This is a genomic window from Mesorhizobium sp. LNHC232B00 (genome assembly GCF_000502435.1).
In the GTDB taxonomy this organism is placed as follows: Bacteria; Pseudomonadota; Alphaproteobacteria; order Rhizobiales; family Rhizobiaceae; genus Mesorhizobium; species Mesorhizobium opportunistum.
In genome coordinates, this window is the sequence record NZ_AYWP01000036.1 from 1 (window position 1) to 57,671 (window position 57,671).

The 57,671-nt window shown below is 60.4% G+C and carries 40 protein-coding genes, 5 pseudogenes and 1 riboswitch; of the genes and pseudogenes, 20 read left to right on the forward strand and 25 right to left on the reverse strand.

Annotated features, from left to right (window positions below):
• Positions 1-133 (forward strand): winged helix-turn-helix domain-containing protein (locus X743_RS0137145; RefSeq protein WP_031258565.1); only part of this gene is annotated, 133 nt, incomplete at its 5' end.
• Positions 134-3,727: 3,594 nt separating this feature from the next.
• Here X743_RS0137145 and X743_RS1000000174170 read toward each other — a convergent pair.
• Together X743_RS1000000174170 and X743_RS1000000173670 are read right to left on the reverse strand one after the other, a co-directional pair.
• Positions 3,728-6,658, reverse strand: a complete 2,931-nt coding sequence (locus X743_RS1000000174170) for a Ulp1 family isopeptidase (RefSeq protein ID WP_348625908.1) — start codon at positions 6,656-6,658, stop codon at positions 3,728-3,730.
• 658 nt (positions 6,659-7,316) lie between these two features.
• On the reverse strand, positions 7,317-7,451 hold the full coding sequence (locus tag X743_RS1000000173670; RefSeq protein WP_023768614.1) for an aldehyde dehydrogenase family protein: 135 nt from the start codon (positions 7,449-7,451) through the stop codon (positions 7,317-7,319).
• Positions 7,452-8,328: 877 nt separating this feature from the next.
• Between X743_RS1000000173670 and X743_RS1000000171360 the strand changes: the two are divergent.
• From X743_RS1000000171360 to X743_RS141705, 3 genes and pseudogenes are all read left to right on the forward strand, one after another.
• Positions 8,329-8,717 (forward strand): annotated as a pseudogene (locus tag X743_RS1000000171360) (DDE-type integrase/transposase/recombinase); the annotation flags it as partial.
• 267 nt (positions 8,718-8,984) lie between these two features.
• Positions 8,985-9,155: pseudogene (locus X743_RS1000000171365) on the forward strand (type IV secretory system conjugative DNA transfer family protein); the annotation flags it as partial.
• 543 nt (positions 9,156-9,698) lie between these two features.
• Entirely contained in the window at positions 9,699-12,233 is a 2,535-nt protein-coding gene (locus X743_RS141705) for a two-component system VirA-like sensor kinase (RefSeq protein ID WP_031258568.1), read from the forward strand.
• Positions 12,234-13,047: 814 nt separating this feature from the next.
• Here X743_RS141705 and X743_RS0137160 read toward each other — a convergent pair.
• A pseudogene (locus X743_RS0137160) lies at positions 13,048-13,794 on the reverse strand (coproporphyrinogen III oxidase); the annotation flags it as partial.
• Between the two features lie 1,040 nt (positions 13,795-14,834).
• Here X743_RS0137160 and X743_RS1000000173680 point away from each other — a divergent pair.
• Positions 14,835-15,533, forward strand: a complete 699-nt coding sequence (locus X743_RS1000000173680; RefSeq protein ID WP_245264324.1) for a Fic family protein — start codon at positions 14,835-14,837, stop codon at positions 15,531-15,533.
• A gap of 23 nt (positions 15,534-15,556) precedes the next feature.
• Positions 15,557-15,976, forward strand: coding sequence for a hypothetical protein (locus X743_RS1000000173685; protein ID WP_023737287.1), 420 nt, complete (start codon positions 15,557-15,559; stop codon positions 15,974-15,976).
• Between the two features lie 77 nt (positions 15,977-16,053).
• Here X743_RS1000000173685 and X743_RS141700 read toward each other — a convergent pair whose 3' ends face one another.
• Entirely contained in the window at positions 16,054-17,547 is a 1,494-nt protein-coding gene (locus X743_RS141700) for an NAD-dependent succinate-semialdehyde dehydrogenase (protein ID WP_023768617.1), read from the reverse strand.
• A 118-nt stretch (positions 17,548-17,665) separates the two neighbouring features.
• Entirely contained in the window at positions 17,666-19,045 is a 1,380-nt protein-coding gene (locus tag X743_RS141695) for an aminotransferase (protein WP_023747618.1), read from the reverse strand.
• A gap of 98 nt (positions 19,046-19,143) precedes the next feature.
• Between X743_RS141695 and X743_RS141690 the strand changes: the two genes are divergently transcribed.
• From X743_RS141690 to X743_RS141675, 4 genes are all read left to right on the forward strand, one after another.
• Positions 19,144-20,025, forward strand: a complete 882-nt coding sequence (locus tag X743_RS141690) for a transketolase (RefSeq protein WP_023768618.1) — start codon at positions 19,144-19,146, stop codon at positions 20,023-20,025.
• Positions 20,022-21,002, forward strand: coding sequence for a transketolase C-terminal domain-containing protein (locus tag X743_RS141685; RefSeq protein ID WP_023747620.1), 981 nt, complete (start codon positions 20,022-20,024; stop codon positions 21,000-21,002). The genes X743_RS141690 and X743_RS141685 overlap by 4 nt, the downstream gene beginning before the upstream one ends.
• A gap of 33 nt (positions 21,003-21,035) precedes the next feature.
• Positions 21,036-22,349, forward strand: coding sequence for an aspartate aminotransferase family protein (locus X743_RS141680; RefSeq protein WP_023768619.1), 1,314 nt, complete (start codon positions 21,036-21,038; stop codon positions 22,347-22,349).
• An 88-nt stretch (positions 22,350-22,437) separates the two neighbouring features.
• Positions 22,438-23,121 carry a GntR family transcriptional regulator gene (locus tag X743_RS141675; RefSeq protein ID WP_023737066.1) on the forward strand — a complete coding sequence of 228 codons (684 nt, stop codon included), beginning with the start codon at positions 22,438-22,440 and terminating at the stop codon, positions 23,119-23,121.
• Between the two features lie 44 nt (positions 23,122-23,165).
• Here X743_RS141675 and X743_RS141670 read toward each other — a convergent pair whose 3' ends face one another.
• From X743_RS141670 to torT, 6 genes are all read right to left on the reverse strand, one after another.
• Positions 23,166-24,959, reverse strand: coding sequence for a hydantoinase B/oxoprolinase family protein (locus X743_RS141670; protein ID WP_023768620.1), 1,794 nt, complete (start codon positions 24,957-24,959; stop codon positions 23,166-23,168).
• A gap of 30 nt (positions 24,960-24,989) precedes the next feature.
• Positions 24,990-27,050, reverse strand: a complete 2,061-nt coding sequence (locus X743_RS141665; RefSeq protein ID WP_023768621.1) for a hydantoinase/oxoprolinase family protein — start codon at positions 27,048-27,050, stop codon at positions 24,990-24,992.
• Positions 27,051-27,066: 16 nt separating this feature from the next.
• Positions 27,067-28,056, reverse strand: coding sequence for an ABC transporter permease (locus tag X743_RS141660; protein ID WP_031258573.1), 990 nt, complete (start codon positions 28,054-28,056; stop codon positions 27,067-27,069).
• Positions 28,049-29,023, reverse strand: coding sequence for an ABC transporter permease (locus tag X743_RS141655; RefSeq protein WP_023768623.1), 975 nt, complete (start codon positions 29,021-29,023; stop codon positions 28,049-28,051). Before X743_RS141655 ends, X743_RS141660 begins: the two co-directional genes overlap by 8 nt.
• Positions 29,020-30,522, reverse strand: coding sequence for a sugar ABC transporter ATP-binding protein (locus X743_RS141650; RefSeq protein ID WP_023768624.1), 1,503 nt, complete (start codon positions 30,520-30,522; stop codon positions 29,020-29,022). Before X743_RS141650 ends, X743_RS141655 begins: the two co-directional genes overlap by 4 nt.
• A gap of 73 nt (positions 30,523-30,595) precedes the next feature.
• Positions 30,596-31,666: a TMAO reductase system periplasmic protein TorT gene (gene torT, locus X743_RS141645; RefSeq protein WP_023768625.1), complete on the reverse strand. Its 1,071-nt coding sequence runs from the start codon at positions 31,664-31,666 to the stop codon at positions 30,596-30,598.
• Between the two features lie 1,340 nt (positions 31,667-33,006).
• Here torT and X743_RS141635 point away from each other — a divergent pair.
• Positions 33,007-33,759 carry an SDR family oxidoreductase gene (locus X743_RS141635; protein ID WP_023768627.1) on the forward strand — a complete coding sequence of 251 codons (753 nt, stop codon included), beginning with the start codon at positions 33,007-33,009 and terminating at the stop codon, positions 33,757-33,759.
• A gap of 11 nt (positions 33,760-33,770) precedes the next feature.
• Here the strand turns inward: X743_RS141635 and X743_RS141630 are convergent, their stop codons facing one another.
• Positions 33,771-34,439: a GntR family transcriptional regulator gene (locus X743_RS141630; RefSeq protein WP_032923485.1), complete on the reverse strand. Its 669-nt coding sequence runs from the start codon at positions 34,437-34,439 to the stop codon at positions 33,771-33,773.
• Between the two features lie 848 nt (positions 34,440-35,287).
• Here X743_RS141630 and hemA point away from each other — a divergent pair.
• The 8 genes from hemA (at position 35,288) to X743_RS141590 (ending at position 43,949) form a co-directional block, all read left to right on the forward strand.
• Positions 35,288-36,499 (forward strand): 5-aminolevulinate synthase, encoded by a 1,212-nt coding sequence (hemA, locus tag X743_RS141625; protein ID WP_023747629.1) that lies wholly within the window; start codon positions 35,288-35,290, stop codon positions 36,497-36,499.
• 571 nt (positions 36,500-37,070) lie between these two features.
• Positions 37,071-38,375 carry an acetyl-CoA carboxylase biotin carboxylase subunit family protein gene (locus X743_RS141620; RefSeq protein WP_023768629.1) on the forward strand — a complete coding sequence of 435 codons (1,305 nt, stop codon included), beginning with the start codon at positions 37,071-37,073 and terminating at the stop codon, positions 38,373-38,375.
• A 223-nt stretch (positions 38,376-38,598) separates the two neighbouring features.
• Positions 38,599-38,715: riboswitch (TPP riboswitch) on the forward strand.
• A gap of 103 nt (positions 38,716-38,818) precedes the next feature.
• On the forward strand, positions 38,819-40,654 hold the full coding sequence (gene thiC / locus X743_RS141615) for a phosphomethylpyrimidine synthase ThiC (RefSeq protein WP_023768630.1): 1,836 nt from the start codon (positions 38,819-38,821) through the stop codon (positions 40,652-40,654).
• Positions 40,651-41,652, forward strand: coding sequence for a glycine oxidase ThiO (thiO, locus tag X743_RS141610; RefSeq protein WP_023768631.1), 1,002 nt, complete (start codon positions 40,651-40,653; stop codon positions 41,650-41,652). The genes thiC and thiO overlap by 4 nt, the downstream gene beginning before the upstream one ends.
• Positions 41,621-41,818: a sulfur carrier protein ThiS gene (gene thiS / locus X743_RS141605; RefSeq protein WP_023768632.1), complete on the forward strand. Its 198-nt coding sequence runs from the start codon at positions 41,621-41,623 to the stop codon at positions 41,816-41,818. Before thiO ends, thiS begins: the two co-directional genes overlap by 32 nt.
• 3 nt (positions 41,819-41,821) lie before the next feature.
• On the forward strand, positions 41,822-42,595 hold the full coding sequence (locus tag X743_RS141600; RefSeq protein ID WP_023768633.1) for a thiazole synthase: 774 nt from the start codon (positions 41,822-41,824) through the stop codon (positions 42,593-42,595).
• On the forward strand, positions 42,592-43,197 hold the full coding sequence (locus X743_RS141595; RefSeq protein ID WP_023768634.1) for a thiamine phosphate synthase: 606 nt from the start codon (positions 42,592-42,594) through the stop codon (positions 43,195-43,197). Before X743_RS141600 ends, X743_RS141595 begins: the two co-directional genes overlap by 4 nt.
• Entirely contained in the window at positions 43,188-43,949 is a 762-nt protein-coding gene (locus X743_RS141590; protein WP_023768635.1) for a hydroxymethylpyrimidine/phosphomethylpyrimidine kinase, read from the forward strand. The genes X743_RS141595 and X743_RS141590 overlap by 10 nt, the downstream gene beginning before the upstream one ends.
• Before the next feature lie 21 nt (positions 43,950-43,970).
• On the opposite strand, the gene X743_RS141585 is transcribed toward X743_RS141590, so the two are convergent.
• Positions 43,971-44,144 (reverse strand): hypothetical protein, encoded by a 174-nt coding sequence (locus X743_RS141585; RefSeq protein ID WP_156934526.1) that lies wholly within the window; start codon positions 44,142-44,144, stop codon positions 43,971-43,973.
• Positions 44,145-44,286: 142 nt separating this feature from the next.
• On the opposite strand from X743_RS141585, the gene X743_RS141580 reads away from it, so the two are divergent.
• Positions 44,287-44,622 carry a hypothetical protein gene (locus X743_RS141580; RefSeq protein WP_023768637.1) on the forward strand — a complete coding sequence of 112 codons (336 nt, stop codon included), beginning with the start codon at positions 44,287-44,289 and terminating at the stop codon, positions 44,620-44,622.
• Positions 44,623-44,640: 18 nt separating this feature from the next.
• Here X743_RS141580 and X743_RS141575 read toward each other — a convergent pair whose 3' ends face one another.
• From X743_RS141575 to X743_RS1000000171385, 12 genes and pseudogenes are all read right to left on the reverse strand, one after another.
• Complete coding sequence (locus tag X743_RS141575; RefSeq protein WP_023768638.1) at positions 44,641-45,267, reverse strand: hypothetical protein; 627 nt, start codon at positions 45,265-45,267, stop codon at positions 44,641-44,643.
• A 70-nt stretch (positions 45,268-45,337) separates the two neighbouring features.
• Positions 45,338-45,541, reverse strand: coding sequence for a hypothetical protein (locus X743_RS141570; protein WP_023768639.1), 204 nt, complete (start codon positions 45,539-45,541; stop codon positions 45,338-45,340).
• 249 nt (positions 45,542-45,790) lie between these two features.
• A pseudogene (locus X743_RS1000000173690) lies at positions 45,791-46,260 on the reverse strand (transposase); the annotation flags it as partial.
• A pseudogene (locus tag X743_RS01000000169465) lies at positions 46,205-47,279 on the reverse strand (IS256 family transposase); the annotation flags it as partial. The pseudogenes X743_RS01000000169465 and X743_RS1000000173690, both read right to left, overlap by 56 nt.
• Positions 47,280-47,282: 3 nt before the next feature.
• Positions 47,283-51,248: a hypothetical protein gene (locus X743_RS141565; RefSeq protein WP_023768641.1), complete on the reverse strand. Its 3,966-nt coding sequence runs from the start codon at positions 51,246-51,248 to the stop codon at positions 47,283-47,285.
• A gap of 26 nt (positions 51,249-51,274) precedes the next feature.
• Positions 51,275-52,702: a UvrD-helicase domain-containing protein gene (locus X743_RS141560; RefSeq protein WP_023768642.1), complete on the reverse strand. Its 1,428-nt coding sequence runs from the start codon at positions 52,700-52,702 to the stop codon at positions 51,275-51,277.
• Entirely contained in the window at positions 52,692-54,416 is a 1,725-nt protein-coding gene (locus X743_RS141555) for an ATP-binding protein (RefSeq protein WP_023768643.1), read from the reverse strand. The genes X743_RS141560 and X743_RS141555 overlap by 11 nt, the downstream gene beginning before the upstream one ends.
• A gap of 227 nt (positions 54,417-54,643) precedes the next feature.
• Positions 54,644-55,033, reverse strand: a complete 390-nt coding sequence (locus X743_RS141550; protein WP_023768644.1) for a helix-turn-helix transcriptional regulator — start codon at positions 55,031-55,033, stop codon at positions 54,644-54,646.
• A complete protein-coding gene (locus tag X743_RS141545; RefSeq protein ID WP_031258576.1) occupies positions 55,030-55,377 on the reverse strand; it encodes a type II toxin-antitoxin system RelE/ParE family toxin in 348 nt (115 codons plus the stop codon). Before X743_RS141545 ends, X743_RS141550 begins: the two co-directional genes overlap by 4 nt.
• A gap of 196 nt (positions 55,378-55,573) precedes the next feature.
• Positions 55,574-55,783 carry a hypothetical protein gene (locus tag X743_RS1000000172445; protein WP_156934528.1) on the reverse strand — a complete coding sequence of 70 codons (210 nt, stop codon included), beginning with the start codon at positions 55,781-55,783 and terminating at the stop codon, positions 55,574-55,576.
• Between the two features lie 484 nt (positions 55,784-56,267).
• The gene (locus X743_RS141540; RefSeq protein WP_023747646.1) at positions 56,268-56,960 is read right to left on the reverse strand and encodes a hypothetical protein; all 693 of its coding nucleotides are present in this window, start codon (positions 56,958-56,960) and stop codon (positions 56,268-56,270) included.
• A 240-nt stretch (positions 56,961-57,200) separates the two neighbouring features.
• Positions 57,201-57,488, reverse strand: coding sequence for a hypothetical protein (locus X743_RS1000000171385; protein ID WP_081726247.1), 288 nt, complete (start codon positions 57,486-57,488; stop codon positions 57,201-57,203).
• Positions 57,489-57,671 lie beyond the last annotated feature (183 nt).

A 57,671-nucleotide genomic window follows, 5' to 3' on the forward strand; every position in this document is an offset into this window, starting at 1 on the left:
CCTAATCATGCGCTTGCGCCGAAAGCTGGAGGCTGATGCGGCCAACCCTCGCCTGGTCAAAACATCCCGTGGCGCAGGGTACTTCTTCAACGCTGACGTAGATGTTAGCTACGGAGGCACGTTGGCCGCGTGACAGTGAGCTATGCTGGAGATTGGGGTGACGAGGCTGATCAAGCGTTCCAACAGTACCAGCCTGATCAATTACGGCGAGAGCTACCGGTCCGGAGATCGCATCAGCGCCTCTGTCGTCAAGAGAGCTGTTCTGCTTGACCCCAGCCATGGAGCTCAACGCCCCGCGTCGGAGCGCTCCCTGCTTCTGAAGGAAGCCACTAGGTCCGCTCGGGCTTGATCGGAGGCTTGGCTGATGGACGTCGTGGTTGCTTCGCTCAGTTGCCGCCCCATGGCGCGGCTTTGCGGATTATCAGTCCTCTGCCTCTTCGCCGGTCTCAACAGCGCTGTGTAATGTTCATTGTTTATGATGACGCCCCCGCTGTTCACGAGGTTGCTCCTGTCAAGTGTACTCGTCAGTCCGTCCTGGGCCTCGCGCTTCTTGCCCAAGTGCCGTTCAAACGGCGCTGGCGCGACTTGTTGAGCTCGAGAGATGGGTCCCTGCTCTCCTGCGTGGCCATGAGCTTGTGCCGCGGTCTGCGCAGCGGCGTCCCCAATGGCACGAGCCTCCATGCCGACTGCGTCTTCCGGACGAGCAGCAAGGGCAATTTCGCGCCCGGGTGCGAACTTCCGGAGATGAGCTAGTGCACTGATCCTCCGGTTACCACCGGAGTTCACATAGCGCTTGGCATCTTCATCCAGCGACCCCTCGTGAAGCCGATCCGCAATCCCCGGCTTTTTGTTTTCATGCAGGTATTCACTGAAACGTATAAGAGTAGATCCATAGACCTGAATGGTACCGCGATTCGGCCCGGTCGCAGGCGCTTCTTTGTACTCTTTGATGAGAGCCGCTGTGTAATCTCTGATGAGCGCGGCGTCGGCAGGGTAGGGATTCCGGACAGGGCGGTCGACCACTGGCGCTCCGCCCGCCAACGTCTTGAGACGACCCAGTGCTCTAGCCACGATCGAGGGGCCACCCCTGCTCTCGTACTCCGAGGGGCCACCCCTGCTCTCGTACTCCTTGCGATCCTGATCCAGCGACGATTCGTCAAGCCGAGCAGCAAATCCCGGCCTGTTATTATCAAAGAGCCAACGACCAAAGCCGAGAAGAGAATTTACATGGCGCTTGACCGTGCTCTCCTTGACCNCTGTTATTATCAAAGAGCCAACGACCAAAGCCGAGAAGAGAATTTACATGGCGCTTGACCGTGCTCTCCTTGACCTTACCCGCGTAAGCTGACCTCAGCCCTTCGACAATGGTCGCATCGTTGGAATAAAGAGGACCCTTGTCGCGACCGGAGACCCCTATTGGAGGATCTGGCTGCACCGCCGCCGGCACAGAACGAGCATGGTCACGCAACTCGGACGGTGCGGGGGGATTCAGATCAACCACTGACGAATCCGGCGCATNCTGTCCTGTGCAGCGATCCGCTCGTCCGGCGCGCGCTGGTCGCCGTCGCGCCAGATCAGGGGACGAAAGGACCCTGCGGGATCCGAGACTTGGTGATGGGGCCCAGTTGGCACGAAAGACAATGGCAGAACAGCGTCGTCTTCATTAGCTTTCCCAGGGAGCTCGCGCCCGAGTTCGGACTTCCGGAGATGAGCTAGTGCACTGATCCCACCGGAGTTGTTATAGCGCTTGGCATCTTCATCCAGCGACCCCTCGTGAAGCCGAGCCGCAATCCCCGGCTTTTTGTTTTCAACCAGGTATTCACTGAAACGTCTAGGAGCAGATCCATAGGTCTGAATGGTAGCGGGATTCGGCCCGGTCGACGCTGCCTTGTACTCTTTGATGGGAGCCGCTGTGTAATCTCTGNTCTGAATGGTAGCGGGATTCGGCCCGGTCGACGCTGCCTTGTACTCTTTGATGGGAGCCGCTGTGTAATCTCTGATGAGCGCGGCGTCGGCAGGGTCGGGATTATTCAGGACAGCGGCGCGGTCCAGCACTGGCGCTCCGCCCGCCCACGTCTTGAGATGACCCACTGCTCTAGCCACGTCCGAGGAGCCACTCTTGCTCTCGTACTCCTTGAGATCCGGATCCAGCGACTCCTCGTGAAGCCGAGCAGCAAATCCCGGCCTGTTATTATCAAAGAGCCAACGACCAAAGCCGAGAAGAGAATTTACATGGCGCTTGACCGTGCTCTCCAATGCTGACCTCAGCCCTTCGACAATGGTCGCATCGTTGGAATAGAGAGGACCCTTGTCGCGACCGGAGACCCCTATTGGAGGATCTGGCTGCACCGCCGGCGGCACAGAACGAGCATGGTCACGCAACTCGGACGGTGCGGGGGGATTCAGATCAACCACTGACGAATCCGGCGCATGATGATGGCGCGCCGTTGAGTGACCCGGCTGCAGTACCGAGGCACCCAGCATCGACCCACTGCCTCCGGCGTACGGCGCCGCGTGTTCTTGTCCGCTCCCTTGTATCATGGGCTGCGCTTCCCATGGCAATGCACCCACTTGATGGGTGGGGGCCTGCATCAGCACGCGAGCGCCTGAATTGCCGATCTCGCTCAGCTGCGGCTCATTGGCAACGTCCTGCAGACGACTGTTCGGGGGCCTTTGCCTCTTCGCTGGTCTCAACTCCGCTGTATCATGCTCACGGTTGATGAGGACCTCCTCGCTTGATAGCTGGTTGCTCCTGTCCTGTGCAGCGATCCGCTCGTCCGGCGCGCGCTGGTCGCCGTCGCGCCAGATCAGGGGACGAAAGGACCCTNTTGAGTGACCCGGCTGCAGCACCGAGGCACCCAGCATCGACCCACTGCCTCCGGCGTAGGGCGCCGCGGCGTGTTCTTGTCCGCTCCCTTGCGTCATGAGTTGCGCCTCCCATGGCGATCGTAGAAGGTCCGCGTGCGGAATCGAGTCGAAATATCCCGACAAATCAGCGTCGACCTTCTGCTTTTGCAACCGAGCCCACCTTTCGGCCACCGCGGCCTCGCCAACCGCGGAGGGCGTCTCCCCAGCCCTGGCGAACGCTGGCCCGGCAGGCGCCGCCGGCACAGAACGAGCAGGGTCACGCAACTCGGACGGTGAGGGGGGATTCAGATCAACCACTGACGAATCCGGCGCATGATGATGGCGCGCCGTTGAGTGATCCGGCTGCAGCACCGAGGCACCCAGCATCGACCCACTGCCTCCGGCGTAGGGCGCCGCGGCGTGTTCTTGTCCGCTCCCTTGCACCATGAGTTGCGCCTCCCATGGCGATGTATCCACTTGAGGGCCGGGATCATGCACTGGTTCGTCCATTTGCTTTTGCAACCGAGCCCACCTTGCGGCCTCCGCGGCCTCGCCAACCGCGGAGGACGTCTCCTCAGCCCTGGCGAACGCTGGCCCGGCAGGCGCCGCCGGCACAGAACGAGCATGGTCACGCAACTCGAACGGTGCGAGGGGATTCAGATCAACCACTGACGAATCCGGCGCATCATGATGGCGCGCCCTTGAGTGACCCGGCTGCAGCACCGAGGCACCCAGCATCGACCCACTGCCTCCGGTATGCGGTGCCAGGTGCTCGTCCCCCAGCATCATGGGCTGCGCCTCCCATGCCAATGCACCCACTTGATGGGTGGGGGCCTGCATCAGCACGCGAGCGCCTGAATTGCCGATCTCGCTCAGCTGCTTAGCTTTCCCAGGGAGCTTCTCTGGCCGACCCAATGCCTTCTGCGGCCCGCTGTGCTGCGCAGCGGCGTCCCCAATGGCACGAGCCTCCATGCCGACTGCGTCTTCCGGACGAGCAGCAAGGGCAATTTCGCGCCCGAGNGGCGTCCCCAATGGCACGAGCCTCCATGCCGACTGCGTCTTCCGGACGAGCAGCAAGGGCAATTTCGCGCCCGAGTGCGGCGTACGGCGGGAACTTCCGGAGATGAGCTAGTGCACTGATCCACCGGTTACCACTGGAGTCCAAATAACGCCTGGCATCTTCATCCAGCGACCCCTCGTAAAGCCGAGCCGCAATCCCCGGCCTGTTGTTTTCATGCAGGTATTGACTGAAACGTCTAAGAGTAGCCGCATAGTCCTGAGTGGTTTTGGGATTCGGCCCGGTCGCAGGCGCTCCCTTGTACTCTTTGATGAGAGCCGCTTTGTACTCTTTGATNGGATTCGGCCCGGTCGCAGGCGCTCCCTTGTACTCTTTGATGAGAGCCGCTTTGTACTCTTTGATGAGCACGGCGTCGGCAGGGTCGGGATTCAGGGCAGCGCGGCCCACCATTGGCGCTCCGCCCGCCGACTCTTTGAGACGACCCAGTGCTCTAGCCACGTTCGAGGAGCCACTCTCGCGCTGGTACTCCTTGAGATCCTGATCCAGCAACGGATCGTCAAGCCGAGTAGCAAATCCCGGCTTGTTATTATCAAAGAGCCAACGACCAAAGCCGAGAAGAGAATTTACATGGTCCGTGACCGTGCGCTCCCCGACCTTACCGGCATAGAGTGCTGACCGCAGCCCTTCGACAACGGTCGCATCGTTGGAATAAAGAGGACGCTTGTCGCGACCGGAGACCACTACTGGAGGATCTGGCTGCACCGCCGCCGGCATAGAACGAGCATGGTCACGCAACTCGAACGGTGCGGGGGGATTCAGATCAACCACTGACGAATCCGGCGCATGATGATGGCGTGTTTCCCCGGGAACAACGTCCCGTACGAACACCGAGTCTGGGTTGCCTTGGTCCGGCGCGACTGGAGCCAGGGCTCTGTCGTGCAACGCTCGCGCTGACTGGCCGAGCCGCTTGATCCGCTGGTGAAACGTCCCAACGGGGCTTTCCTTAACCGCGTCTCGCGCCTGTCGGTCCATGAGTTCAAAGTTCGTGAGATAATTTGCCGTTCCAGATGTATCGTCACCCATGAGTCGGGTTTGTAGTGCCTGCCGATTGACGACGAGGTTGTTGAGGTTCAGGTCTGGCAGGTCTGGCTGCCATCTTTGCAATCGCCCAACCAGCGCCCGCGTGCCGTCCACCACGTAGACTCCGCAATCCCACTCGTTGCTCTGCTGGGCGATGCGGGGTAAGTCCACGCGGGTCTCCAGGCTGGCGCCCAGCCTTTCTGCGAGGTGTTTTGCAAGCTTGTCATGCCATCCGCTGACGGAGTCATAATGATAGGCAACCGGCCGTTCCCGGTCGCTGCGATCAACGAACAGCAGCGACCAATGTTTGCCGCGCTCCGCAAGAGTCTTACCGCCATCGCTCACTGGCACGAACAGGAAGTCGGCTGTGTCGTTACCGTTCTGATTATGGACGATGCGCTGGAATGCGCTTAGCTTGTCGCTCTCGGAGCCCAAGCGCAGATGATAATTGGCTACGAGGGGATCCACGAACCGCGTCCGGGCGGCGAGTTCTGGATTGTTCCCCTGCAACTCCTGCTCCAGGAGCTGGTAATCCCTGTGGATATGTTCGTCGCCTAGCAATTGCAATGCGCCGAGCACCCGCCCGCTGGGGTCGCCGAAAACACCAAAAAACCCTTCGACCGCGGGGGACATCCCCTCAGGAAAGAGCTCTGGCGAGGCGGAATTCCCCGCCCGCAAGCTGGGAGGAGCGAATTCCGGTGGCCTCAGTGGCACCTCCTCGCTTGGTAGCAGGTTGCTCCTGTCCTGTGCAGCGATCCGCTCGTCCGGCGCGCGCTGGTCGCCGTCGCGCCAGATCAGGGGACGAAAGGACTCTGCGGGATCCGAGGCTTGGTGATGGTGCCCAGTTGGTACGAAAGACGATGGCAGAACAGCGGCGTCTTCATTAGCTTCCCCAGGGAGCTTCTCTGGCCGACCCAATGCCTTCTGCGGCCCGCTGTGCTGCGCAGCGGCGTCCCCAATGGCACGAGCCTCCATGCCGAGTGCGTCTTCCGGACGAGCAGCAAGGGCAATTTCGCGCCCGAGTGCGGCGGACGGCAGGAACTTCCGGAGTTGAGCTAGTGCAATGATCCTCCGGTCACCACTGGAGGCCTTATAGCGCTTGGCATCTTCATCCAGCGACTCCTCGTGAAGCCGAGCCGCAATCCCCGGCTTGTTGTTTTCAACCAGGTATTCACTGAAACGTCTAAGAGTAGCTCCATAGTCGTGAATGGTTTGGCGATTCGGCCCGGTCGCAGGCGCTCCCTTGTACTCTTTGATGAGAGCCGCTTTGTACTCTTTGATGAGCACGGCGTCGGCAGGGTCGGGATTCAGGACAGCGCGGCCCACCATTGGCACTCCGCCCGCCGACTCTCTGAGACGACGCAGTGCCACAGCCACAGTCGAGGAGCCACCACTGCTCTCGTACTCCTTGAGATCTTCATCCAGCGACTCCTCGTGAAGCCGAGCAGCAAATCCCGGCTTGTTATTTTTAAAGAGCCAACGACCAAAGCCGTAAAGAGAATTTACATGGCGCTTGACCGTTTCCTCCTTGGCCTTACCCGCGTAGAGTGACCTCAGCCCTTCGACAACGGTCGCATCGTTGGAATAAAGAGGACGCTTGCAGCCGCGACCGTCGGAGACCACTACTGGAGGATCTGGCTGCACCGCCGCCGGCACGGGGGAACGAGCATGGTCACGCAACTCGAACGGTGCGGAAGGATTCAGATCACCCACTGACGAATCCGGCGCATGATGATGGCGCGCCGTTGAGTGACCCGGCTGCAGCACCGAGGCACCTAGCATCGACCCACTGCCTCCGGCGTACGGCGCCGCGGCGTGTTCTTGTCCGCTCCCTTGCATCATGGGCTGCGCTTCCCATGGGGCCGCGCCTTCGATGAGGCTCAGGTCTCCGTGAGACGGATGAGGATGGAACGGGTCTGGCAGAGCCGGAACGCCGGGGGCGGGAATTTGGGCAGCGGCTTGGCGCGCCTCGCCCGAGCGCTGCTCAAAGCCCTCTTGCCCGGCCTGTGCCGCTTGCTCTTGAGATGCCGGGGGCTGCACCTGCCGCCAACCTGTTACATTGGATAGGTCAAATTTGTGCCGGTTCACGTTAGCCTCACGTCCACAGATCAGCTGAGCAACCTACTCGGGCATACTTACGAGAAGCTGACGAGGTCCGCGGTCCCGGAGCGGGTAGGCCTAATTTTCTGCGCGCCGATTGCGCTGGCGCGACGTAGCCCGGCCTTTTGCCAGCTCGGCAGCTACGGCTCGCAAAGAGCGTCGTAAGGCTTGCGGAGCCGCCCCTCAGCTCCCGTCGAGGAGCAATCCACAATTCACATATTTGGAGATGGCTCGCTGGTTTACCGGTCTGCGAGCCCTGCAAGCCCATGCTTCAGATGCCGCCCGTGCAGAGGTATTTCATTTCGAGGTAGTCCTCGAGGCAATGGCGGGAACCCTCCCGCCCGGTGCCGGACTGCTTCACTCGGCCGAAAGGCGCGGCTTCCGACGACATGCGTCCCGTGTTCATACCACTATGCCATATTCCAAGGCCTCGGCGACACGCCAAACACGCTTCCGTTTGAGGCACAAATGTGGGGGAAGGCCGTAGATCGTGTCGTTGGCCTCATGCACGACCTATCCGCATCGTCGAAGCAATCACAGGCGCCAGCCGCCCGAATGTCTCTTTCTTGCGCGATGGTCATCTCGCTGGAGACCGGACCGATAGTTCGACGTGCCATTCGCGCGATGCGTTTGCCCCCGCATCGATTCTGCGGCCTTTCGCGACGGCATGGGATTCGATTTTGGCCAGAGCCTGCCTGTCGATCAGCGCACCGATCGCCACTCCGGAGCAAAGCCCTCGCCAACGATAAGTGGCGGACTTTCTCCACGAACTCTCGACAAACACCTTCGTGAACGCCTGACTGGACGGGGGTAGCCATGCCGAACAGGTCGCATAACCACGCCATCGTTCGGCGACTGCAGCCGCGAAGCGTCTCGAACACATCGGCTCGATGCGGTTGCGTCCAGAATGCATCAGCGAGCGGCGGGAGTCTTCGCTATATTCGCCCCCGACATCCCGAAGTCCACCAGCTTGCCTGCCAAAAAGGGGTGTTGCATGAATAAACCCGCTTTCGTCGCCGTCAGCCGCGTGCCCAGGAAGGACGACAGTCTCCATAGCAAGAATGCGAGATGATCATCGTATTCAGCGGCAGCGTGCCGGCGAAATTGGGTGTTCGGCAAGCCAAATAGCGCGATGCAGAAGGATGGTGAGGATTTCGCGTCCGCCACTGCGATGCATAGAGCCACCCTTCGCAACCGACCAGCGCAACAAAGCTCGTTATGCGGCGCGTAGGTTCGTAGACGCTTATCCAGTATCGAGATAACAAGGCCGCTGCGCAGGAACGAACTCTGAGAGCGCACCCTGCGAGAGGTTGCGCTTGCTGACGCGGCTGTGGAAGAAGCAGGGGCTCGCGCCGAAGCGCATGATCACCGACTAGCTTCGCTCGTATGGAGCGGCAAAGCGACAGATGATGCCGGACGTCGAGCACCGGTCGCACAAGGGGTTGAACAACAGAGCGGAGAATTCCCATGTGCCGCCGCGAAAACGGGAGCGGATGATGCAGGGGTCCGATCGCCGGGAGGCCTGCAACGCTTCGTCTCGACCTTGTCAGCCCTCCGCAACCTCTTCGTCCCCCGCCCCAAACGTTCTGCTCTCGCCATACATGTTCATCGCTTGCAAGCCATCGCCGAATGGAAGGCCGTGACTGGAACGCCCGCAACAATGGATTGCTAACGGCGAACTCATGCTGGTCGGCAAGGCGATACTGGCTGGAGCATCAACTCGGCCGACGAGAGTGGCCACACCATCCTAGACAGGATCGGCCGATATGCCCGGCATCGCCGCTCTGCAAAAAGCACAGCGGGCATCCAGACGTTGCCGGGTTGACTATGGGTGTCCGAACCGCGAAAAGAGGCCGCTCTTTATGAGTGGCGTGCGCTGGCAGTCTAACCCCAAGCCCCCCGCCCGGGCTGCCGGCGCGCTTCTAGGAACATCGAGGTAGATGACGAGACTCCGAACTACATTTCCAAAGCTATCGGTGGATTCACATTTCAAGCCCAATCGATTTCCTACAGCCAGGCGCGAACGTTCGATTGGAACATTCAGAATTCACATCAAGGTGCACCGCTATTGCGTCCCGAACAGGTTCGGCTGCTCGATGACGACTACGAGATNCCGGCGAGTGGGCTTTGAGCAGCACGTGTCCGAGGCGCTCCGGCCGCTGTTCGATGGTCGAGCTGACGAGCCGCCTACCGGTCCAGAGGAGCTTCTGCGACTGGAAAAGGGGTTTCGCGAGGTGCTTCAGCGAGGGCAGGATCATCAAGCCGCCCCGTCTTTTTTCAGCGATCCAAGAATGCCCGCTGGACGGGATGACCCCAAGGGAAGCGTGTCGGACGCTTTCGCAGCAGCCGGCTCTAGGCACGCCGTAGTTGAGGCCGCCGCCCCGCCAGTGTTAGCTGCCAGCCAACAGCAGATCCGGCCCTCGCCAGTTGCGTTTGACCGGCCGGTATCATCCTCGGCTGCTGCAGGCGTGCGCTTGTATGCCCCTTCGATGATCTCTCGGAAGACCAGTTCCGAAAACTGCGATCAGTTGCCCGCCTTGTGCTGCCGCCTCGCCGTCGAGGTCGAAACGCCCGCGAATCAATGGAAGGTCAGCGGGCCATGGGGGCAGAGTGCAACGGTGTCTACACCGCCTGTTTGAGGGGAGAGGTACACTTGGCTTTCCTGTTCCAGCAGCATCCGGCCGCACACCGACGCGATGGGGAGCTAGAATTCAACTCGGACCTTCGCAAGGCACGCACCGCGGCTCAAACGCCGTTCGTTTGGGAAAAATGGCTCAGTACCGACAAAGCTTCTGTAATGGCCCTAGTGGCCTCGGTTGCGCTCTTGGTCGCGATACAGTGGCAAGACCCCCAGATCAACGAGGCGGTCCTAAGCGAACTGCGGACGATTCAGATCAACTACGCATTGCTCCAGCGAGACGTCGCCCGCGCCGACATGGTATTGGACTTCCGTTCCGTTGCTTCTACCGGGCAAGCATTAAAAAGGAACCTTCAAAACTACCAACGCCTTGTTGAGATTTCGCCCAATGAGAGCTCCGGGGTGCACTCCAGGTTGGTTGCACAGCTCAAAAAGTCCCTCGAAAACACAGAAGCTGCCATCTCGGCCTCGGCCGCGCAAAATGAGCTTCTGCAAAGCTCTCTCGTACGCTTTGCTCGCTCGGCTAATCGCCTTTGGGGGGGAGTGTCGAACAGGCCTGAATTTTCCAATCTGATCCTTCAATTTTCGGCCAGACCGGGATTCAGCCTCGCATTACAAATCGATCAGTCTCTCCGCCGACTTCCTCCTAGCCAGGACCAAGTCACGGAGGATGTTGCCCGCGAGGGCCGCGCTATCCTGTCCTCAATGTTGAGGTTGGACCGCGCTGTCAATCGGATCCCATCCTTCGACACGTTCGCCAAGGCTGCCGAATTGGAGCGAGAACATCTGAAAGCCTACAGCTTCGCCAGCGCGCAAGCGCAGCGTACACGGCTTTTCTTTGGCTTGGTGTCCATATGCCTCTGCTTGTTTGCGACCATTCGAGCCTCCACGCTGCATGTGCGGACGAACCGGTTGGAAAGGCGGTTAGAGCTTGAAGCGGCGATGAGTGAGATCGAAGCTTGTTTCATCGACAGTCAAGCAACGAAGGCTTCGCGGCGCTTCTCCACCGAAGCGGCGCTTAGACTCATTCAATGCGTTTTCGATGCGGATCAATGCGCGCTTGCTCTGGTGGATCCGAGTATCAGCAGGAATACCGAGTACTTTGTCGCGAACAAGCGCATGCGCGTCTGGAACGCCACGCTAATCCATGAAGTCGTCTCACTTGTACACCCGGAACAGCCAGTGTTTCGCGTCGTTCCGGCGTCGGAAGTGGTTCGGACTGCCGTAGGCACTACCGGTGTTTGTCAAATTGTTGGTTGCCGGGCCTCCGATCAGCAGGCTGCGGTTTGTATCCTTGTTTTTGAAGGAGATCGCTCACCACCCTCCACAGACGACCTCCTGGTTCTGGCGAGCGCTACTGTGCGTTTAGGCAACCATCTTGAAATGCAACGTGTACACACGGAACGTAACCTTTTTGAGAGTCGATGGGAGCATGCGGAAAGGCTGACGGCTGTCGGCACAATCGCAAGCGGCGTTACACATGAATTCAATAATGTTCTAGGAGCAATAGTCGGCTACGCAGAGATGGCTAAAGGTCTTGTGCGTCGCCCCTCGAGAATTCGGGGCCACATCGGCCAAATTATCTTGGCCAGCAACCGAGCCAAACTGATTATTGATCAAATTTTGTCACTAAGCCGAAATCGGAAGCGCGTGACGATGCCTTTCGACGTCTCGGAGAGTGTAATGGATCTCGCGCCATTGCTGCGGGTTACACTTCGTGCGGATGTTCAGTTGAACTTCAAGATCAACGAGTGGCAAACGGTGATCGAGGGCAGCCCGACCGAGATACAGCAGATCCTTATGAATCTATGCAAGAACGCGTCGGAGGCTCTCTTGAATGAGGGCCGTGTCGAGATTAGCGTTTCTCGCGCTCACGTCTGTCAAACGAAGCCCGTGGCTAAGGGCACCTTGAAACCGGGAGATTACGTTCTCCTCTCCATCAGCGACGATGGCCAAGGAATCGCAAGTTCGGTGCTTCCGCATATCTTTGAGCCCTTTTTTACCACGCGCTCTCGCGTCGGCGGGACCGGACTGGGTCTTGCTGCAGTGGACCGCCATGTGAGCGCGCTCGCAGGATGCCTTGACGTCACCTCGGCTGTTGGCCGAGGTACACGCTTCGATCTCTACTTACCGGCCTGCGCTGAGGAGCAGGTCAGAGCTGATAGCGCTTTCGGCCCATGCGATGGATCACTTGGCAACGGAGAAATCATTGCAGTCGTTGACCCCGATCCAGCAGCGTTGGAGATCTACAAGGATAAGATCGCCGCGCTGGGTTATAAGCCGGTCGGCTTCGCGACCTTCGAGAGTCTTTGCGACTGGATCGAGAGCGGGAAGGCAGCCGACCTCCTAATTTTCGATAAAGCGACTTTCCTCGGGCCAGGACAGCCCGAAGCCGTACGTACCACCCTGATGACGGTGCCCATCATCGTCGTTGGTGGAAGCGACCCCATGCCGATCACATCTGGTAATCAGACCTTCGTCCTTTGGCTAGCCAAACCGGTCTCGTCCAGGACGATGGAGCATGCAATTCGAAGGATGATAATGGCATGATGCCGCCGACGCGCTCAGGATACCGAGCTACCGAGGCAGTCGGAGGCGGAGCCGGCTGGGATCCAGCAAATACAAGAGCGTCGGACGATCTCTGCGCACCCGGCTCATGGCGAGTTCCCCTCGAACACCGTCGTCGGCTCCGCCCAAGGAAGGGCTCCCCGACCACGGCAAACCTGCCGCCGTGCTCGTGACCGTCAAGGACAAGTCGCCGCGCGATGGGGTCTGCGGGCCTCCATCCTTGACAAGTCACTGCGCGCTGGCGGCGACAGGCAACGGGTAATATAAGGTCGGGACGAGGAGATGGTCGCCAATCGGTCACGCAAGATGGTTGACGAAATGACTCGAGAGCAAAGCTTGACAATCATCGCCCCATTCACGCCAGACTTCTCCTGTGCGTTCATCATCGGCTACGGCTCCTCGCTGCCCCGACAAGGCTATCGCCGCCCGGCCGGGCAAGCGATATCCCAGGTTCCGACGTGTTCCTTTCATGCTAGATTGACCTAGGCCCCGGCAGGGCGGGAGCATGAGGCTGGGTTCTCGGTCGCGGATCTGTGAGGCAAGCACGGGGTAAGCGACGGCTCGACCCACCATTGGGAAGGCCGGCTTCGGCACGGAGGTGCGGCCTCGGCGTTGAGAGGCATCGGATCGGGTGTAGCAGGACTTTCGAACTAACTGCCGACAACACACTGGATAGGCTGTTCTCGTCGTTCGGTCCAGTTCACCAACGCCTATGTCGACATTTTACGGCGCTTCACTACTAACCGGGCACCGCACGATGGCAGCTCGTTCTCTCCGGCAAAAGATACCCCCTGTGTTAGCTTCCGTGTGTCTGCTTGCCCTCACCTGCGGGATACGTAAGGCCATCCCTAAAAGCATCGAATGCGGCAGCGACAGCGCGAATCCCAAAGCGATGCTCCCGCCGTACGCGGACAAAACCGTTTTCGAAGTCCACTATTCCGTCCTTGGCCAGCATCGCCAAACGCTCATCTGAACCGCGAAGACGGATCGGATCAGATCCGTGGGCGACACAGATTGCCGGCACGTCAGCCTCGAAATCGCACATTAATCGCTCGATAATTGCGGCTCGCACGCGGTCGTCGTCTGTGAGGCGATGGCCCTTCGATGTAGCCAGTCGGCCAGCTGCGATGTGCTGGATGTAGGAATCCCGTGTAACTTCGTTTTGAACGTATCCCTGGCCGGTGCGGCCGATAGCCGACGCGCCGAAACCGATCAGGGTTCTGCAGGTGTCAGCCGAGTAGCCCAACGAGTTACGTCGCAGGCGACCTGTTTCCTGTGCCAGCGCGAGCTCGTCGTCCGGAAAGGCGAAATGGTCGAGCCCGATCTGTCGATAGCCGGCGGCAATCAGCCTCACGGCGACAGCCGCATACTGTTCAGCGCGGGCAGCGCTGTCGGGAAGAAATTCCGCCTCGATGAGGCGCTGGTTCTTTATTTGGGATGGGATATGCGAGTAGCCGAACAAGGCAAGCCGGTCGGGGCGCATGGCGACCGCTGCCCTCGCCGTCTCGACCCACGACACCACCGTTTGACGCGGCAGGCGTCCCATGGTGATAACAAACCACCTTGCCGCTGAGCTCGCCTGTGTCTTTGCGTTATGCCAGTCCGTTCCGCTTAGATGTCTTGGCTGTTCCCGCCGAGACCTCACGCGCACCGTTTTATTCCCACCATCCCTCCCCGTCAGCTCCGCCTGGGAAATTCTGCCAGCTTGCCGGATCCGACGAGATAATGCAGCGCTGGGACGGACTTTGCTCGCCAGCTAGCGACCGTGGTGATCTCTGCCAAAAGGACGAGGCCATGAACGCGATCGGCGCTAACGGTGGCGGTTTGTATAAGCCTTGGGGTGGGAACTGGGCCTTCTATGCTGGCGCCACATACAAGCTCAACGAGACAACTTCGTTCTACCTTCGGCTCTCCCGGTGACCAGCTCTCAGTAGCGTCGCGGCAAACGTTGCCTATGGGCTTCTTTTCGATTTCACAGCTACGGCGACTCCAAACTCAGCAGTCGGCAAGATGGAAGCTTCCAACGGGAACTGCCCAATGCGAACAAGAAGAGCAGTGTCGGCAGTAATCCTGCGCCTCGAACGCTCATCCTAACGCCGTGAAGCGTAGAGCTCCGAGGTTGAGCAGACCAAGCCCGCAACACGCTCTAAAAAAACGGCGCATACAAGCCATCCGAGATTGCAGCCTAGCCTCGGGGCCGGACGTTGTTTCATATCAGACCGGTGGGATGAAGCCTGCCATCCAGCACCCGGTCAGTTTCAGGTCAAACTTGAACTCCCAGTCGGGTCAGAACGCGATCAACTGGCAGTCCGACGCACTTAAAAATGACAAATGGATCGCCTGCTTTTGGGCCATCCATGGGGAATTCGGGCGCGAGAGAACAAGCTCACACAGCATAAGCGAAGCTCCAGGCGAATCTTGCGCTGGCCGAGGCAGAACCATGTTTAAAGCTGCCTGTTTTCCACCTCGAACCTGTCTGAGTCCGGCCGATCGTCATAGATCGGCCAAAGCATCGGCCAGATGGCTCCCCCAATTACGGTTTGTGCGTAGTTGTCAGTACGATAGGCCTGCCGAACATCGGCCATGATCATCATCGGCAGCATCGATTTGTGTCCAAGCCTGGCGACGTCGGCTGTTTTGGGCAAAAGCCTGCACTCGCGTACCGCAGCCAACCTCGCCCCATCTCGTGCGCATCATGAACACCTACTACAGCAACCTGATCGAAGGCCACGATACGCGCCCGCGCGACATCGAACGGGCGCTGGTCGGAATTTCGATCGAGACGAGAACCGCCGCAATCTGCAGCTCGAGGCGGCCGCGCACGTTCGCGTGCAAGCCGAGATCGACCGCCTGGCTGCCGATGGGCAGTTGCCGGAACCGGCATCGGTAGGTTTTCTTCGATGGCTGCATGCGGAATTCTACCGCGATGCGGAATCGCCCATGCTGACCATCAAGGGTTCCGGCCGTGAGTTCGTCATGGCGCCAGGTGAGTGGCGATCGAAGCCAGAGCATGACGTCGCCATCGGCCGGCATGAACCGCCTTCGAGCGATCGCGTCAACGATTTCATGCAATACTTTGCCATGCGTTATCGCTTCGATAAGCTGGGCAAGGCCGGACGCATCCTGACCATTCCTGCCGCGCATCACCGCTTCAACTACATTCACCCGTTTCCGGACGGCAACGGACGCGTCAGCCGATTGATGAGCCACGCCATGGCCCTCAGGCCGGGGTCGCCGCGCACGGGCTGTGGTCGATCTCACGAGGCTTGGCACGTGGCGTGAAAAGCCGAACGGATTACAAGAGCATGATGGATCATGCCGATATGCCCCGCCAGGGTGATCTCGACGGACGTGGCAACCTCTCCGAACGCGCACTCGGCGATTTTACCTTATGGTTCCTGCAGGCGTGTATCGATCAGGTGAGCTTCATGACCGGACTGTTCGATCTCGACACGTTGGCCAAGCGGCTGTATCGGCATGTGGAGCGCAGTGGTCTGAAGCCCGAAGCCGGCCGCCTCGTGGAGGAAGCGCTCACGCGCGGTGAGTTTGACCGCGGCGAGGCATCCCGTATTAGCGGACTACCCGAACGTACGGCGCGTCGAGTGTTCAATGACGTAATCGCGCTCGGACTATTGGCGTCGGAAACGCCAAAGGGCCCAGTGTCCCTACGCTTTCCGGCGGACGCTCTGGACGCGCTGTTTCCGAAGCTTTTTCCGGAAACGTAAGAGCATAGGGCGCTCACGATCTTAGGTCACTTCTCCTCGGAACCGGAAAGATTTTCACCGGATCACCCGCGGGTTCGTCATTCCGCGTTCTGAGACGCGGGAAAAGCCGGCGCACTAGAGCCGAGGCCGCCGATGCAGACATATTTGGTGTCGAGGTAATCCTCGATGCCCTGATGTCCGCCTTCCTTGCCGAGGCCGGATTCCTTGACGCCGCCGAAGGGTGCCTCCGGCGTGGTGATGAGGCCTTCATTGACGCCGACCATGCCGTATTTCAGCCCTTCCATGACGCGGAAGGCGCGGCCGAGATCGCCGGTGTAGAAATAGCAGGCGAGGCCGAATTCGGTGTCGTTGGCGAGCGCTATCGCTTCCTCTTCGGTCTCGAACTTGAACACCGGGGCGACCGGCCCAAAGATCTCTTCCTTCATGAAGCGCATATTGGGTGTCGCGTTGGCGATGACGGTCGGCTGGAAGAACGAGCCGCCGAGCGCATGGCGCTTGCCGCCGGCAACGATCTTGCCGCCCTTGGATGTGGCGTCGGCGATCAGTTCTTCGACCTTCTCGACCGCCTTCTCGTCGATCAGCGGCCCCTGCTGCACGCCGTCCTCGAGGCCGGAGCCGACCTTCAGCCCATTGCTGGCGGCAGCGAGCTTCTCGACGAACTTGTCATAGACACCAGCCTGGACAAGGAAGCGGTTGGTGCAGACGCAGGTCTGGCCGGAATTGCGATACTTGGCGGTGATCGCACCGGCGACCGCACGCTCGAGGTCGGTGTCATCGAAGACAATGAACGGCGCGTTGCCACCGAGTTCCATCGACACTTTCTTGACGGTGACCGACGACTTCTGGATGAGAAGCTTGCCGACTTCGGTCGATCCGGTGAAGGTGATCTTCGACACCAGCGGATTGGCGCAGATCTCGTCGCCGATCTCGCTTGCCGAACCGGTCAGGATGTTGACGACGCCCTTGGGGAAGCCGACCTCCTCTGCGAGCGCACCCCAGGCGAGGCCCGAATATGGCGTCTGCGAGGCCGGCTTGACCACTGCGGTGCAGCCGGCGGCGAGCGCCGGGCCGAGCTTGCGGGCCAGCATCGAGGACGGGAAATTCCACGGCGTGATGGCGGCGATGACGCCGACCGGTTCCTTGGTCACCAGGATACGGCGATCCGCCCACGGCGACGGCACCACGTCGCCATAGGTGCGGCGGCCTTCCTCGGCGAACCACAATATGTAGGCCGCGGCAGAGCCAATCTCGCCCTTCGATTCGAACAGCGACTTGCCCTGCTCGATGGTCAGCAGTTCGGCCAGCACGTCCTGATTGTCCATCATCGCGTCGTGCAGCTTGCGCAGCAGCTTCGAGCGCTCGAGCGCGGTCGTCTTGCGCCAGGTCTTGAAAGCTTCCGCGGCGGCTTCGATGGCGCGGCGGGTCTCGGCTTTGCCCGACTTCGGCACGGTGCCGATCTTGAGACCGGTGGCCGGGTTGTTGACGTCGACCGTCTGGCCGCTGTCGGCCTGCACCCATTCGCCGTTGATGAGATTGGCCTGGCGCATGAAATGGCTGGTTTTCTGAAGCATGGTCTGGCCTCCGTTCGGATAAGACAATCAGGATCCTGTATGCTGGCTGCGGCTCGCGCTTGCCCAAGGTTCGCGCGGCCGGCCCCTCCAGCGACGTCTCGCCGCACGCCGGGCGGGTTCATGCCGACTGGTCAGTCCGCGCATGGGCCGCCGCGGTCTCATCAAGAGCCGCGCGAATGCCATCAACCATGTAATCGATCTCTTTAGGGGCGATGACGTAGGGCGGGCAGATTGCCAGCACGTCGCCCATGTTGCGGATCATGACTCCGTGCTCGCGGCACCGCCGCTCGACATCGGTGCCAATTCGCAGCTCCGGCGCAAAGGCGCGACGGGTGGCGCGATCCTCGACGATCTGGATCCCCGCTATAAAACCGCGGCCGCGGACCTCGCCGACCAGTGTATGGTCGTTGAGCGCGTCCGCGAGCGCTGCATGCAGATAATCGCCGAGACGGCGCGCCTGGCTCACGAGATCGATCTCGCGGTAGATCCTGATCGCCTCGGCGGCGACGGCGGCTGTCACCGGATGGCCGGAATAGGTGAAACCGTGGCCGAACACGCCGACCTTGTGGGCCTCGTCGGCGACGCACTGGTAGACCTTGTCGGAGATAATGACGCCGCCAATGGGCAGATGACCGGATGAAAGCCCCTTGGCGACCGACAGCATGTCCGGTTCCATGCCAAAAGTCTGGCTGCCGAACCAATTTCCGGTGCGTCCGAAACCGCAGACCACCTCGTCGGACAGCATCAGGATGTCGTATTTGCGCAGCACCGCCTGAACCTTTGGAAAATAATTCTCCGGCGGTACCAGCACGCCGCCGGCGCCCATGACTGGCTCTGCGATCATCGCGGCAATCGTCTCTGGCCCCTCCGCCAGGATCAGGGCCTCGAGTTCCTGGGCCAGGCGCGTGGCGTAGTCATGCTCCGCCTCGCCCGGCAGACCGTCGAGATAGTGGAACGGCCGCGCGGCGAATATGACGGGAAGCGGCGGCAGGTTGAAGGACTTGTGCATGTGCGGCAGCCCACTCAGCGCCGCGCCCATGATCGTACTGCCGTGGAAGGCGCCAAACCTGCTGATGATCTTGCGTTTCTCCGGACGTCCCCGCGCGGCCTGGTAATACCAGGCGAGCTTGACCATCGTGTCATTGGCTTCCGAACCGGAGCCGACCAGAAAGACGCGCGCGTGGTCGAACGGCGCCAACGCGGTAAGCTGTTCAACGAGTTCGACGGTGGGCTCATTCGAGCGGTGATTGAAGGTGTGATAGACGGCGAGCTTGCGCATCTGGCGGTCAGCAGCGGCGGCCAGCCGGCTGTCGCTGAAGCCGAGCGAGGCACACCAGAGTCCGCCCATGCCCTCGATATAGCGGTTGCCCGCGTCATCCGTGACGGTCGCGCCTTCGCCGGCCACGATCGTCAACGGACCATGATCCTCATGCAGGCGTGGATCCGTTTGGGAATGAAAGTGCCTGGCCATGTCCAGCACGCGCGATTCGTTGTTCATCAAAATTCTCCTTGCGACCAGATAGGCGGTTGCTTCGGCGAGGAATATCTTATAACTTATAAGTTGTCGAGAAAAAATGATCCTGAGAGTGACGTCCAATGGCCAACGCACCCACTCCTTCAAACAACACCCTGCCACCCGACGCGGAGCGGATCGCCCTGTTGCGCGACAGGGCAGAGTTCGTCCGGCTCGAGACGCTGCGCCTCATCCAGATCGCCAAGGTGGGCCACTATTCGTCGGTGTTCTCCTGCGCGGAAATATTCGCCACGCTCTACTACGATGCGATGCGGCTGAGGCGCGGCGAGCCGCAATGGCCGGATCGCGACCGCTTCCTGATGGGCAAGGGACATGCCGCGGTCGGCCTTTACCCGCTGCTGGTCGACTGGGGCTTCTTCTCCAAGGACGTCCTCGATGGCTACACCCGGCTCGGCAATCCGCTTGGCGATCATCCCGACATGCGCAAGGTGCCCGGCGTCGATTTCAGCTCCGGCTCGATCGGCCATGCCCTGTCCGGCGGCCTCGGCATGGTGCTTGGCGGCCGTGCGGCCAACCGGCGCTTCGATGTCTATGTCCTGCTCGGTGACGGCGAGATGCAGGAGGGCCAGGTCTGGGAAGCGGCGCTCTCCGCCGCCCACCATAAGGCCGGCAATCTGATCGCCATCGTCGACCGCAACGGATACCAGCTCGACGGGCAGGTCGACGACATCATCGGCATCGAACCGTTGGCCGACAAATGGGCGGCGTTCGGCTGGCAGGTGCACGAGGTCGATGGGCACGACGTCGTCGCTCTCGCGACGCTGCTGCGACAGTTGAAGGCCGAGGCAGACCGCACCCGGCCCGTCTGCATCATTGCCAAGACCTCCAAAGGCAAGGGCGTTGGTTACATGGAAACCGAACCCGGCTGGCATCTGGGCTATCTCGCGCCATCGGACGAGGCCTTGGCCGCCGAAGAGATCAAGCGTGGAGGCAAAACACAATGAACGGCCCGATCGATACCAACTCCTGGCAGTACCGCCAGATCAACGCGCGTGCGCCTGGCCTGAGTTATCTGGCCAACGCGCTCATTGATCTGGTCGAAGACGGTTATCCGGTCGTGGCCGGTACGGCCGACCTTCAATATTCCAACGGGCTGGTGCGGTTCGCGCAACGCTTTCCCGAACGCTTCACGCAATTTGGCATTTCCGAGCAGAACATGGTTTCGGCTGCTGCCGGCATGGCCAGCACAGGCGCCATGCCGTTCGTCGCTACATTCGCTTCTTTCCTGGCGCTGCTGTGCTGCGAACAGATCAGAACCGACGTCGCCTATTCGGCTCTGCCGGTGCGGCTGATCGGTCATCATGCCGGTATTTCACTCGGCTTCTACGGCACCTCCCACCATGCGACGGAAGATCTTGCCATCATGCGAAGCATCGCCGACCTCACGGTCGTCGCGCCGGCTGACGGCCCGCAACTGGCGGCCGCCGTCAAGGCGTCTGTCAATCATGCCCAGCCAATCTACTTCCGCATTGGCCGCGGCCAGGAACCGCTGGTCTATGAAGACGACGGCGTCGACTTCCAGTTCGGCAAGGCGATCGTTCACGGCGAAGGATCGGACCTGACCATCATCGCCTGTGGCTCGATGGTCCATCCCTCAAGGGAGGCTTACCGCGCGCTGCGCGCGGCGGGCAAATCCGTCGGACTGATCGACATGCATACGGTGAAGCCAATGGATACGAAGGCAGTGCTCTCGGCCGCGGCTCACTCCCGCTTCATTCTAACCATCGAGGAACACAATATCCTGGGCGGTCTGGGCGGCGCCGTGGCGGAAATCCTGGCGGAGGCGGGCAGCCCGGCACGGTTGATACGCCATGGCATCCGCGACGAATACAGCCTGATTGCGCCGCCAACGCATCTCTACAAGCACTACCGGCTGGACGCGGCGGGAATCGAGGCCACCGTTCTTGAAGCCCTCGGCTGAGCCGGCGGACCATAGCCATGCACGGACATTCCGATGACCGATCAGAATAACACCGCCCGACTCATTGAGCGCGCCGGTGCGGTGATGCCGGGCGGATTGCTCAGCCCGAGCCGCAGGCTCGGCGCGCCGCATGTATTTGCCCGGGCGCAGGGTGCGTTTCTCTACGACGTCGACGGACACCAGTACACCGACTTCCATTGCGGCTTCGGCGCCAACGTGCTTGGCCACTGTCATCCGGCGGTGCGCGAACGCATCGCTGCGGTCACGCAGGATATCGATCTTGTCGGTGCGGGAACGATGCGGCTGGAGATCGAGGTGGCGGAGGCGCTGGTCGACTGCATCCCTTGCGCGGATCTCGTCGCCTTCTGCAATTCCGGATCGGAGGCGACCTATCACGCCCTGCGCCTTGCCCGCGCCGCCACCGGTCGCAAGCGCATCATCAAGTTCCAAGGCGGCTATCATGGCTGGCACGACTATGTCGCCATGAACGTACAGTCGCACGCGCAGGCGATCGGCAAGTACGATCCCATCAGTGCTGGCATCCTCGAGGATGCCGCCCGTCACACCATCGTGCTGCCTTACAACGATGCCGGCGCCGTCGAGGATTATCTCAAGGCCAATCCAGGCGATGTCGCGGCGATCATCATCGAGCCAATCGCTCACAATATGGGGTCGGTGATCGCGACGGATGTTTTCCTGCGCGAGCTGCGTCGCCTGACCAGCGATCATGGTGTCGTGCTGATCTTCGACGAGGTCATCACCGGCTTTCGCCACGCGCTCGGCGGCTATCAGTCGATCGCCGACGTCACGCCTGATCTCGCGACCTTCGGCAAGGCGGCCTCGTCAGGCTATCCCGTTGGCGTGGTGGCCGGTCGTCGCGATCTCATGGCGCTCGTCGGCCGGACCGGGGAAGGATCCGTGTTCATGGGCGGTACTTTCAACGGCACGCCGTCGACGCTCGCCGCCATGCAGGCGACGATTGAGGAGCTGTCGAAACCAGGCTTCTACGACCGCCTGTTTGCCCTCGGCGCTTTCATGCGCACGCAGCTGGATGGCATTATCGATCGCCTCGGCCTGCCCGCGCAGAGCGCCGGGTTTGGCTCGGTCTGGCTGATCTATTTCCTCAGCGGTCCTTACCGCGACTACCAGGACTTGCTGGGCAACGACGATGTTTTCGATCTTGCATTCCGCAGAGAGATGGTGGCGAACCGGCTGATCGGCCAGCCGCTTCCGCTCAAGCGTCTCTACCTGTCAGGGAGCCATGACCGGGCGACAGTCGAGAAATCGCTGGATATCATCGAGACAATCCTGCGCAAGCTCTCCGCTGGGAAACCCGCCAGCTCCTAGCCATGTTTCGCAACGGACTTATAGGATATAAGAGCGTCTCGCACTATCCGTTGTCGATTCGGTGCGGCCAAGATTGCAGCGGTGGACCATGAGCACGATGCAGCCAATCGAGCAAGGCAGTCTGTCGGCGAGAACTTATATCTCGCTGCGCGAAGCCCTGATCGCCGGCAATTTCCGGCCCGGCGAAAGACTGTTGATGCAGGATCTGGCGCAACGGCTGGGCACCAGCGTCACGCCTGTGCGCGAGGCCTGTTTCAGGCTCGTCAGCGAGCAGGCGCTGGAACTGCGGTCAGGGCGGTTCATCACCGTTCCAGAGCTGACCCGGTCGCGTTACTGGCAGGTCCGGCTCATTCGCATCGCGCTCGAGGGACTAGCGGCCGAACTCGCCGTTGAGCATGTTTCGGAGAAGGACATTGCAAAACTGGTCGAGATCCATCGCGATTTCGTGGCCGGCGAAACGTCCGGCGATGCTGACCGCGCCCGTCGCGCCAATCGTGAATTCCACTTCGGCGTCTACCGCCTGTCCAAGATGGATATGCTGATCGCGCAGATCGAAAGCCTGTGGGTCTCGATGGGCCCTATCCTTAACGTGTATTATCTGCAGGCCGAGAACGATTACATCGGCGCGGAGGAGCACGAGACGCTGATCGAAGCGTTCCGGACCCGCAACAAGAAGGTGGCGCGTAAGGCGATCGAACGCGACATCGTGCGCGGTGGCATGAACCTGTTGCGGTATTTCGACGAGCAGGACGCGGCCGCCAAGCGGGCGTGATCGAAGCCGCCGGTCATTTGCTGGCGACCTCTCTTCGCGCTGGCTCAGGCCGCCCGAAGGCGCGCGGTGGCATCCTGGTCGACGGCCCAGACGCCCTGCTCGGCGTCCAGCACCAGGGCAACCTTGTAGGACTTGCGAGCCGCTTCGCTTGTTAGCCAGCCGCGGCCAACGCTGGCCGCGACACGGCGGACATCGCGCTTGGTCGGGTCGCCGTAGCCGCCGCCGCCACAGGCAACGAACTCGATGCGCTCGCCGGCGCGGCACGCCTCCTCATGGAAGGCCGGCAATTCCACCAGCTTGCCATCCGTGCCGCGCTTGGCACTGCGACTTGCTTTGGCGTCACCGCCGCCCAGCACGCCACGCGGCGGAAAGGTTGTGCCATCGGCCGAGTAGACCAGTGTCATCTCGTGGTCGACGGGATAGAAGACACCGCCCACCGCGGGAGCGCCCTCGAACTCGCCAATGCCTTGGGTATCCGCCACCACGCCGCGCGATTCAATGATGATGGGATACATGGATTCGTCCACCTCCACGGAATCCAGCGCGATCAGGCCGCCATTCGCCGGCCCGCAATATGTCAACCAGCCGTCATAGCCGTGACGCGCGCCGCCGCCGGCGTAGCCAATGAAGACCTGGTTGACGTAGGGCTGCCCGTCCTTGAACGGATCCTTGCCCGAAATCACCCCGATCCCCGCCGGCAGGTGCGAGCCGCTCTCGGCCTGGCCATAGGGTTCTCCCATCGTCGAGAACACGCAATTGCCGGCGATGATCAACCGGTCGTTGACATTGGTGGTCGCCACCGAGGTGCCTACTGGGTAGCGGGGCTTGCCAACCACGCTTCCCTCCCGCATCAACACCTTGATCCGGCTCTTGGCGCCCTCGTTGTGCGGGATGCCGTCGTCGAGATTGTTGAAGACGCCAATGCGGCACGAGCCCGTGCAGGTGTTTTCCGACAGGTTGAGACCGCCAGGGACGTTATCCATGTTGTCACGCACGTCGACCGTGATCTCGCCGGCTTCAGGGTCGACATCGATGGTGATCCGGACCGGGATGCCCTCCTCCGCCACGCCGGGGACCGGGTCATGGCGGACCTCGTAGGAGAACTTGCCCTTCGGCAATTTGGCGATCTCGGCCATGGCGCGACGCGCACCGTAGTCGAACCAGTCCTCGACGAAATCCAGCAGCGTGTCGCGGCCGTATTTTTCAAGCAGTTCCAAGAGACGGCGTCGACCGGTCCTGCAGGCGCCGATCTGGGCTCGCACGTCGCCCAGCCAGATGTCTGGAACACGGTTGCGCATCATGCCGATGCGCAGGATGTCCTGCTTCTCCCGGTGCTGTTCGACCACACGCACGCAGGGAAAGTGGATCCCTTCCTCATAAACGTTCTTGGCAAATGGCAGATAGGTCGAAGGTGTCGGCGCGCCAGTATCGGCGTGATGGGAAAGCGCCACGGCCCAGAACAGCGGCTTGCCGTCGAAAAAGATCGGCATCGCCATGATCAGGTCGGCATGATGGGTGCCGCCAGTGTATGGGCAGTTGTTGAGGAAGATGTCGCCGTCGGCGATATCGTCGAACAACTCCGTTATCGGACGGGTCGCCAGATCCATCGACATGACGTGGATCGGCAGCGCGTCCTCGGTGGAAACGAGGCGGTGATCATAGGTCAGGATCGCACAGCTCAGGTCGCGGGCGTTCTTGATCACCGCTGAGCGGCTGGCCCGCATCACGACCAGCGTCATTTCCCGCACGACGGCCTCGAACCGGCTTTTGAGAACCGACATCAGGAACGGATCGACGCGGCGCGTTGGCGTCTCCAGGCGAATGACAGGTGAATTCATTTTATGAGGCCTTGCTCGGGAGGGTTGGTGTCAATCGACGGTCACGACGATGTTGCCTTGTGGGTCGACGCGCCCGCGATGTCCGTCCTTGAGGAAGGCGGTGAACGTCGTCGCCTCCACCAGGCATGGCCCATCAAGCGCCGCCCCCGCGCCCAGCTGGTCCATGTCGTAAACAGGTAGAGAGCTCGTCCGCCGGGTTTCATGCAAATAAGCTGACCGATGGGTCTTGGCGACCGGCGCCGTCGCCTGGTCGGCCAGCCTGAAATCCTTCCAGGCATCCTGATTAGCCCGCTTGCCCACCGCGCGCAGCTTCCAGTTGGTGAATTCGACAATGTCGCGGTCGGATCTGATCGAATAAATGCGTTCGTGCATCTGATGAAACGCTTCGACGAGACTTGGGAGTTTTTCCGCTTCGAGGCGCGGCTCATTGGCCTCGAAATGGACCTCGATTTCCCAGGACTGGTACTCGTAGCGACCAAGAAAGGAGAACTCGAAACGCCGCAGCTCGGGCTCAACGCCGGCCTGTTCGAGGAATGCCTCGCCCGACACCTTCAACCGCGCCAGGATGTCGGAGACGCCAGCGGCGTCGAAGCGCCGGGTCGAGGTCAGGAAAACCGCGCTTTCCTCGCGCGTGATATCAGAGATCAACCCGCCGAACGCGCTCAACCCAGCCATGAAGCGCGGGATCATGTAGCGTTTCAAGCCCAATATGTCGGCCATCTCGGCGATGTGGATGGCGGTCGCGCCGCCGCCGCAGACAAAGAAACTGTCGCGTGGGTTTATGCCCTCGCGAATGGTGATTTCCTCGATGGCCCCGACCATGTTGTGGTTGCTGGTGGTCTGGATGGCGTAAGCCGCGTCGAGCAGCGGGATGCCGAGCCGCGTCGCGATGCTCGCGACCGCTTTCTCGGCCAGTTCGCGGCTGATCTTGATCCGGCCGCCTAGAAAATAATCCGGGTCAATGATGCCGAGCACGACATTGGCATCGGTGACCGTCGGCGCGGTGCCGCCCGCTCCGTAGCATGCCGGCCCCGGCCGCGCGCCAGCGCTCTGAGGTCCGACCCGCAGCAGGCCGCCATCATCGACCCAGGCAATCGACCCGCCGCCGGCGCCGACCGATCTCACATCCACCTTCGCGATCCCCAGCGAGTCGTCGTGGATCATGCTGTCCGGGGTGACGATGATCTGGTGGTCGCGCAAAGCCGAGACGTCGAATGTGGTGCCGCCCATGTCACCGACGATGACATTGGCTTCGTCGCTCAGCGCCAGCGCGGCCATCGGCGCCAGCGTCGGCCCCGACATGACGCTGTAGATTGGCCGCCGCAGCATCTCGGCGGGAGGCATCATTCCACCGACGCAGTTGGCCAGCAGCAGCTCGCCCTGGAAACCCGCCTGCGACAGTGCTTGCCGCAAGTCCTCGATATAGGTGCGCACGATCGGATTGATCGACGCGTCGATAGCGGCCGCGATGATGCGCTTATACTCGCGCGACATCGGATTGACTTCATGGCTAAGCGTCACCGGGATCTCGGGCCATGCCTGCGCGATGATTTCGCGCACCGTTGTTTCATGGATGGGATTGACGACCGACCAAAGCAGACCGACCGCTATCGCTTCGACCCCATAGCGCCGGAAGTCGGCTATCGCCGCCTCGACATCGGATCTCGACAGAGGCGTGAGCTCCCGCCCGCGCGCATCGACGCGGCCCCGCGCCGTCTTCGTCAGGTGGCGCGGGACATAGGGCTCGGGATAGTCGAGCCGCCACTGGAAGGCGCCCTTGCGCGGCCCCTCGCGCAGGACGAGGATGTCCTGATGTCCTTCGTTGAGGATCAATCCGACCTTGACGGTCTTCCGCTCGACCAGCGCGTTGGTCGAGACGGTCGAGCCGTGTACGATCAAGTCGATCTTGGTCATGAACGTCGCGGGATCGAGCCCGTATCCGGCCGCCGCCACGTGCAGCACGTTGATGAATCCCTTCTCGAATTCGCCGGGCGTGGTGGGCGATTTGAAGATCGAGATTTTCCCACCGGGCTCGGAAATCAGGCAATCGGTGAAGGTTCCGCCGATATCGATGCAGACTTGATAAGCCATTTAAGGTCCGAAGCTGTTAGCGTTTCTTGTAATCGCGGCCCAGTATCAGGCTGGCCAGAATGATGAGGCCCAAAAGAACCTGCTGCAGATAGCCGTCGACCTGCATGAGGTTCATGGCGTTGGAAATGACCGTGATGAACAGGGCACCGAGCAGAGCCGCGGTGACGCCTCCTTCGCCGCCGGTCAGGCGCACGCCACCGACCACCGCCGCCGCTATCGATTCCAGGGTCAGGTTGCCGCCAAGATTGGGCTCGCCCGATCCGGTGCGCGCGGTGAGCAGCATGGCGCCAATCGCGGCCAGCAGCGAGCAGACCACGTAGTCGATCGCAACGACGCGTCCGGTTCGAACGCCCGCCGCCGTCGCCGCGCGAGGGTTGGCGCCGATGAGATACAGGCCGCGGCCGAACACGGTGAAGCGCAAGACCAGGAAGAGCAGTGCGAAACACAGCGCGGCGAACACGATGGGCACCGGAATGCCGATCAGCCGTCCCTCCGCCAAGGCGTCCGTGAAGGCCTCGGGAACGCCCGGCACGGGAAAGCCGCCGCTGACGGTTGAAGCCAGTGCCATGACAATGTTGGCCATGCCGAGCGTCGTCACCAACGGGTTGATGCCGATACCGGCGATGAGGACGCCGTTCAGCCCGCCGATCAGCAGCCCGACGCCGAGGCCGGCGGCGATTCCCCACAGGATCGGCATATCGCCGGTTCCGGTCATCACCATCGCCGATATGACGCTGACGAGCGAGACGGTGAAACCAAGCGACAGGTCGAAGCCGCGCGTCAGCAGCACCATGGTCTGCGCCATGGCAAACAGTGCGAGATAACTCGTCTGGATCGCGATGTTCCAGAGATTGCCGCTTGAAACAATGCGCGGGTCGAGCAGACCGAGAACTAGCAGGGCCAGGAATACGAGCCCCGGCAGCTTGGCCTGCGCCGCGAACTGGCGGATGTCCGGGCGAGCGCGGTCAAGAACAACCGGAGCCGCCATGTCTGGACGATCAGACATTGGCCCGCCTCCCCTGAACAATTCGGTCGAAAGCCAGTGCGCCGATGAGCACCGAACCCAGCACCAGGGTCTGGAATTTGCTGTCGATCTGCGTGAGGTTCATCGCATTGGCGATGATCGCCAGGCACAGCGCCGCCATGGCGACGTTCTCGGCGCGGCCTGAGCCGCCGCGCAATGAAACGCCGCCGATCACCGCCGCTGCGATCGTCTCCAGTCCGAGGGTCCCGCCGATCGTCGACTGGCCGGAACCGATACGGGCGGTGATCAGCACGCCGGTGAGTGCGGCCAGGAGACCGGAGAGCACATACGCGGTAATCAACACATGGTGTGTGCGCACTCCCGACAGTCGGGCGGCGCCGACGTTGCCGCCGACGGCGTAGAAGTGGCGCCCGAGCGCGGTCCGACGCTGCAGAATGATGGCGATGGCGATCACCACGATCGCCAGCAGCAAGACCGGCGGCAGGCCAAGCACCTGCCCTCGCCCGATGGCATAGACGAAGGCGTCGGAAACGCCATAGATCGGGATACCCTGCGTGTAATAGAGCGTAAGTCCCGCGACGATCGACAACGATGCCAATGTCACCATGAAAGGTGATAGGGAAAGGCGCGCCACCAGCGTGCCGTTTACCAGGCCAACACAGGCGCCGCTGGCCAAGGCCAGCGCCACCGGCATCAGCAGCTGGAGCCCATGCGCGTCGGGCATCGCGGCCATCGCCGCGGCCGTGACCACGGACGCCAAGGCCATGGTGGCGCCGACCGACAGATCAAAACCGCCGGTGGTCATGACGATCATCTGGCCGATCGCCGGAACCGCCAGGAAGGAGAAATTGCGCAGGACGTTGAGGATGTTCAGGCGGTTCAGAAAACGCGGTTCGATGATCGCGGCCGCGGCCGCAACCGCGACCAGAAGCAGGATGACGATCCCGCCGGTTTCCAGAAAACGGCGCCGCAGCGTGTCAGGGCTCATGCTGCCTCCGTGGCGCCGGTTTCGGCGTCGAAATAGTGACGCAGCACAGTGGCCTCGGTGATGCCGTCGGCTTTGAGTTCGGCGACTATGCGCCCTTCGCGCATGACATAGACGCGGTTGGCCAGGTGAACGAGCTCTGGCAGTTCGGACGATGACAGCAGAATAGCCGCGCCATTCTCGACCAGGCTTTTCATAAGCCTGTAGACCTCGCTTTTGGCGCCCACGTCGATGCCGACCGTCGGTTCATCGAAAATATGGACCGAGACAGGACGCATCAGACCGCGCGCCAGCACGAGTTTCTGCTGGTTTCCTCCCGAAAAGGACGACGCCGCGCGTTCCGGCGCCATCGGTCGTAGACCCAGTGTCTTCAACGGCGCGGCTATCGCCCGGCGCTCGCGCCAGAACTTGAGCAGTCCGGCCTGGGACAGTCTCGGGTCGTCGAGCGCGGCCATGGTCACATTCTCGCGGCCTGGTCGGCCAAGCGCCAGTCCCTCGGCGCCGCGATCGGCCGGGTAGTAACAAAGTCCGGCACGCAACATGCTGTGCGGCACTGGCGCTCGAACCACCGCGCCATGGAGCTCGATCTCACCGGACGTCACCCGCTCCAAGCCGAACACCGCCCGGCAAAGTTCGCTGCGGCCGCAGCCAACCAGGCCTGCCAGGCCGACGATTTCTCCAGCCCTGACCGTGATGGAGGCGTCCGACACGCTACCGGAGACACGCAGCCCCCTGGTCGCCAGCACGATTTCGGCGGGGCGCTGGCTGATTGACGGATAAAGTCGTTCGACCGGCTGGCCGACCATCATCTCGATCAGGGTCGCGTCCGATGCCGCGGCGATGGCCACTGTGTCGATCTTACGCCCTCCTCGCAGCACCGTGACACGGTCCGCGAGCCGACGGATCTCCGCCATGCGGTGCGACACATAGATGATACCGACGCCCCGCGCCTTGAGGCCCGCGATGGCGGCGAACAGTTTTTCCGCTTCACCGTCGGTAAGCGACGCGGTCGGTTCGTCCAGGATGAGTATCTTGGCATCCGAAAGCATGCCCTTGGCAATCTCGACCATCTGCTTTTGCGCCCGGGTGAGCGTTTCGATCTTGCTGGCCAGCTCGACGTGAAAGCCAATGTCGCGGAAGCGTTCTTCCGCGCGGGCACGCATCGCGCGTCGATTCAGGAAAAGCCTTCCCTTGATCTCGCGTCCAAGAAACAGGTTCTCCTCGACCGTGAGGTCGGGGACGAGACTGAATTCCTGGAACACAGCCGCCACCCCGGCATCGCGGGATTTCTGTGGGGTCAGCGCGGAAACGGTTTGGCCGTCGATACGGCAAGAGCCTTCGGTCCAGCCGTAGGTTCCCGCTATCAGATTGATGAGCGTCGACTTGCCGGCGCCGTTTTCGCCGAGAAGGGCATGGACCTCGCCGCTCAACAGCGAGAAGTCGACGCCGTCAAGCGCCACCACACCCCCGAAACGCTTCGTCATACCCGTAAGTTCAAGCATCGCTGACACCACCGAACTCGAAGCAAAAAGGGCGGCAGGCCAGGCCGAGGTCTGCCGCCCATCGAAGATGCGACTATTGTACCGAAAATTCAGGCTTCCACCCATCGGGCGCGAAAATCTGCGTCGGGTCGATTTTGTCGACGTTGTCCTTGGTCACGATACCCGGCGCGACCAGCAGAACCTTCTCATAGTCCTTCTTTTCCAAGGCGCGCACCGCGAGGTCGACGCTGATGCGGCCCATCATCACCGGATACTCGGCGGCAAAGCCAAGCACCTTGCCTTCCTTGACCAGCTTCAGCATCGTCTGGTTCTCGTAAGACGACATGATCACGACATCGTCGCGGCCAGCGTCGGCGACGGCGCTGACGGCCGCTTCCGCCGCAGCAGCCCCGCCCCAGATGACATTGAGATCGGGATAGGTCTGCAGGGCGTCCTCGACGAGGCGCAGGCTTTGCGGAACGCCGGGCTCACCATAGAGCTCGGCCGCGAGCTTGATGTTGCCGGTTTTGATGCTGTCGCGAAAGCCCGCCATATAGCTCTCCGCCCAACCCGATCCCTGCGGACCCGGCAGGCCGATCGCGGTCGTCTTTTTGTCGCCGAGATACTTCTTGAGGTACTCACCCTCCTGAAAACCCTTCTGGTAGGTATCGGGAGTGATGCGCGCGGTGATCGGAGTTTCCAGAATGGGATTGGCGACGGCGATCTGGACAAGGCCCTTGGCGTCGCCCTCCTTCAGCTTGGCCGCCAGACCGGCTTCCGAGATGGCGGCGACGAGGATACCCTGGGCACCGGATGCGACGCAATCGTCGTATTGCGACAGCTGCTTGGGCAGCGCGTCATAGCCGCCAGCCTGCAGGACCGTCACTTTGACACCCAGGCGCTTTGCTTCCTCAACGATACCATAGTCGACCGAGACCCAGTAGCTGTCCTTGAGGTGCGGAAACAAGACGCACAGGTTCCAAGGCTTCTCGGCCTTTTCCAGCGGCACATAGTCGAGTGCCTCGACTTTTTTCAGATCGCCGCCTTTGGCCGCGTTGATCTTGAAGGGCCACCAATCCTTGGCTTGGGCGGCGTTGGGCAGGACGGCCACGCCGGTGACGAAAGCCGCCGCGAGGATGGATCGGAAAGCGTGATTCTTGGTCATGTGATTCCCCATTTTCGTGTGTTCCCGGGTCCGGAGCCGGCGATTTCGCCGGCTCCGCGGTCTGCCTTGGGAGCAGAGGCTTGCTGGCGGATCGTAGTACCGTCTAGGCGAGTTCGCCTTCAGGGCCATCCGCGCCGTTGTTCATTTTCACAGCGCTACCGTACTACTTATAAGTTATAAGTCAATAGGGTTTTCATTAGCCGGTGCTCAGCCGGGAAGGTGTCTTCAATCGCGGTTTCGCTGCCTCGACCGGGATCACAATCCATTTGACGAAAGGTGAGGTCGGAGACAGCAGCCATGCAACTGGCCTCGGCGATGTGGGCTTCCTCGCGACCGACCGGTATGCGGCTTGTCGATCGAGTTGCCTGACATCAAGCGCCGGCGAATAAGTCAAAGCGATCAGCGTGGCCTTCGAATACAGAGCCATTGGTCAGCAGCCGCACTTCGCTATCGACCAAATCGTCATAGGGTCTTTAGGGAGGAGATGTGCCCAGTGCATTCGCGTGCTGCAACAGCCGCGCTGAACCGCACCGCAGCGTGCCATAACACGCTGCGGTCGGATGATTGTTGAAATGACGGTTCCCGCGCACGACCGTGCCGCTTTCCAACTTCTCTCGTCTGGCGCTTGCCAGCCTGAGTTCTTCCTAGAGGTCGGCGCCCGGATTGCGGGTGTTGTCTTGCGACTTCATTCTCCCGGCAGCCGGGCAAAGGCCCGCAACGTGAAGGCTTCTAACGCGGGTTCCCGATGCTTAGTGGGTGGTGCTGCTGAGCAGGGGCAGGGCAGCACAGCCTCCGCCGGCAAGCCGTCGCGGCCGGTTCCCTTGATGGCGTGCCGGCGCAAGTCCCGCGTCACCAGGCTCGCAAATCGCGATGCACGTCCAGCCATTGCGACATGGTTTTGCCAGCTGAGAGGCCGATCCCGTGTGCGGCGAACAGTCGAAACACTGATTGGTCGGTGTGCGTTCTTGGCGTATTGTGCAGCACTTCTGGCATTACTGGCCTTGCGGGGGTGACGAGTCGGTCATGCGACAGTATGGATGTCCCTATCGGAATAGCCGGTCCGCCTTATCGGTCGTCACACCCGCATATTGCTCCGCTTCTAGGGAACACCCCATCACGCGAGGAAAGACATGGCCACATGCGCAGTATCGCCAATCTAGCCGTTGGGCCGACGGCCCGGCGCTTGGGCCAGTCCACCGGCTATAACCCGCGTCACAACTTGATCCACTGATCCTAGGTGACGACAACGTTGTTCGTCATGATTTGATGGGGCGGGGATTGGCCCAAAAGCGAGCCCCCCAAACTGTGCGGTTGCCAAATACGCAATGGAGTGAATTGGAATGATCATCGTAACAGGCGCCACGCACGGGATTGGGCGGGCCTGCGTGGAGAAACTTGCGTCTGCCGGTTCCAGAGTGGTGGCGACCGGCCGAGATGCAGAAGCGGGCGCGGCGCTCGAACGCGCCAATCACGATGTCACGTTCGTTGCCGGTGACATCGTCCGTGAAGACGATTGCCGCCGTGTCGTCGACCGTGCGCTTGAACTTGGCAACGGCCGGCTCGCGGGGCTCGTGAACAATGCCGGCATGTCGAAGCGCATTGCCTTCGCCACCGCCACCCAGGACGATTGGGATGAGGTCCTTGCGGTTAATGCACGCAGCGTCTTTTTCTTCATCCGTCATGCGCTGGACGGCTTGCGGCTCGGGAGGGGTTCAGTCGTCAACATGGCCAGCATCGCCGGAAAGACGGGCGAAGAAGGGCTCGCTGCCTACTGCGCCTCAAAGGCCGCGGTCATCGGGCTGACGCAGGCACTCGCGCTGGAGTTCGGCGAGGAGATCCGCTTCAACGCTGTCTGCCCCGGCCAGATCGAAACACGCATGATGGGCAACATCATAAGCGATGCACTGCGCAAGAAGCAGCTCGAACTGCGGATCCCTGCCAACCGCTTCGGTGCCCCTGAAGAGATCGCTGATGTGGTCGCTTGGTTACTTTCGAATCAATCGAGCTATGTCAACGGCACGGTGGTGACTGTAGACGGCGGGGAAACAGCCGGCCTGCGCACACCGCGCGTCGCGCAGATCGATGGTGCTTAGGGCAATTCAGCTCAGCCGGAGCCGCGCTCGTCGAAATAGCGCAGAAGACCATGTGAGCCTCGCTGGATGTCGTTCTCGATCGCCTCGCGGGCCCTCTTCCTGTCGCCAGCCCTCAAGGCCTCGATGAGATGGTCATGTTCTTCCGCGCCGGTGTACCCGCGCGGAGTTTCCCGATCGTAAACGTTAAGGATTGGACCCATCGAGGCCCACATGCTTTCGATCTGTCCGATCAGCATCGGCATACGCGACAGGCGGTAGACGCCGAAGTGGAAAGCGCGATTGGAGGATCGCGCTTCCTTGATATTACCGGCCTTATGGCTCTCTACAAATGAGGCGCGGAAGGTCTCAAGCTGTTCGAGATCGGCGGGGGCAAAATGGTCGGCAGCGTGTTCTGCCGCAAGCCCTTCAAGTGCCACGCGGATCAGCTTGATCTGAATGTAGCGGGCGCGGCTGAGGTCTGGCACCGCGGCGAACCTGCCGGAGCGCAACTCGAGCGCCTGCTCGCTGACGAGCCGCAGACAGGCTTCGCGCACCGGCGTAATGCTGGTTCCGAGCTGCTCGGCAAGATCCTGCATAAGGAGACGATCGCCCGGCGCGAAATTGCCGATGATCAAGCCATCCCGCACCTTGCTGTAAATCCGCGCGGACAGGCTGCCCATCTCCTCGGGCTGCATCTTCATAGGGCCCATGGGACTCCCCTCGTCTCTGCTGCAGCTCTACGGAAATGTCGATTGACGCGTTTCACTACGTTTATAAGTTATAATTGCTGCCTATATTTTGTTATTCAGCGGCAGACAAGTACGTGTACGTTAATTGTCTGCAGCAAACATGTCCGTTTTCATAATTATTTGTGAAATTTTGTTTCATATAAAAAAAACAAGGAGACCCTTCTTTTCCGATTCTCACAATGTGACGACAGAAAAAGGCGCGATCTCATCTGCGTGGCATGAGTTGGTGTGCGGGAGATGATGACATCTGAAGGAGCCGGGAAGCTTACATGTCAATTTCCAGTCTGATGGGCAGAAATTTCCGATTCTGAGGCGACTCCGAACCGGCTGGACCGACGATGACGTCGGCACCGTCAAGATGATCCTGCAGGCCAGCAAGTCCAAACGCTGCGTATGGCGTTTGCAGAGCGTTTCGCCGCCGAAGGGCTTCAAGGGCTGTTGCGCGACAAGACGCGGCCCTCGCGCATTGCAGCTCTCGGACCCGAAAGCCCGCCGAGCGCAGCTCTGACAAGGCCGCGACAGGAATCGAACGACGACTGGCCAGAATTATGAAATCCCTTGCGACACTATGCAATTTCAGACATTTCAGTAACAAATAGATTTAACATTCTCTTCACTTGCACTTTGGGGCGCGTTACCCGAATTAGCTGGAGCGGCCGAAACCCCCGCAAGATCAAGCGCGTAGTCGAAATCCAATCTTGCTGGTGCTTGTCGAGGGATGCGACGGGATGGGCCGGCGCAGGTGCGCTGTGAAGCAGCACTGAGCGCGCCGAAAAACGGCTTCCCAACAGGAGATTGATTTGGATTATGTGCAGTATTTCGCCGGAAGAATCGAGCAACTCAAAGGCCGTGGCGGGTATCGTGAATTTGCCGATCTGGAGCGTCAGTCTGGCAACTTCCCAAAGGCCTGGCTCAATAGGCCCGACGGCCGAAAAGAGATAACCATTTGGTGCACTAATGATTATCTCGGTATGGGGCAGCACCCCAAAGTGCTATCGGCAATGAAGCGCGCCATCGATGCCAACGGCGCAGGATCGGGAGGATCCCGCAACATTGGTGGCACCAACCATTATCACGTGTTGCTCGAGCGGGAGCTTGCAGGTTTCCACAATAAGGAAGCAGGATTGATTTTTGTTTCCGGCTTCAGCTCAAACGATTCATCCTTGAGTACATTGGCATCTTTGATGCCGGACACAATTATTTTTTCTGACGAGCACAACCACGCTTCAATTATTAGTGGATGCCGCAACAGCCGGGCCGAAAAGCGCGTCTTCCGGCATAACGACGTTGCGCATTTGCGGGAGCTTCTGCGCAGTGTAAATCCTGCAAGACCCAAGATCATTGTTTTTGAATCGGTATATTCAATGGACGGTGACATTTCACCGATCAAAGATATCTGTGACATGGCGGACGAATTTGGCGCAATGACGTTTCTGGATGAAGTTCATGCATCTGGAATGTACGGTCCGAAAGGCGCCGGCATTGCCGCGGAACTTGGCATCATGGATCGTCCAACCATCATCGAAGGAACGCTAGGTAAGGCGTTCGGCTCGATGGGGGGTTATGTGACCGGACCTGCCTCCATTGTTGACAGCATACGAAGCTTCTCGATCGGTTTCATTTTCACCACGGCGCTTGCGCCAGCCCTAGCGGCTGGTGCGCTGGCAGCGCTGCGCCATCTTCGCGATTCAGATTCAGAACGAATTGATCTGCACCGGAAAACGAAACTTTTAGTCGGATTGCTGAAAGAGGCGGGCATCCCCGTCATGCCGACCCGAAGCCACATCATTCCTGTGCTTATTGGTGATCCATTCCGTTGCAAGGAAGCGTCCCGCCAGCTTCTAGATCAGCATGGAATATACGTTCAGCCAATTCTGGCGCCGAGTGTTCCGGTGGGAACCGAGCGGTTCAGGGTGACGGTTACGCCTGCCCATAGTACGACAGATATTCGAACGTTCGTCGATGCGCTCAGGCAGGTTCTGCAGCGGGACAATCTTGGCAAGGCTGCCTAATGTAAATGCTGGGAACGACAGGGCTAGCAGCCTCAGACCTGATTATATCAGCCGGGCTCGCCGAGGTGGAAGCGGCGGTCCGCGATCCGGTTCTGACGCCCGATCGCATCTTCGAATGTCATCGGAAAGCAGTTCCGTAACCCGCAATGACAGCTTTCGCGATCTTAAATGATGTGACTCCATGATTGAATGGGGCCGTTTGACGACTCGCTGCTTACACATCGGGCCGGTTCCAGATTCAGGGCTCACCATGAGCCGGTATGACCAGAGCGCATGTTCTTGTGCTGCGAGTTTGATGTGGCTTGGCGTGCCCTACCCGAGGGGTAGGTCACGCCCAGGCCCACGGGATCACACACCAACCCCAGCTAACCTGGTGTGAACGGAGCAAGCCTCCGACGCCGCCCTAATCAACAACGCTGCAACAGATCCTTCAAATCAATTTACAAGATTTTTACAACCGTCAGTCGTTGACAATGGTACGGCACCGCGAGTCTGAGGTCCGGCACGGCCATAAAAGTGACGCCGGTTACCCTCGGACCGCCGCCAGCACGCAACATCGGGATTAACAGCAATGGTAAGAAGAAGAGCGCTCATATTGGTCGAAGGCCATAGGGGTACTGGTCAGCTATACGTCCAAGCGGCTCAGTGTCTTGGTCTTCATCCAATTACTCTGACGGCTGATCCACCTCGGTACGACTATCTTTCGGCGGAAAACGTTGAGGCAATCCGTGTCGACACTGGCAATCTCGAAGCGTTGGTCCGCGAATGTTCGCGGCTGCGTGCTACCCACGACATTGCTGGCATTACTGGCTTTGCCGGGGACCATGAATCGATCTATGCGACAGTTGGCAAGCTTTGCCGGCATTTCGATCTACCGGGGCCGAACCCTGAATCGATTGAACGAAGCTGCGACAAATTCAAGCAACGCCAACTCCTCGCGCAGGCCGGCGTTCCAATACCGGCTTATCGGTTGGCAACGAATGCGGCGGAGGTAGAAAGCTCGGCTGCAGAGATCGGCCTGCCCGTGATTCTTAAGCCGGCAGTAGGCAGCGGCAGCATCGGTGTCCGATTGTGCCGCAGCCTCGAAGACGTAGCCGAACATACGACCTATCTATTGGGCGGAAAGCACATATGGCGGTCTACACCGAAAATACTCGTCGAAGAATTCGCACAGGGCCCGTTATATAGCATTAATGTTATGGGGAATGAGGTCGTTGCGATTTGCGCCAATGACTTTGGTCCCCTCCCCCATTTCGTCATACGTGAGGTGACATATCCGGCCCTGCTAACCGATCAGGAGCGTGAGCGCATCGCCGATGTTTCGCTGAGCTGTTTGCGGGCTCTCGGCCTTGGCTGGGGGCCAACTAACATTGAACTCCGGTGCACGAAACGCGGTCCAGTTGTCATTGAAGTCAATCCGCGTCTTAGTGGCGCGCCCGACCCTCAACTGGTCCAGTTAGCTTACGGTGTCGACCTCGTCACCGAGCACATCAAGCTTGTCATTGGCGAGGAATGGGATCTGCGCAAAAAGCATTCGCATACTGCGGCCGCGCGATTCCTGCTTCCTGATCAAGATGGCACCCTGGACTGGATTGGTGGCGACACTCAGGCAGCTGCTATATCAGGTGTGGCCGAGGTCAAATTGAATGTTGAACCCAAGACACCGATCGTCAGGAAGGGGGATTTCCGAGACTGGATTGGACATGTCATTGCCACTTCACCCAGCCGTGCTGAAACCGAGGGCGCCCTTCAGCGAGCGGTCGCCTTGATCGATTGGTCGATCACCCCTTTTCCGGCGACAATAGGAGGTGATCGAGAGCACGATGTTTGTGGGGCGTTCGGGCGGCCCACCAGTTCTGTTCCGATCAGGCATTGACGGCTTAAGATCCTTGAAACGCAGCAGTTCCGTCTACGTCAATGTCACATCAAGTTTGACGAGGCAAATGCAGCTTTGGCCACACCTGCCCTACCTCCCGCGGAACTTCTCCGCGACCCGTGGCGAGGCCGTCGGCCCAATTTGGGCCCAATTTGATTGCCGCCCACCGCCGCCGCAGGACGAACACGCGCTTGACAAGACAACCCCGGCCCGTTCAACTTGAGGCATTCACCAGGGGAGTCCCGGCAAGGGGCTGAGATACTGCTGGCTTTCGCGGCGCAGTGACCCGTTGAACCTGATCCAGTTCATACTGGCGTAGGGACGGTGCAAGCGCTCTGCGGGAGTTCACGCCCGAGGTCCTGTTTCGGCAGGTAGACAGAAGCGTCTTTTCATCCTTCCGGCACAGAACTGGGTCTCCAATGCATGAGCAAAGGAGCCTCAAGATGAATGCCCTCACCCCCGCCGTGTCGACGGGACCGCTGCCTGCTTCGCGTAAGATCCACAAGCCCGGTGCCATCCACCCGCAGATCAGGGTGCCGATGCGCGAAATCTCCGTCCATCCGACAGCCAGCGAACCGCCCGTCACCGTCTACGACCCGTCGGGCTCCTATACCGATCCGGCTGTCGAAACCAGCATCCAAAAAGGCCTGGCCCGGCTTCGCCACGAATGGATCTTGGCGCGCGGCGATGTCGAGGACTGTGACGGCCGCCACGTCCGGCCGGAGGACAACGGTTTCGCGACGGGCGAACGCCTGACGCCAGAATTTCCCATCCGCCACCGACCGCTCAGGGCCAAAGCAGGCAAGGCGGTGACGCAGCTTGCCTATGCACGCGCCGGCATCATCACACCCGAAATGGAGTTCGTCGCCATCCGCGAGAACCTTGGTCGCGAGATCCTGCACGGCAAGCTTGAGCGCGACGGCGAGGCTTTCGGCGCGATGCTGCCCGATTTCGTCACACCCGAATTCGTCCGCGACGAGGTGGCGCGCGGACGGGCGATCATTCCCGCCAACATCAACCATCCCGAGAGCGAGCCGATGATCATCGGTCGCAATTTTCTGGTCAAGATCAACGCCAACATCGGCAACTCCGCCGTCACATCGTCGATGGCCGAAGAGGTCGAAAAGATGGTCTGGGCGATTCGCTGGGGCGCCGATACGGTGATGGACCTGTCGACCGGCCGCAACATTCACAACATCCGGGACTGGATCGTGCGCAACGCACCGGTGCCGATCGGCACGGTGCCACTCTACCAGGCGCTCGAGAAGGTTGGCGGCATTGCCGAGGATCTGACCTGGGAGGTGTACCGCGACACGCTGATCGAACAGGCCGAGCAGGGCGTCGACTATTTCACCATCCACGCCGGCGTGCGGCTGCATTACATCCCGCTGACCGTCGACCGGGTCACCGGCATCGTCTCGCGCGGCGGGTCGATCATGGCAAAATGGTGCCTGCACCATCACCGGGAAAGCTTCCTCTACGAGCACTTCGCGGAGATCTGCGACATCGCCAGAGCCTATGACGTATCCTTCTCGCTCGGCGACGGCCTTCGTCCCGGCTCGATCGCCGATGCCAACGACGCGGCGCAGTTCGCCGAGTTGGAGACGCTCGGCGAGCTGACGCAGATCGCCTGGGCGAAGGATTGCCAGGTGATGATCGAGGGCCCCGGCCACGTGCCGATGCACAAGATCAAGGCGAACATGGACAAGCAGCTCGCTGTCTGCGGCGAAGCGCCCTTCTATACGCTTGGACCGCTGACAACCGACATCGCGCCGGGCTACGACCACATCACCTCAGGCATTGGGGCCGCCATGATAGGCTGGTTCGGCACCGCCATGCTCTGCTACGTCACGCCCAAGGAGCATCTCGGCCTTCCCGATCGCAACGACGTCAAGATCGGCGTGATCACCTACAAGATCGCCGCCCACGCCGCCGACCTGGCGAAGGGCCATCCGGCAGCGAAAGTCAGGGATGATGCGCTTTCCCGCGCGCGCTTCGAGTTCCGCTGGGAGGACCAGTTCAACCTGTCGCTCGATCCGGAAACGGCGCGGTCCTTCCACGACCAGACTTTGCCCAAGGAAGCGCACAAGGTGGCGCATTTCTGCTCGATGTGCGGACCGAAATTCTGCTCGATGCGTATCTCTCACGACATCCGTGCCGAGGCGCAGAAAGAGGGCATGGCGGCGATGGCGGCGAAATACCGCGAGGGCGGCGATCTCTACCTGCCGGCGGACGAGACCGGCGCGCCGCTCATACCTCAGCCACGTGAGCCATCATGAAGGTCTTGGTCAAAGGGGCCGGCGTTGCCGGCCTCACCGTCGCCTTCGAGTTCGCCGCACGCGGCGCGGTGGTTACCGTTGCCGAGACAAGGCCTGCCCTTGGCGGCAATGCGTCGTGGTTCGCCGGTGGCATGTTGGCGCCGTGGTGCGAGCGTGAAAGCGCCGAGCAGCCGGTGCTGGATCTCGGACGCGACGCCGCCGACTGGTGGGACGCCGCAACGCCCGGCTTGGTAGCACGACGGGGAACGCTGGTCTTGGCCGCGCCGCGCGATGCGGGCGAGCTCGACCGGTTCGCCAGCCGCACGACGGGCTATCGGCGCGTCGAGGAAGATGAAATTGCCTTGCTGGAGCCCGACTTAGCCGGCCGCTTCCGCCGCGGATTGCTCTTCCCCGACGAGGCTCACCTCGACCCACGCCCGGCGATGGCGGCACTTCATGACAAGCTTGCGACCATGGGTGTCAAATTCCACTTCGGCTGCGACGCCCGGCCTGTTTCGGGTTTCGCCCGTCAGATAGACTGTATGGGAATGGCAGCGGCCGATGACAGGCTGCGCGGTGTTCGCGGCGAAATGCTGATTCTTCGCACGCCTGATGTCTCGCTGTCGCGGCCGGTCCGTTTGCTTCATCTACGCTTTCCGCTTTATGCCGTGCCGCGCACCGATCACCGTTTCATGATCGGAGCGACGATGATTGAAAGCCAGAGCGCCGGACCGGTGACGGCGCGTTCCATGATGGAGCTGCTGGGTACCGCCTATGCCCTCCACCCGGCCTTTGGCGAGGCCGAGATCGTTGAAACCGGTGTCGGCGTCCGCCCAGCCTTTCCCGACAATTTGCCGCGCGTCGAAACGAACGGTGAAATCATCGCGATCAACGGCCTCTATCGTCACGGTTTTCTCCTGGCTCCCGCCATGGCGCGCCAGACTGCCGACCTGGTTTTCAGTCACGACAGAACGAAGGAGCTTGCTCATGAAACTGATGGTCAACGGCGAAGCGCATGAGGTTGCCGCCACAACGCTGGAGGCGCTGCTTGCCGCGCTTGACTATGAGGGCGATTGGCTGGCGACGGCCGTCAACAATGACCTCGTGCACAAATCCAACCGGGCGGAATTCCAGTTGAACGACGGCGACCGGATTGAAATCCTCTCGCCCATGCAGGGCGGCTAGGCCATGATCGAGCTTTATGGAGCCGAGCTTCCGTCGCGCCTGCTTCTTGGCACGGCTCAATATCCTTCGCCGGCCATCCTTGCCGATGCAGTCAGGGCTTCGGGCACGGCGGTGGTGACCGTCTCGTTGCGCCGAGAGATGGCAGGCGGCAGGGCCGGCGAAAAATTCTGGTCGTTGATCCGATCGCTCGGCGTCAGAATCCTGCCCAACACTGCTGGCTGCCACTCCGTCAAGGAAGCTGTCACGACCGCGAAGATGGCGCGCGAAGTCTTCGGTACGAACTGGGTCAAGCTCGAAGTGATCGGCAACCATGACACGCTGCAGCCGGATGTTTTCGGTCTGGTCGAAGCCGCCCGCATCCTGTGCGAGGACGGTTTTGCTGTATTCCCCTATACCACAGATGACCTTGTCGTCGCCGAGCGGCTGCTGGAGGCGGGCTGCAAGGTCTTGATGCCCTGGTGTGCACCGATCGGTTCCGCCCTCGGGCCGGTCAACATTCCGGCGCTGCGCTCGATGCGCACACATTTCCCTGAGGTACCTCTGATTGTGGATGCAGGGCTCGGGCGGCCGTCACACGCGGCGACTGTCATGGAACTCGGCTTTGATGCCGTTCTCCTGAACACCGCGGTTGCCAAGGCGGCCGATCCGGTCGGCATGGCGGGCGCGTTCGGCAAGGCGGTCGAGGCCGGTCGTGAAGCTTTCAGCTCGGGAATGCTCGAACCGCGCGACGTCGCCATGCCATCGACACCGACCATCGGCAGGGCAGTATTTTCATGAAGCTCGATCCCTTCTACCTGATCGTCGACAGCGCTGCCTGGATCGAAAGGCTGGTGCCGCTCGGCGTCAAGCTGGTGCAGCTGCGCATCAAGGATAGGGACGAGGCCACGCTGCGGACGGAAATCCGCCGCGCGAACGGCGTCTGCGCGGTCCATGGTTGCCAACTGATCGTCAACGACTATTGGCGCACGGCAATCGAGGAAGGCTGCGACTTCGTCCATCTCGGCCAAGAGGATTTGGCTGCGGCCGACCTGCTGGCGATCAAGTACGCCGGATTAAAGCTCGGGCTTTCCACGCACGATCATCTAGAACTGGAAACGGCCATCGCTGCCGAGCCCGACTATATCGCGCTCGGCCCCATCTATCCCACGGTCCTGAAGCAGATGAAATGGGCGCCGCAAGGGCTCGCGCGGATCAGCGCGTGGAAGCATCGGGTGGCGCCGATCCCATTGGTCGCCATCGGCGGCCTCAACCCCGACCGGCTCAACGGTGTCTTCGAGGCTGGTGCGGACAGCGCGGCGGTGCTCACCGACATCACGTTGAATGCCGATCCCGAAGCGCGCACGCGAGAATGGATCGAAAAGACAAAGCCATGGCGCTGAGGCGAGAACCGCATGTGCTCGTGGTCGGCGGTTCTGACTCCAGCGGTGGAGGCGGAATAGCACGCGATATCGAGACGATCTCTTCCATTGGCGTGCGCACCTGCCTTGCTGTCACCGCGCTAACGGTGCAGACGCACGATGCGGTCATGGAAATCCACTCTATGCAACCCGGTCTGGTGGCCGGTCAGATGCGTGCGGCGTTGCAGGCCAACAAGGTGGCGGCCATCAAGATCGGGATGCTCGCCACGGTGGAGATCGTCATTGCGGTTGCCGGAGTGCTGCGCGAAAATCCGCAGGTGCCGGCAGTGCTCGACCCGGTGCTGGCGTCGACGTCAGGCCGGGCGCTCCTGGAAGCCGGCGCCATCGCCGCCCTGAAATGCGATCTGATGCCATTTTGCCGTCTGGTCACCCCCAATCTCTTCGAGCTGGCACTCCTTGTTGGCTCGGAGCGGGCAGTGGATGAGGACGGCGTAGTGTGGCAAGGCCAAGAATTGCTGGCAGCCGGCGCGCGGGCTCTGCTGATCAAGGGCGGCCATGCATCGGGACCGCAATCAACCGATATTCTGTTGCGCCCCGATCACGAACCAGTCCGCTTTGACACGCCGCGTCTTGCCGCATCGATGCGCGGGACGGGCTGCATGCTGGCCAGCTCGATTGCGGCACATCTGGCGAAGGCGCAATCAATCGAGTACGCCGTGCGCCAGGGCAAGCTCTTTGTGTTAGAAAAGCTTCGGAAAACCCCAGCCGAATAGCCGTAGAGCCGGCTCAAGCGTTCAGCGGCTGACGCTGAAATGGAAGCCGTAGCCCTCCTGCCCTTTTTTCACAGGGCGTGTCGGGATGAGGCCGCTTTGCAGATCGGAATTCAGCGGCGCCAAGACAAGCTGCCCTGCCAGGCCGGGAAAGTCACGGGACTCTTCCTGCGGCGAAGCGCACTGCCAGTCAGGCATGGGGATGCACTTGTGCGGTCTTATGTAGCAAAGCACCAACATAGACCAAGCACGCGGCAGCTCGTTCCCCTAAAATCCGGGGATGCCAAGAGTTGCCCCTATCGTCAGATCGACCCGATACGAACACGCCATCAATACGCTGGTGACGAAGCGATCGGAGATTTCCGGCGCGATCCGGTTCAAGGGTGCGGACCTGGCTCACCAGCTACAGCACATAGACGCGGTGCTGCTCATCCTTGGCTACAAGGGCGATCCGTCGCTTATCGTGCCGCTGCGGCGCACGCCAAGCCGATTTCGAAAGGGTGAGCTTTACCGGCTGGTCTTGAAGTGCGAGGCGGAAGGCAGCGCATCCAATCGTGAAACCGCAACGCGCATCGTGCAGGCGAAGGGATGGGATGCCGCGCTGGTGAAGCCGCTCATGAACAACATCAAGACGGCTAAGGGTTGGCGACGGCGCAAGGCCAACGGCAGCGGATAGCAAAGGTAGCCCGAAAAATCACGCTACCTTTGCCAACTGGTTCAGATCATCCCAAATCGTCTTGGCGATGTTTTCGTGATGGTGCTTGTCAACCGCCTTGCCAACAATTGCCACCGGTATGTTGTGGTAGGTGGCGATCTTGACCAATGAGGTTTTATCGCCCTTCAAAAGCTCGCGATCATTCACCCTGCATTCAAACGGATAAAGCAGCTCGATTGCCGCAATCTCAGCGAATTCCTCAGACTGGGTTGCGCGGTGAGCTTCCTGATCCGCCTCGAATGCATATTCCCGAAGCAAATCCTTTAGCGTGCCTACGCCGTCAAGAGACCAATCTTCGGGCTCATCGTTCACGACATGGCACATTTCTTTTACCGCCGTGAAGCGCTTCCAGTCATCCGGCATGTTCTGCTGAACGCGGATCAAGACTTCTCCGTCTCGACGTTCAATCAAGCCGCGAATAAAGGCACCCTCAAACGGGACTTGGGTCATTTGAATCTTTAGATTGTACATATCCTGTACGACCCATTGAAGATCGGCCACCGACACAACATTTGCGTCCCCCGCAAGAACGTTGGCCCTGTAATGCTCCCGTATATGCTGAACCTTCTTGAAGATGGTCAGCGCTCTCTCGCGACTCAGTAACATCGTTGTGCTCGCAAACGAAAAAGGCCTTAGCGGTAGCCAAGGCCTTAGTCAAATGTTCTTAGACGGTGAACTAGATCCGATTAGAATCTTTGAAGTCGAGCGGGGTAGCGTCGCCACGCTCCACCGCCTCATAAAGGCGGTTTACCTCTTGGCATACGTCTTCATGAGTCGCCTCGTCCGCATTGCGAACGAAGAACTTCACGTCTCGAAGCCCGTCTGCGGCCATCCTCTCGAATCGCGCAGCGAGCGTCTGGCATTCGGACATGCTATCCATAACTCGCTCCTTTCATTGAGCCCGAAACGGTTCCGGGCTTTGAATGTTCCAATACAATCGTTAATATGGGGTTTGAAGTTGGCTTTTCGATGACGCAACGCGCGTTATCATGAAAAACTTAGATGTCAAGCCCACTGAGCGATCGTAGCGAATTTCGCGCATAATATGATTCGAATGGGCCGGCGTCTAGTCGTCATGGCCAACTTTCGGTTGCTTGCGTTAATTATCTTCGTTGAGTTTCTTGTATGCTCAAAGTTTATTTCGTTGCCAGTACGCTTTGAACGTTCGGGAAACGCCATGATTGAGGGCCCCTGTTAACAGGGTCATTGCGTTGGTCCCGTTGGCGCTTCTGCGATGGTCTTCCAACCACGCTGCATGATTGGGTACTGGTAGAGGTAGCGGTGCGAAACGTGGTGGTGCTGCCCGGCGACCATGCGGCGAAGGCGGCTGAAATAGCTTTCCACCATGTTGGTATGCTAGCCGTGGCCGTCGCTGTAGCTTTCCGAGTGGTTGATGCGGGTCGAGGCGTAATCAGCCTCTAGCGCGTCCCAATGGTTGGCTTCGTCCGCGAATAGCTTGGAACCGGCCAGCATGCGAGCGCGGGCGATTTCGACGCCTTCGGCTTCGCGATGACGGACGAACGTCAACGTGCGGCCAGCGCGCTCACGCAGGGCGATGACAACGCGGCGAGGGTCCGACTGGTGTTCCTTCATGCTCCTGGAACCTCGCACCTGCGAGCAGTTTCGGCAACTGATCTTGTCCCTTCAATCGATGCCAGTATTTGGCGGCGGCCATGACGAGCTTGAAGACCATCAGCCTGGCGGTCTTCGACGATAGGGAGCCGTTCGTGTGTACCGTTCGGCGGCGAATGGTGCAAAGACGCTCTCGATCGGGTCCGACGTTTGCAGTTGATCCCAGTGTTCGACGGGGGAATCGTAGAACGCCAGCAACGTCTCGCGATCCTTCTTCAGGCAGTCGACCGCCTTGTTGTACTTCGCGCCGTATTTCTCGGCGAACACTTCGATCGCCATTTCGGCTGCTGAGCGTGCCGGCGCGCCGTAAATCTCGCGCAAATCCGTCTTCATGTTGGCCTGCACCGAGAGCGGCACCTTGTTCAGGACGTTGGCCGTGTTGTGCACCCAGCAGCGTTGGTGCCTAGTGCCGGGAAAGACCTCGTCGAGCGCCTTCCAGAAGCCAAGCGCGCCATCGCCGACGGCAATATCGGGCGCGATCTTCAGGCCACGCCGCCTCACGTCGACCAGCAGCTCGCGCCAGCTTTGCGCACTCTCGCGAATGCCGGTCTGGAAGCCGACGAGTTCCTTTTTGCCCTCGGGCGTGGCGCCGATCAGGACCAGCATGCATTCGGCTTGGTCTTCCATCCGCGCCTGCAGGTAGACCCCGTCCGCCCACACATAGATATTGCGGCGCGCCGAAAGATCGCGCTTTTGCCAACGCTCGTAATCGGCGTTCCACTCAGCCGCGTGATCACCGAGGGTGAAAGGTTCGGCGCGTCCTTGCCCACAAGCGCGCTCAGCGCTTCCTGAAAATCACCCGTCGAAACACCGCGCAGGTAGAGAACGGGAAGCAGCGCATCCAGACTTCGCGCCCGACGCGCCGATTTCGGCAGGATCGATGAGGCGAACCGCACCCGATCAACCTCGCCATTCGCGCCGCGATCCCGGATCTTCACCCGCCTGACTGGCACCAGACCGATGCCCGTCTGGATGCTCCGCTCCGGGGCTTAGGAAACTCTATGCTCACGCAACAGGCGATGACCGGCCTCGCGAATAGGGAAGTCCTCGTCCTCCCGTAAACGATATGCCCAAGTAATGATGTCGTTTCTGCCCAGGAAGGGCTCCTTCAGCAGTGAGATTACCCTTTCTCGCTTTCCCGCCACTGGGCTGTCGTACCACGTCAGAAGTCGAGCAAGTCGATCAGGCGTTAGTAATTTTGGCCGTTTCAGCAGTAGGTCTAGAGCGGATAGACCCAGTCGACCATCGACTATCGCCTCAAATATGCGCCCGGCGGCCATTGGATCTGCTTCAAGGCGCTTATCTAGATGTTCACGCGCCAAAGTGGACACTTCGCTACGGCGATCCCCACTTAGCGCAATCAATCGATCAAGCTGTGGTGGCTTTAGAGCGAAGATCGCCCTTAGCAGGATGTGTCTCGGCGTGGGCGGAACAACGTTGTTTTCCTGTGTGGGACGCTCAGTCGTGACCCAATGTTCATATCCCGCTTCAAGCGTCTCGGTAAGTTCCGTGTAGCCGAGATCGGCATAGACCAGAGCTAGTTCGGCCGCTTCGACAGCGACATAGTCGCTCGCTTTCAACCCGCGTGCGATCGCGGCCGTCGTCCGCTCATCAAAGGCCGGAATATCCTGCTTGAGCACGTCGTAAAGCGAGCGGAGCCCGATTTCATCGGAACGCTGGAGACGGGTGTAAACTAGCGCAAGTCCCTCAGTCGCATCAGCATTGCGAGCGAGAGCGCCCCCTAACGCCGGGGTCAGATAGCGGCCTCCATCCAGCGCGCGCTTGCCGATCGCCAATTTCGTAGCAGGGTCGGCGCAACCGTCGATCAGTCGAGCGGCCAGAAGAGCGGCATGTTGTGATTCGTGAAAGAGGAGTGGCTCAAGCTTCAGCGGGTCGATATCAAAGGCCGCTGCGCGGGACCAGTCGACCGGCGGATGATCGACGTCCGGCAAGTCGAAGACGTGGGAGGCACCTTTCTTCGAATCCGCGAGGCGCCGCAGGAAAATGCGCGCCTGGAATCTGATGCGCTCCAGCGGCAAGTCCGCAATTAAACACACTGCGCGCCCAGCTTCCGCTAGGCTTTCGGCCTGACCACCCTTGTTCCAATGCCAGACATCTCTGGCTAAGCGGTTGTCGAATTCGCATAGGCTCCACAGAGCAGACAACTCCACGGGCAGATAGGAAAAGGTAATAATTTCCGCCGGGAGTTCTGGCGCAGGAATTGCCAGCGGTTCAAGTACCTGAAGATAGGCGACCTTCGCTGCTTCAGTGTAGGCCTCGTGGTCAAAATTCCAATTAACAGGCTTGTAGGCCGCAAGATCCAATGTGCGGTCGAACTCCCGCAACAGCTCCATTAATGCACCTAAGAAGCCCACACTCCCAAGATACTCATGATCTAGAGCCGCCTTGATCAGGCTCTCGGCATCGCTGGCGCATTCCCTCTCTAAAATGCGTCGCGCCGCCGTCAGGGCAAAGGGCTCTATCAGTTGGGTGTTTGAATACCCGAAAAGCCTGAGGCCTCGCCCGAAGCTCAGCTTCACCCTTTCGGCAACCAGCTTCGGTATTTCCGCGAAGACTGCTTTCATTTCGTCGTATTCGTATTGGGTTCCTCCGGTCTGAACGATCGTTGTCCACGCGCCCAGCCGGACCCAGTCTCTGGCGTCATAAAGGAGTGGCCGCACGGCAACGGCGATCTCGTCCGACGCCTCCGTAGTCACAGCGCTCAGTGCCGCAGCGGCCGCCGTTCCAACTTCTCGACTGGGCGATTGAATGAGTTCAACTGTCTTCCAGATGAGACCTTGGCGAAGTTTGATGGGGACCGACCCGAGAGGGTCCATGGCGATTGCCAGCGCTTGGAGTACGCCCTTGTAACCAGCATCGCCTTCAACGGCCTCCAGCAAGGCCTGGCAGACCTCCGTCGCGCCGCCAAGCGTCGCCGCGAACTCCAGCACCTCCGACCGTTCCGGGATTTTTGCCATATCCGCAAAAGCCGTGCGCAGAGCCATTTCTTTCAGGCTCAGCAAATACCGGGCGGCCACATACTCGCCGATGGTCTTGTGAACGAACGTGAAAGCCTGCTCGCCGTCATGGTGTAACCGCTCTATGACGCCGAGTGCCTCCCAATGCGCAATCGCTTCGTCGACCTTCTCGCGCGCGGAAAGGACGGGCACGCTCAAATCGACAGACAACGCCGACGCACAGGCATCCTCGACTGCCTGAGCCGTGGTTAGAGGATGGAGGGTGAGCTGATAGCCCAGGAAGTCCAGCACCCAGGCGCGTATCCCTGGGGCGATCGAGCTAGTCTGGCGAGGCGAAGGCTCCGATTCGATGAGATCGACGATCTGGCGGTAGAGGTCGCCGAGGCGACCTGTCAGTGTAGCCTTGCGGGCCAACAATGATGCCGACAGGCTGAGTAGCATGGGGCTTCGGGCGGCTAGCTTGCCCGCCTTTGAGCCTTTGATCTTCTCGGCAACGAACGCGTAGGAGTCAGCGAGGCTCCTGCTGGATGGGCGCAGGATTTCGTCTAGCAGGCTGGCAAGATTTGGCGTTACGCTTGTATCGTCGAAAGGCGTCAACTCATAGTGCCTCCATTCGACCAAGGCCGCCGGTTGATAGCCGACTGGTCGGGTGACGACAACGAGGCGGGCACCGGGATGCGCAGTTGCATACGCCAGCAGCCCTTCTGCGACGGCACTCTGCATCGATCCGCATTCGTCGAGCCCATCGCAAAGCAGCACCCAGGGGCCGGGCAGGAGGCGTTCCGCGCTTGGTACTGGGGAGTCGCCCAAGGCGATCTGGAAGAACGCCTCAGCGAAGGTCTCGCCCCTGTCGCGCATGCGCGTTGCAACGGATTTCAAGGATGCGCGTGCAACCGGGACATTGTCAAAAGCATACGTCGCCGCCAAACGCTTCAATATTGTAGATTTGCCCATTCCCGGCCCGGCGACCACCACCGCCTTGCGGTAGAAGCGGCCGAGGGTTAGTGGATCGATAAATTTGGCGTCCCGGACATTGCGGTCATTCCAGCCGTGATAGCGGCGCATGGCCTCCTGAAGGCCCGTGGTCTCCGTTTCGGTCTCTGGTAATTTTACCCGGCAAGACACCGGAATCCATGCATCCGCCAATGAGAGCGCATGGCCGACTCCGATAATCCGGAACTTGCTGTTGTTCTCGATCGTCCAAGCGGACAGCGCAGCGGCGGCGACCGTGGGCATCCGCATATCGCCAAGTGTGATGCCAAGGCCCTGCTCCGACAGCAGCCTTCCGATCGAAAGGGCGTCACGAGCGCTTCGCCGCTCGATGAGTAGGGCGGCATCAGCAAGCAATACCGACCACGCACGCGAAACGTCGGCGGGATTGGTCATCAACCTCTCGAGACGATTGACTGCAGCTCGAATATCAGCGGCGTCGGAGGTGAGCGCTGCAATGGTTTGTATGGCGAGGCCCTGGCAAACCTTGGTCGAGGGCAGGTCGGCGTCGAGGAGTCGCTGCAGGAACGCTTGGCCTGTATCAGTCAGATCATCTGTTCGTCCCGCCGCGATCCGCAAAATATCTTCCGCTAGGTCGTGAGCGATAGTTTGACTTGTTCCCGGCGACACTGCGAGCAGCCCAAGAGCGATATCGCCATGGTGGACGCCGCGAGCGAGCTTCATGATCGCCTCCCACATGTCAGCTCCAACGCGAAGGCGTCGCTTGGCCTGGACTTCCGCCTTGCGGCCGTCGGTAAGGACGAGGCGTATGTCGTCGCCCGCTCCTCCGGTTTCGGACCAGACATCAATGGGTATTGTGGACTGTGCCTCCCACCAATCCAGGGATCGCCCGGTAGCGCAGGCCACCAGTGCAATTGCTGTAGCAGCTGCCTGGAAGTTTAGGCCGCCCATGGCAGCAGGACCGCCGCCTCCGGCGCGAGGCACTCTCTTCGGGGTCTTGCTGAGCGGTTTGGTCAACGGTTTCATTTCAGGACTTGGTATCGATCTCTCACTCATGAAGCATCCACCGGCCGTAGCTGAGGCGATGCCGAACAGACGACAAGCATTTTCGATCCTCGCGTCATCGCAACATAAAGGTGTTTGGCATCCATCTTCGTCACATCGAGGATGACCGCAACGTCGGCTTCCAAGCCCTTGAGTGTCAACGTACTCCCGACGCCACGCGCCGGAAGCGGCCTCCCGCGGAAACGGTTTTCCTCGCGTGCGCGGATTGCTGCTTCATGCAATGACGACGGATCGTCTTGATTTGCTGAATTAAGCGCCCGGATGCATGCGCTCATCACGGTGGGCCGGTGCTGACGTGTGCCCGGGCGTCTGTTCGCCTCAACCAGCAGCTCGACCGCACTCTTGAATGTGCGCTCTTGCTCAAAAGCAATGGCGGCTTGTTCCGTCTCCGTCGCCTCTTTCCGCTGGCGCCCGGCCAGCAAGGTCGTGACGCGCTGCTGAAGGTCGGCCGCTCCTACATTCGTCATGACGCTCTCGGCAAAGCCGAGAAGCTGGCTTAGCGCGTCAGGTGCATCGAGCCTGAACTTCAGCGCGAATTGGATGAAGTCCTTCAGGTCAACGCTTTCGACTGCAACCGCGCCTGGCGTCTGGCTGGCGAACAATCGCTGGCCCGGCGGGTTCCTGCTGTCACCCATGATGAGCACAGTCCCCTGGCCGCCTTCCACCTTGGACAGCCCCGCCCGCAGGCGCCGCTGATGATCTTCCGTGCCATCAAGGTGCACCCATCGAACCTCGGGCGGTGCGCCCCTCAGATCAACAGTCTGGCCGTCTTTCAGGGCTTTCCGGACGTCGAGTAGCCACCGGCCGAACGCCTCCGTGCCTGCGTTTATCCAGCGCCATGGTGTCGTCAGCCCGCCCGCGCTTGGGAAATATTTGCGAACGTTGGCATCCCAGTCGGGCAGCGGCCCGCTAAAGCCGAATACGGCCTGCATAGGGTCGCCGAGGACGCAGGTCGGCAAGCGGCGGGACGAATAGTAAACCAGCGCGTGCTGGGACTGGGAGCAATCCTGATACTCGTCAACGATCTGGCGGGAAAAGCTGGCGGCGAGAATGTCGTCGACATGGCCAGCTTTCGCGAGTTCGGCGGCGGCCTTCTGGACCGTCTTGTAATCGGTGCGGGTGTCCGTAATGCGTAGCACTTCAGGCGGAACGCCGGACCGTGCCGGGAACGTGGTAGCCAGTTTGATGGCCCAACCATCCAGCGTCATGAGGCGGTAAGCGGCAGAGGGCACACCGAGCAGTTGGAGCCGGCCCCGCAGGGCAACCACACCGGCAACAGTGTGGGTCAGTATGAGCGCTGGCTTCGCATAATCGTGTTCCAGCAAATTGGCCGCGATGAGGTGGGTCTTACCACAGCCTGCCGGGGCAGTGACCGATCCCCGCCTGATCGCAAAGAGATCAATTTCAGCGGCCATTGCGTATCCAGACGAAAAGCCCATCAATGATCGCGACGAACGCAGGATCCGCGTGTTCAAGCCCCGGTGCGATAATAAGACGCGCAGCGTTTTCCATCAATGTGACCTGCTTGAACCAGCCATTGCTACGTGTGCTGGAAGCCACGCCGAGCAAGTCACGGGTGGCCTGGTTGAAGTCGCCGAGTAGGAGCGCGGTGTCCACGTCGTTGTAGGTCGTCAACCCGCCGGACTTCGACTTGATATGCTCATCAATAAGGTCTTCGCCGTGCAACTCGACGGCATAAACGACGAGATTACCTGCGGCATTCTCTCCGAGGCTCAAGAACAGCTCCTGTTCGAGTTTGCGCTTGGCGGGCCATTTCGTGACCGCGCCGCCTCCTGCCAGGAACGCCGCTTCGTCGGCGGCATCCGGCTCAACATCGTCATCTCGAAGCACGTGACAACGATAGCCAAGTTTTAGCAGCGCGTTGGCCCGTTTATAGATATTGCCAACCCCGCCGGCATCGAGCAGCGCGACGCCAAGTGCCGTCAGTGACTGCTCGCCCTGCGCAACGCGAAACTGATCGAGCCCTCGCAGCAGGCCCACCTCGCTCGCCCCTTCACAGATGATGACGGACGGAGCAAGGAATGCTTCCGGATCACGACGGATGGTGCTCTGGACGTCATCTTCGGCGCCGACGGTTTGTACCGACACCTGACCGCTATTGCGCCTGACGATCATCAATTGTGTGCCGCTAAGCTCCTGCAAAGCCACCGGTGAATGTGTCGTCGCGAATACCTGCAAAGGCAGATTGGTGTCCTTGCTTCCGAGAGATCCCAGCAGCCGATGGATGCGATGCGGCTCTAGGCCATGTTCGAGTTCATCGACAAGCACCATAGTCGCCTCTGCCGCGGCCTTGCGTTGCAGGCCTGCTGTCAGAAGGCGCGTCGAGCCCACGCCGAGAGCACGAAGGGGAATCCCAGTGTCGCTGTGCAGAGAAATGCTGCCGCCGCTGAAGGACACCGAGTGGGCGTCAAGCATGGCTTTTACATTGTCGCCCACCTGGATACCGAGTTCATCGGCCGTGTCTTTCACGACTGCCAGTGTCGCGCCCAATTGGGCACCGGCACGGTCGCCGAAGCCGGCACGTGCCTCGCGCGCGGCTTTCACCAATTCTGCCGAGATGTCGGCTTTCTCTTCCGAGAGCTTGTTCAGCACGGACCCTCTACGCCACGCGAGGTTACCGTCCGCAAACGCACCGATGCGTGTGGGCGCGATCGCCTGCCGGTCAGCCCACACCAGGTTCCGGACCAGGCCTGCATCGGCCGCGCGCTTCGAGATGAGCGTCCAGACCGGCTCGAGATCACTACCGACACTGAGATTGACGGTAAGCACGGTTTCGCCCGCCGCCTCCGGCTCATCCTCCAGCTGCGCCGTTTCCGCGATGAAATTGCGGACATATAGTCCGTAAGCCTCGATGTTCTTCAATCGGTCGGTTAATGCCCCGATGGTGCACGAGATTGAAATCGGCGGCGTCACGTCCAGGTTGAAGAAGTCAGCGTCGGCTATCTGGAGATTGCGGCGCGCACCGAGGCAAAGGTCAATGGCGTCGAGAATTGAGCTTTTGCAGCTATCCCCGGGGCCGATCAGGCAATTGATTCCAGCGGATGGAGCCCATGTAAGCTCCTTGATCCCCCGGAAATTTACAATCTCTATCAACCGTATACGTGCCATGATGCCTCCACCAAATCAGAAATATATACCGCAGCGACCATCGGTCGGGGGTATTGCCTCGCCGTGCATCATACGAGGAACCCGTTTGATACCTAGTGTTTCCGGCGGTCGGATATCCGTTACATGACGGTTACATCGAAATATTTACAAGTCTGGATGTTGTAACTAATTGAAACATCTGGCGCACCCGGCGCGATTCGAACGCATGACCCCTTCCTTCGGAGAGTTTAGGCCGCTTCCGCGCGTCCAGATTTACGCGGCTTGTGGCGCACCACGACGTCAACCTTGTAGTCGAGCCGATCGAGGCAGCGCACCAAGCGGTCTATCGAAAACTTACCGGTTCGCCCCGTGACGATCGCCGAGACGTCGGGCTGTTTCATTCCGAGCAGTTTAGCCGACTTCGCCTGGGTCAGGCGCCGGCGCTTGATAATGGCGCGGATCTCGCGGGCCAGCTTGGCCTTGAGCAATTCCTCTTCGGGATNCAGGCGCCGGCGCTTGATAATGGCGCGGATCTCGCGGGCCAGCTTGGCCTTGAGCAATTCCTCTTCGGGATTGTCGAAGCCGAGGTCCGCAAACACGTTGCCGCTGCTCACTTCGGCGGTGATGTCTTCTGTCATGACTTGGTTCCTTTGCCATAGTTTTCGCGGTAGTGCGCCTCGGCCGCCTTCAATCGCACTGTCACGAGATCGATTTCGTGCTTGGGCGTCTCCCTGCCCTTCTTCGACTTCTTCTGGAAGCAATGAAGGACGTAGATCACCCCGGCAAAGCGCACCGTATAGACGGCCCGGTAGGTATCTCCGTCGAAGTCGTCGACCACCTCAAGGATGCTGCGACCGCCAAGTCCCTTGAGAGCTTTGACTGCTGGATGCTCCTCGCCATTCTGGGCATCGTTGATTGCAACACCCATCACGCGGCGGACATCGACCGGAAACTCGCGCAGGTCATCCTTCGACGATCCTATCCATACCGCGGGCTTTTGACTTTCATTCGATTTACGTTATAGCATACAGACTATAATTTTTCATTGTGAATCCTGACACCTCTTAGCCACTGAAAAATAACGAATTCGGGTCAATTGGCTATTTTTGCTACCTGATCACATTTCACATGAACCCATTTTAGAGCACCGACCAGTCCCCGCTCGCGACCTTATCGCGTCAGATATCTTTTTCGCTTTCCCTCGCTTCATCATTGGGCGCCTGACCGGATAATCCTTGGTCACAGCCACGCCCTGTACGGTGCGGCCCTCGTCCAGCAGCAACCGCAACGCCCCCAGTCAAAAGGTTATGGATGAGGCCATGGGCCTCGATGCTGGCGGCGAGTTCGGCCCTACCTGCGAGCGGGATAGTGATTTCAGCGGTATTCATGGACTTGCTCGTGTTGATTTCAGGGATTGACCTGAAGGGTTCAGGTCCCCTGAACCCCTGCCTCGCGGCGAGTAGCGGGGAGCGAGGGGGGCAAGTCCCGGAGGCGGAGGGGTCTCCCCGGTCTGCACCTATCGAAGCGGGGTAGATGGGGGAACCCGCCCGCGGCGGCTTGCTGGGGAGAGAGGGCCGCGCGCCTCTCTTCCCGCTACATAGGAAAGGTGCCGCTAGGCACATCCATGTCGGCGCAGCCGTGCCGCGAAGCGGCCCAAGAAAGAAGAGCGTACAAAACGGAAGCACCGAGATGCCCGCCAGCGGGACCAAGTCAGATCGGTGCAGGAGAAAGACCGTGGCCCTGAGACCGGCTCAACAGGGCGGCCGTAGGAGCATCAGCAACGCGCCGGCGTCAGGCGGGATGCGGAACGGACGGCCCCCGGCGAAGGGCGCCGTTCTCTTTGAGCTGCGACCCTGGTGAGCGCCTTCGTGCCTAAAGCTGTGCCGTCGGGCTAAGCTTCAGCTTCAGATCGTTCTGAAAAGCCGAACACGGTTCGTCGAGATAACCCTTGAGGGAAGGATCCTTGTCGGGTTCCCTGTTTTTCGACAAAATCGCCCTGCAGAATTTATATTGCGATTTGGCGGCATCGCACTGCTGGGTGTCCGCCTTATAGCAAGCGTGGACCAAAACGGCTCCCACGTAATCATGCTCGACGTTGTTGGAAGACAGGTGGGTCTGAATGTCTTGGAGAATGGCAACTCCATGGGACATCCCATCTGCTCCGGAGTAGGTCATTACGAGTTGACCGGGTCGTTCAAAGCCGCTTACCGAGCCGCTCCCTGCAACGTTCTCGTAGGTGCCAGACAAATCCGGGGCCGACGTGAATGTCACCTTGAAGGGGTGCCCCAGGCCGACGGGGGTGACATCCGTAAAGTCGGGACCGTAGTACACCGAGAGATACCACTCGCCCTCTGTAAGAGCGTTGGGGGCTTGCCCGAGCCCAAGGCGCTGCATGCTCTTGTCGATGACAGTCCGAACGACGTTGGACGTGCCCTGCTGGATGCCTTCGCCGAAGCCGGTCCAGATGAAGGCGCCTACGGCCAACACAGCCACACCCAGCAGGCCGAACCTCGCACCTGTTGACTTCGTTTCACGCCCGGGCTCGATTTCCGGCTGGTCCTGCATCCGCCCCTCGCAACGCTCGTCGGGAACAACTTGGGACCCGATTATGGGCCCCAAGGGATCGGTCAGCAGGCTTCCAGATGAACTTTCCTCAGGTGCATTCCTCCTCGACTCAAGGGCACTTGCCGAGCGGAGCTGAACACACGCAGTATGGAGATGATAACCCGATTGCGGCTTTCAAGTGTCCTCGCATCCCCCGAGGGCGCCACCTGATCTCTCGGGCAACCTTGTTCGGCGCCGCAGTTATTGAGGCGGCCGGCTTGGAAGCAGTTCCTTATGGCCCTCATGCATAAACCAGAGCACCCGTTTGAGATGACTGCGAAGGGCCTTACGGGCGCGGATGGGCTCTTTGACCGGATCGATACCCAGTACATCCAGCGCCATCTCCTCTTCGCTGGCACTGTCGGCGCAAGCGTCCATGAGCTTCAAATAGAGCTCGAAATGCTTGTCATCATATGCGGTTAGGCTTTCCGACCAGGGGACTTCCGTTGCAATGGTTGGATCAGGCGTTGGGCGCGATCTGCTTTTCATCCATGTCTCGCTTTGGCGATGAACCAGGCCCCCGTTCCAATTCAGAATATCTCCATCTAGCGCACTTTCAACCGTTCTCGGCCTTCTTCGGACAGTGCCCAATCGTTGCATATGGTCGTGGGTTCCAAATTGGCGCGCGGCTGCTCGCGACCAATACATCCTCAACTTGGCGAGGCGATGTAA

Bases quoted from the DNA above. Each gene is read 5' to 3' on its own strand.
- X743_RS1000000173670 (WP_023768614.1), bottom strand. From the start codon at position 7,451: ATGAACACGGGACGCATGTCGTCGGAAGCCGCGCCTTTCGGCCGAGTG.
- X743_RS1000000173680 (WP_245264324.1), top strand. From the start codon at position 14,835: ATGATCATCATCGGCAGCATCGATTTGTGTCCAAGCCTGGCGACGTCG.
- X743_RS1000000173685 (WP_023737287.1), top strand. From the start codon at position 15,557: ATGATGGATCATGCCGATATGCCCCGCCAGGGTGATCTCGACGGACGT.
- X743_RS141700 (WP_023768617.1), bottom strand. From the start codon at position 17,547: ATGCTTCAGAAAACCAGCCATTTCATGCGCCAGGCCAATCTCATCAAC.
- X743_RS141695 (WP_023747618.1), bottom strand. From the start codon at position 19,045: ATGAACAACGAATCGCGCGTGCTGGACATGGCCAGGCACTTTCATTCC.
- X743_RS141690 (WP_023768618.1), top strand. From the start codon at position 19,144: ATGGCCAACGCACCCACTCCTTCAAACAACACCCTGCCACCCGACGCG.
- X743_RS141685 (WP_023747620.1), top strand. From the start codon at position 20,022: ATGAACGGCCCGATCGATACCAACTCCTGGCAGTACCGCCAGATCAAC.
- X743_RS141680 (WP_023768619.1), top strand. From the start codon at position 21,036: ATGACCGATCAGAATAACACCGCCCGACTCATTGAGCGCGCCGGTGCG.
- X743_RS141675 (WP_023737066.1), top strand. From the start codon at position 22,438: ATGAGCACGATGCAGCCAATCGAGCAAGGCAGTCTGTCGGCGAGAACT.
- X743_RS141670 (WP_023768620.1), bottom strand. From the start codon at position 24,959: ATGAATTCACCTGTCATTCGCCTGGAGACGCCAACGCGCCGCGTCGAT.
- X743_RS141665 (WP_023768621.1), bottom strand. From the start codon at position 27,050: ATGGCTTATCAAGTCTGCATCGATATCGGCGGAACCTTCACCGATTGC.
- X743_RS141660 (WP_031258573.1), bottom strand. From the start codon at position 28,056: ATGTCTGATCGTCCAGACATGGCGGCTCCGGTTGTTCTTGACCGCGCT.
- X743_RS141655 (WP_023768623.1), bottom strand. From the start codon at position 29,023: ATGAGCCCTGACACGCTGCGGCGCCGTTTTCTGGAAACCGGCGGGATC.
- X743_RS141650 (WP_023768624.1), bottom strand. From the start codon at position 30,522: ATGCTTGAACTTACGGGTATGACGAAGCGTTTCGGGGGTGTGGTGGCG.
- torT (WP_023768625.1), bottom strand. From the start codon at position 31,666: ATGACCAAGAATCACGCTTTCCGATCCATCCTCGCGGCGGCTTTCGTC.
- X743_RS141635 (WP_023768627.1), top strand. From the start codon at position 33,007: ATGATCATCGTAACAGGCGCCACGCACGGGATTGGGCGGGCCTGCGTG.
- X743_RS141630 (WP_032923485.1), bottom strand. From the start codon at position 34,439: ATGAAGATGCAGCCCGAGGAGATGGGCAGCCTGTCCGCGCGGATTTAC.
- X743_RS141620 (WP_023768629.1), top strand. From the start codon at position 37,071: ATGGTAAGAAGAAGAGCGCTCATATTGGTCGAAGGCCATAGGGGTACT.
- thiC (WP_023768630.1), top strand. From the start codon at position 38,819: ATGAATGCCCTCACCCCCGCCGTGTCGACGGGACCGCTGCCTGCTTCG.
- thiO (WP_023768631.1), top strand. From the start codon at position 40,651: ATGAAGGTCTTGGTCAAAGGGGCCGGCGTTGCCGGCCTCACCGTCGCC.
- thiS (WP_023768632.1), top strand. From the start codon at position 41,621: ATGAAACTGATGGTCAACGGCGAAGCGCATGAGGTTGCCGCCACAACG.
- X743_RS141600 (WP_023768633.1), top strand. From the start codon at position 41,822: ATGATCGAGCTTTATGGAGCCGAGCTTCCGTCGCGCCTGCTTCTTGGC.
- X743_RS141595 (WP_023768634.1), top strand. From the start codon at position 42,592: ATGAAGCTCGATCCCTTCTACCTGATCGTCGACAGCGCTGCCTGGATC.
- X743_RS141590 (WP_023768635.1), top strand. From the start codon at position 43,188: ATGGCGCTGAGGCGAGAACCGCATGTGCTCGTGGTCGGCGGTTCTGAC.
- X743_RS141585 (WP_156934526.1), bottom strand. From the start codon at position 44,144: ATGCCTGACTGGCAGTGCGCTTCGCCGCAGGAAGAGTCCCGTGACTTT.
- X743_RS141575 (WP_023768638.1), bottom strand. From the start codon at position 45,267: ATGTTACTGAGTCGCGAGAGAGCGCTGACCATCTTCAAGAAGGTTCAG.
- X743_RS141570 (WP_023768639.1), bottom strand. From the start codon at position 45,541: ATGGATAGCATGTCCGAATGCCAGACGCTCGCTGCGCGATTCGAGAGG.
- X743_RS141565 (WP_023768641.1), bottom strand. From the start codon at position 51,248: ATGAAACCGTTGACCAAACCGCTCAGCAAGACCCCGAAGAGAGTGCCT.
- X743_RS141560 (WP_023768642.1), bottom strand. From the start codon at position 52,702: ATGGCCGCTGAAATTGATCTCTTTGCGATCAGGCGGGGATCGGTCACT.
- X743_RS141555 (WP_023768643.1), bottom strand. From the start codon at position 54,416: ATGGCACGTATACGGTTGATAGAGATTGTAAATTTCCGGGGGATCAAG.
- X743_RS1000000172445 (WP_156934528.1), bottom strand. From the start codon at position 55,783: ATGAATACCGCTGAAATCACTATCCCGCTCGCAGGTAGGGCCGAACTC.
- X743_RS141540 (WP_023747646.1), bottom strand. From the start codon at position 56,960: ATGCAGGACCAGCCGGAAATCGAGCCCGGGCGTGAAACGAAGTCAACA.
- X743_RS1000000171385 (WP_081726247.1), bottom strand. From the start codon at position 57,488: ATGAAAAGCAGATCGCGCCCAACGCCTGATCCAACCATTGCAACGGAA.